A 56,299-nucleotide genomic window follows, 5' to 3' on the forward strand; every position below is an offset into this window, starting at 1 on the left:
ATCGCCGGCTTTGCGGCCAGACCGCCGTGATCGTGTCCCGGCTGACCGAAAACGCCTCGAGCACCGGCACGAGTTCGCCACGGGCGACATGCGGCGCCGCGGCGAAAGATGCGCAGACGCCGATGCCGCCTCCCGCAACCAGCGCCGCGATCAGCGCTTCACTGGCGTCGACGACGATGGCGGACGGCGGCGCCATGTCGATGTCTCGCTCGCCGATCCGGAACGGCCAGCGGAACAGCTGGCCGCTGCTCTGAAACCGGAGGGACACGGTGTCGTGGGAGTGGACGTCGTCCGGGTGGCCGGGGACGCCGCGTTCGGCCAGATAGGCGGGCGAGGCGAAGCAGCCGAGCACATGGGGCGTCAACCGGCGTGACAAAAGCCGGGAATCGGGGAGATCCCCGAGCCGGACCGCGATGTCGATTCCATCCTCGACGAGATCGACGAACCGGTCGCTCAGTCTGAGATCGACCTGCACTCGTGGAAAGCGCCGCCGAAAGGATGGCAGGGACGGCGCGAGAACGTGGATGCCGATCGGCAAGGACGCAGCGACCTTCAGGACGCCCGAGGGCTCCGCGCGCGCCTGGATCACCGATTGCTCGATCTCGTCGACGGCGCGCAACAAAACCAACGCCCGCTCGTGCAGATCGCGGCCCTCCGGCGTCAGCGTCAGGGCGCGGGTGGTCCGCGTCAGCAGGGTGACGCCCAGCGTGGTCTCGAGCCGCTGAACGCTCTTGCTGACGGCGGAAGCGGACACCGACAGCGAGCGGGCCGCGGCGGTGAAGCTGCCCAGCGAGGCGACGCGCGCAAAGGCGACCAGACCGGTGAGGCGATCGAGCGATATTTGTTCCATCATGGAAAGAGTAAAGCGAATTCGGCCTTCATTATCAAGCGCGGCGCGATCAGCCATATGGAAGCCATCAGCAAGATCCGATGGAGATAGAGATGACGATCACGACGATGAAGGCCGTCAGGCTGCACGCTTTCGGCGGACCCAATGCGCTGCGCTACGAAGACGCGCCGCTGCCCGCACTCGCCGCCGGCGAGATCCTCGTGCGGGTCCATGCGGTCGGCCTGAACCCGCCGGACTGGTATCTGCGCGACGGCTACGGCGCGCTGCCGCCGGAATGGCGCCCCAATCCGACATTTCCGCTCATTCCCGGTTCGGATGTCTCGGGCGAGGTGGCGGCAGTCGCCGAGGACGTCACCGCTTTCGCGGTCGGCGATCTCGTTCATGCGATGGTTCGCTTTCCGGCCAGCGCCTTTTCGGGCGGCGCCGCCTATGCCCAGTTCGTGAGCGCGCCGGCAACGGATTTCGCCCATAAGCCCGCCAACATCGATCATGTTCACGCCGCGGCCGCTCCCATGTCGTTGCTGACGGCCTGGCAGTTTCTCATCGATCTCGGCCATCGCGAAGCCAACCCGTTCCAGGATTTCCCGCACAGCCCCCGGAACTCGACGGCAAGACGGTGCTGATCAACGGCGCGGGAGGAGGCGTGGGACATCTCGCCGTGCAACTGGCGAAATGGAGGGGCGCGCGCATCGTCGCCGTCGCCTCGGGACGACATGAACGTCTCATGCAGGATCTGCGCGCCGACGAATTCATCGACTACGCCACATCGTCGCTCGATCGTCTGGCGGGCGACGTCGATATCGTCCTCGACACGGTGGGCGGCGCAGGCAGCGGCCGCTTCATCCCGATCCTCAAACGCGGCGGCATGCTGATGCCCGTCTATCCGCTCGGCTTCGATGGGGCCGATGACGCGGAGAAGGCCGGAATCACCGTATCCACGACGCAAGTGCGCTCGCATGGCGGTCAATTGGCCGAGGCCGGCCGCCTGCTGCAGGACGGAACGGTCCGCGTCGTGATCGACAGCCTGTTCCCGCTCGCCGACGCGTCACGGGCTCATGAGCGCGCCGAAAAAGGCGGCATCCAGGGCAAGATCGTTCTGACCGTCGAATGATCCCCTCTACATTCGCAGCGCGGTGCGGCCGCCCTTACGGAAGGACAGCAATATGTTGATGGTGACCGGAACCGTCCGCCTAATGGACGGAGATGCAACGGCCTTCGCCGCCGATCTCGACAGCTTGGCCTCAGCGGCCCGCGGGCGGCCGGGCAATCTATTCTTCTCCGCGGAAGTTCACGACGGAGACGTCGCGGGCTTCTGCGTCGTCGAACTCTGGCGCGACCAGCCGTCGCTGTCGGGCCATCTAGCGGCGCGCGACACAGCCGATTTCATAAAACGCTGGGGCGAAAAGATGATCGCCGACATCCGAAAATACGATGTCGTCAACGAAAGGATGTTGATCGATCGGCAAGACTGATCGGGATTGCGTTCCAGACAGGAGTGTTCTGGCGGATGGGGTGGGATTCGAACCCACGGTACGGTTTCCCGCACGCCGGTTTTCAAGACCGGTTCCTTAAACCGCTCGGACACCCATCCGCTTCGGCTGCCCTTTTAGCAGCTTCGCGGGCGGCGTCAACATGGGTGGGGGGCCGCATTAGTCCGCATTGGGCTTCGTTAACCTCGCATTTACCATAACGAGCAATTTCCCGCCCTGCATCCCAATTCCGTTCGCAATTCCGCCTGGATGTTGGCATGTTTTTACCAACCGTAGTTAACAGAAGCGCATTCGATCGCCGGAGACGGCGGGAAGCGTTCTGAAACGAAATGAATCTGGCGGCGCGGGGCGCAGATAGCATATGGCGGTAAAGACTGAGCGGCGCGGCGCGCCTTGGGCTGGAGCGGGAAAATGGACGGCGCTGGCGGTTCTCTGCCTGTGCGTTGCGTCCTGCGGAACCACCAAGACGGTCGGCAAGAAGCGGTCGCACGGCAAGGAATATTTCGCCGAAAGCGAATATGGCGTCAAAGCCAGCCCCCGAGTCTACAAGGGCAAGCATCCCCCAAGGGCGGCGGTCGCGAAATGGTCGGCAAGCCCTACAAGGTCAAGGGCAAGTGGTATCAGCCCAAGGAAGACAAGTCCTACAACAAGGTGGGACTGGCGTCATGGTACGGCTCGGCCTTTCATGGTCGGCTGACCGCCAATGGCGAGATCTACGACCAGTATTCGCTCTCCGCCGCGCATCCGACATTTCCGCTGCCGAGCTATGCTCGCGTCACCAATCTCCAGACTGGTTCGTCCCTGATCGTCCGGGTCAATGATCGCGGCCCTTATCATCCGGGCAGAATCATCGACATTTCCGACAAGGCCGCCGACATGCTGGACATGCGTCACCACGGCACCGCCAAGGTGCAGGTGCAGTATGTCGGCAGGGCTCGGCTGGATGGTCGCGACCAGGCTTTCCTGATGGCTTCCTACATCCCGAAGGGCGAACGTATCCGCCGCAATCCCGGCGGCCAGATCGCCACGGGCGTGATGGTGGCCTCCAACGACGCGACGTTTACGCCAAGCCAGGTCGTGCGGGCGGCGCCCGTCGTTCCGAAACCGGCCGTGACGCGGGTCGCTTCGGTGGCCTATGTCGAACCCGCCGCGACGCCGGCCTGGGCCGGCGATCTCTCCGAATTCGAGACGATGGTGCAACTGCCTGATTTCGGCCCCGTTCCGGTCGAGAGGCCGCAATATACCGGGCAGAGCCTGGGCACTTTGTCGGCCTATGCGGAAATGCGCGTCGAGACGGCGCAGGCCGCACCCTTCGACGCCGTGCTGGTCGGCAAGGGCGGGCTGAACGCCGAGGCGATCCGCAAATCGGTCGAGCGCCGCAACTGAACGACCCCTTTGCAATCGCCCCGGTCGTTTCCAATCCTGGCGTCGGCCCCTTGGCGCCACAGCCAATTCGCGTAGGGTGAGGCGCGCAACACAGATCCGGATCGTCATGCCAGTCTTGCTATTTCTGTTCGCTGCGATCGTTTTTCGATCACCGGTTTCGGCGTCGTCCAGGCGGCGCCGCTGGAGACGAAGGCGAAGGAAATCCTGCTGATCGAGGAGAGCACCGGCACCGTCCTGTTCGAGCGACAGGCGGATGCGGTCATTCCGCCCGCCTCGCTCGCCAAACTGCTCACCGCCGAATATGTTTTCCGGGAGTTGAAGGAAGGGCGCATCAAGCCGGAGGATCGCTACAAAGTCTCCGAATACGCCTGGAGAACCGGCGGAGCCCTGTCGCGGACCTCCACGATGTTTGCGGCGCTGAATTCGGAGATCAGCGTCATGGATCTGCTGCGCGGCGTGATCGTCCATGCCGCCAACGACGCCTGCATCATTCTGGGCGAGGGGCTTGCGGGCTCCGACGCCGCCTTCGCCGAAAAGCTGACGGCGCGGGCCAAGGAACTCGGCCTGACCGCCACGACGCTCGCCAATTCAAACGGTCTGCCCAATCCCGGCAACAAGACGTCGATCCGCGATCTCGCGAAACTCGCCCTGCACATCCGCTCCGCCTATCCCGATCGGAAAGGTCTCTATGGCGAGGAGGATTTCGAGTGGAACAAGATCCGGCAGCGGAACCGGGTGATCAAGATGGGAATCGGATTGGACGGCATGGCGCTCGGATTCGCCGAAGGCGCAGGCTACGGCGTGGTGGCGACGACGGCGCGCAACGGGACGCGGCTTTATCTGGCGATGAGCGGGCTGACCTCGGAGAAGGAGCGCCTCGAGGAGACGCGCCGCATTCTCGACTGGGGCTTCACCAATTTCGCGCGGCGGACGGTGTTTCGCGAAGATGAAACGGTGGCCGAAGCGCCCGTTTACGGCGGCGACAAGGCTCGAGTGCCGCTCAAGGCCGACAGGAACGTGGATATCTTCGTTCCGGTCGACGCCGAAGACAAGGTCCGGGCGCGCATCCTCTACACCTGGCCGCTGACGGCGCCGGTGTCCGAGGGGCAGAAGATCGGGGCGATGGAACTCAGATTGGGAGAGCGGAAGATCCTCGAAAGGCCTGTCTACGCTTCGGCGCCGGTCGGCGCCGGATCCTTGTCGTCGCGAGCCTGGGATGGTTTGAAGGAACTGATGTTCTTCTGGCTTTGACGGATGCCGCCGGCTTGGTTATGAGCATGCAAGGCAAGAATGGAGCCCGCGCGTGGCCGCAAGACAAGGTTTGTTCGTGACGTTCGAAGGCGGGGAGGGCGCCGGCAAGAGCACCCAGATCCGGCTTCTCGCCGATCGTCTCAGACGCATGGGACTGGATGTGCTGGTGACGCGCGAACCCGGCGGCTCCCCGGCGCCGAAGCCGTCCGGCATGTGCTGCTCTCGGGCGCAGCGGAATCCCATGGCGCGCGTCTGGAGGCGATACTGTTCGCCGCGGCCCGCAACGATCATGTCGAGGAAGTGATCCGGCCTGCGCTGACCAGCGGCGCGGTGGTGCTCTGCGACCGCTTCATCGATTCGTCTCGCGTTTATCAAGGCGTCACGGGCAATCTCGAAGCCGAGTTCATGGACAATCTCGAACGAGTGGCGATCAACGGCGTGATGCCGGATTGCACTCTGATTCTCGATCTGCCCGCCTCGGAGGGCCTGCGCAGGGCAAAGGTGCGGGCCGGCGGCGAAAACGCCGCCGCTGCCCCCGATCGTTTCGAGAAGGAAGAAGTGTCCACCCACGAGAAGCGCCGCGAGGCCTTTCTCGACATCGCGGACCGCGAACCTCTACGGTGTCGCGTCGTCGACGCCGCCTGGCCGCCGGAAGCCGTGCACAACCGGATCTTCGAGATCGTCGAGAGCCTGTTGCCGATCCACTCGCACCGGGTGCGGGAGACCGGCGAAGCGTGAGCGCGGCTCCCTCCACTCTGCTCGACGGGGCGATCGCCCCGCAGGAAAACACCCGGCTGTTCGGCCATGCCGAGGCGCAGATATTCCTGGCCGAATCCTATGCGAGCGGCAAAGGACATCACGCGCTGCTGCTCGAAGGGCCGGAAGGGGTGGGCAAGGCGACGCTCGCCTTTCGTTTCGCCAACCATATCCTCGCTCATCCCGATCCTCTCGCCGCGCCGACGCAGATGTCCGATCCCGATCCGGGGCATCCGATGTTCCGCCAGATCGCCCAGGGCGCGTCGCATAATCTCCTGCATCTCACGCGGCCGGTCGACGCCAAGACGGGCAAGGCCAAGACCGCGATCACCGTCGATGAGGTGCGCCGCGCGGGGAAGTTCTTTTCACAGACCTCGGGCACCGGCAATTGGCGCATCGTGATCGTCGATCCCGCCGACGACCTCAACCGCAGCGCCGCCAACGCCATCCTGAAGATGCTCGAGGAGCCGCCGAAGCGGTCGATGTTCCTGGTGCTCTCACATGCGCCGGGCAAGCTCCTGCCCACCATCCGATCGCGATGCCTCGCGGTGAGCCTGAGGCCTCTCGGCGACGACGATCTTGTTTCGGCCTTGGCTCATCTCGGGTTATCGGCGCCGGAGCACGTGAGGGACCGGCTGCTGGCGCTGGCGGGCGGCTCGGTCTCGCAGGCCATCAAGCTGTCGAATTACGGCGGTCTCGACGTGCTGGACGCGATGAGGGCTGCTTTGGGGCAAGAAGGCCCGGCGCGCCGCCGCGCCATCCACAAGATCGCCGATGTGGTGGCCCAGAAGGACGGCGACATCCTCTACGAATTCTTCATCGACCAATTGGGCATGGAAGTGTCAGGCCGGGCCCGCGCCGCGGCCCTTCAGGGCGACGTCGCGAGAGCATTCGATCTCTCGCAATTGAAGGCGACGATGGACGAACAGATCGGCGCGTCGGACGCCTACAATCTCGATCGCAAGCAGACGGTGATCACGCTGATGGGCGAAATCGCCGGACGACTGTAAAGCGCGCAGCGCTCAGGAAATCACCAACTTGAGGCCCACCAGCGCCAGCGTGGCGGCCAGGAACGGACGGATCAGTCTATCGGGCATGCGCGGCGCGATATGGCTGCCGATGATGATGCCGGGGATCGAGCCGAGCAGCAGCGAGATCAGCATCGTCCAGTCGATTTCGCCGATCATCCAGTAGCCGATGCCGCCGACCAGCGTGAGCGGCACGGCGTGGACGATATCCGAGCCGACGATGTCGCGGATCTGCAGGCGGGGATATAGCATCAGCAGCACGGTGACGCCCAGAGCGCCGGCGCCGACCGACGTCAACGTCACCAAAGTGCCGAGAACGACGCCGAGGACGAATGTCAGCGCCGTCACCATCGACGGCGAGACCGGCGGCTTATGCTGCCGCCAATCCGTGACCCGGGCCACGATCTGATTGCGAACAACAGCAGGAAGGCCGTGAGAAACAGCATCCAGCCGAGCGAATACGTGATCAAGGAGACAGCGCCGATGCTTTTGCGATCGATGCCGGACAGAAGATAGAGCGTCACGAGGGCGGCGGGCACGCTGCCCATGCCGAGAACGCGGACGATCGCCCAGTTGATGGTCTTGTTGGCGCCGTGCACGACCGTGCCGGCGCTCTTGGTGATCGCGGCATAGAGAAGATCGGTGCCGACAGCCGTGGCGGGATGGACGTTGAACAGCACGACGAGCAGCGGCGTCATCAATGATCCGCCGCCGACACCGGTAATCCCCACGAGAATGCCGACAAACAGGCCGGAAATCGAATACAGCGGATCAATACTATGCAGGAAGTCCAACTCAATCCCTTTCGCGCGCGGTGATCGCAATGCATCGCGCCTTTCGCCTTGCCGTTTCACAACAGGGGCCCCACACTTATCCGACTAGTCGCCGATCCCGGTCGAGTCAAGCAAATGGCGCGCGCTATCCCCGCATCGCTAAGCTTCGCGTTGTTTTGGACCGGGAAATCGATTCATGTTTGCAGCCGTGCGAAATAAGGCTTAGAAGCGCTGCAACAACCGTAAACGACAAGCAAGGCATGACCGCGAATGATTGACAATTCGCCCTTCTACATCACCACCGCGATCTCCTATCCGAATGGAAAGCCGCATATCGGCCACGCTTACGAGCTGATCGCCACGGACGCCTTGGCCCGCTTTCAGCGGCTCGACGGGCGCGAGGTGTTCTTCCTGACCGGCACCGACGAGCATGGCCAGAAGATGCAGCAGACCGCGCGCGCCCAGGAGCTGACGCCGCGCGAACTGGCTGACCGCAACTCCGCCGAATTCCGCCGCATGGGCGGGCTGCTCAACGCTTCCAACGACGATTTCATTCGCACCACGGAAGAGCGGCATTACAAATCCGTGCAGGCGATCTGGACCAAGATGGTCGAGGCCGGCGACATCTACAAGGACAGCTATTCCGGCTGGTATTCGGTCCGCGACGAGGCCTTCTACCAGGAAGGTGAAACCGAGCTGCGCGCCGACGGCGTGCGCTACGGGCCGCAAGGCACGCCGGTGGAATGGGTGGAGGAGGAAAGCTACTTCTTCCGCCTCTCGGCCTATCAGGACAAGCTGCTCGCGCTGTACGAGTCCCAGCCCGATTTCATCGGTCCCGACGAGCGCCGCAACGAGGTTCTGTCCTTCGTGAAATCAGGTCTCAAGGACCTGTCGGTGTCGCGCACTACCTTCGATTGGGGCATTCCGGTGCCGGGCGATCCCAAGCATGTCATGTATGTCTGGGTGGACGCGCTGACCAACTACATCACCGCCGCAGGCTATCCGGACACGGACAATGCGCGCTGGAAGTTCTGGCCGGCGATCCATATCATCGGCAAGGACATCATCCGCTTCCACGCCGTCTACTGGCCGGCCTTCCTGATGTCGGCGGGCGTGGCGCTGCCGAAGCGCGTCTATGCGCATGGCTTCCTGCTCAACAAGGGCGAGAAGATGTCGAAATCGGTCGGCAATGTCGTCGATCCCTTCGATCTCGTCGAGCATTTCGGCTGCGACCAGGTGCGCCACTTCTTCCTGCGCGAAGTCTCCTTCGGCCAGGACGGCTCCTATAGCGAGGAGGCGATCGCCAACCGCATCAATGCCGATCTCGCCGACAATATCGGCAATCTCGCCCAGCGCTCGCTGTCGATGGTGTCGAAGAATCTCGAAGGCGTCATTCCGGAGCCCGGCCCGCTGACGGCCGAGGACGAGGCGCTGATCGCGCTGGCCGACAAGGCGATCGAGATCTGCCGCGCGGAGATGGCGACGCAGCAGATCCACAAGTCGATGTCGGCGGTCTTCGCCTTGTCTTCGGAAGCCAACAGCTATTTCGCGGCGCAGGCGCCCTGGGCCTTGGCGAAATCCGGCGATGTCGCCCGCATGTCGACCGTGCTCTATGTGACGCTCGAAGTGGTGCGCCAGATCGCCGTGATGTTGCAGCCCTATGTGCCGGCCTCGGCCGAAAAGCTGCTGGATCTCTTCGGGGAGTCGGTCACGAGCCGCGACTTCGCCTCGCTGGGCGCAAACGGCCGCGTCAAGAGCGGCGTGACGATCGCGCCGCCGACCGGCGTGTTCCCGAAATACTTCCCGCCGAAAGCGTGAGGCGGGAATGCTGATCGACACGCATTGCCATCTGGACTTTCCAGATTTCGACGCCGAGCGCGACGAGCTCGTCTCGCGCGCCCGGGCGGCCGGCGTCGCCCAGATGATCACCATCTCGACGCTGGTGCATCGCTTCGAGCGCATCAAGGCGATCGCCGAGACCTATCCGCAGGTGTTCTGCTCGGTCGGCACGCATCCCAATCACGCGCATGAAGAACCCGACATCCAGACCGACGACCTAGTCGCGCTGTCGGAGCATCCGAAATGCGTGGCGATCGGCGAGGCGGGCCTCGACTATTTCTACGACTATGCGACGCCGGAACAGCAGGCCACGGGTCTGCGCCGGCACATCGCCGCCGCCCGCATCACCGGCCTGCCGCTCGTCATCCATTCCCGCGCCGCCGATGACGACATGGCGGCGATCCTGAAGGACGAGACAGAGCGGGGCGGAGCGTTTCCCTTCCTTCTCCATTGCTTCTCGTCAGGCGCGGATCTTGCGCGCGTCGGCGTCGAGCTTGGCGGCTATGTGTCCTTCTCGGGCATACTGACCTTCCCGAAGTCGCAGGACATCCGCGACATTGCGGCGTCCGTGCCGCGCGACCGGCTGCTTGTGGAAACGGACGCGCCCTATCTCGCGCCGAAGACATGGCGAGGAAAACGCAACGAGCCGTCTTATGTGGTCAATACGGCCGAGGTGCTGGCGCAGACGATCGGCGTCAGCGTCGAGGCCGCAGCTGAAATCACCACCGAAAACGCCTTCCGGTGCTTTTCAAAGATGACGCGCGTCGCCTGACGGAGAAACACGGCCCATGAAGCGGCGCTTTACGATTCTCGGATGTTCTTCCTCGCCCGGCGTGCCGCGCATCACTGGCGACTGGGGCGCCTGCGACCCCAACAATCCCAGGAATCGTCGCACCCGCGCCGCCATGCTGGTCGAGCAATGGTCGGATGACGGCAAACCGACCTCGGTGGTGATAGACACCGGTCCCGATTTCCGCGGCCAGATGGTGGCGGTCGGCGCGGAGGATCTGCACGCCGTGGTGCTGACGCATGCCCATGCCGACCATCTGCACGGCATCGACGACGTCAGGTCCTTCGTCTACAAGAACGAGCATCGCATGCCGGTCTGGGCCGATCCGGTGACGATGGAGCGGGTGATCGAGGGCTTTCGATACATATTCGAGACGCCTGCCGGCAGTTCCTACCCGCCGATCGCGCGCAGCCATGAGATCGACATCGCCAAGACTTTCGAGGTTCCCGGGCCCGGCGGAGCGATTCCATTTCTGCCGCTGATCCAGCAGCATGGCGACGCCCATTCCCTCGGCTTTCGCATCGGCGATGTCGCCTATTGCACCGATGTCAGCGATTTTCCCGAGGAGTCTCTGGAAAAACTGGTCGGCTTGGACGTGCTGGTGATCGACTGCCTGCAATATCGCCGCCATCCAAGCCATCTGTCGCTCGAACAGGCGCTTGCCTGGATCGAGCGGATCGCTCCGAAGAGGGCTATCCTCACACATATGCATATCCCGCTCGATTACGACACGGTGATGCGGGAGACGCCCGATCATGTCGAGCCGGCGTTTGACGGGATGCGGATCGAGGTGGAGTTTTAAGCCTTCAGGGCCCAGCCGCCGACTCATCCATCGTCATGCTCGCCCTTGTGGCGAGCAACTGCAGCGGCGTCGTCGAATGCAACGCGTCTGTCGGCAGGCCCTCGGGACAAGCCCGAGAGTGACGATCCGAGATGTAAGCGGACAACGCCGCAGACAACTGCGGCGTAAACCTCAGAACAGAGACTTCAAGCTCTCGCGAATATCGCCGAGCGTCACGCCGCCCGTCTCGCGATCGAAGCTCTTGCCGGTGATCATCTCGAAGGCGTCGATATAGACCTTCGACGCCTGCTCCACCAGTTCGGCAGGAATGGCGGGAATCTCGTCTTTATAGGGGTCGCAACGCTCGGCCACCCAGGCGCGGATGAAGTCCTTGTCGAAGCTCGCCGGGCGCTTGCCGCTGTCGAGCGCCGCCTGATAACTGTCGGCGATCCAGTAGCGCGAGGAATCCGGCGTGTGAATTTCATCGGCGAGGATGATCGTGCCCTCGGCGTCGACGCCGAATTCGTATTTGGTGTCGGCGAGGATGAGGCCCTGCGCCGCGGCCCGCTCCTGGCCGCGGTCGAAGAGCTTGAGCGCATAGGACGACACCGTGTTCCACTGCTCTTCGGTCAAGAGATTCTGAGACAGGATCTCCGCGCCCGAAAGCGGCTCGTCGTGTCCGCCGTCGAAGGCTTTGGTCGTCGGCGTGATGATGGCTTCGGGAAGCTTCTCATTGTCGCGCATGCCGTCGGGGAGTGTGACGCCATACATCACCCGTTCGCCGGCCTTGTATTTGGTGAGAATCGAGGTCGAGGTCGTGCCGGCGAGATAGCCGCGCACCACGATCTCCACCGGCAGGATGTCCAGCCGCTTGCCGATCACCACATTCGGGTGCGGGTAGGAGATCACGTGATTTGGGCAGATGTCGGCGGTCAGTTCGAACCAGTGTCGCGCCGTCTGGGTCAGCACCCGGCCCTTGTAGGGAATGGCGGTCAGGATACGGTCGAAGGCCGACAGACGGTCGGTGGCGATGATGACCCTGGCGCCATCAGCCAGGTCGTAATTGTCGCGCACCTTGCCTTTGTAATAATTCGGCAATTCGGGAATATACGCATCGTCAAGCACGGGAAGCCCGGTCATCGCGCGGTCAGCCTTTCCAAACAGAGTTCGTCTGCGCAGGAGGCCCCACGCCCATGGGCCGATTAATCAGCGCCACGGGCAAAGGTCAAGCCGAAACGAGGCTTTGTCCGCGTTGCAGGTTCAATGGGTTTGCAGCGCCTTCGGCCGGTATTGCGTACGGCTTTCGGGGTCGAAATTGGCCAGAACCGCCGGATGCCGGAAGGGGTCGCCGCTTTCATCGAGCACGAGGTTCTGCTCGGAGACATAGGCGACATAGGCAGATTCCGCATTCTCGGCATACAAATGATAAAACGGCTGGTCTTTGGACGGTCTGACTTCGGGCGGAATCGAATTCCACCATTCTTCGGTGTTCGCGAATTCCGGATCGACGTCGAAGACCACGCCGCGGAACGGAAACACCCGATGCCGGACCACCTGGCCGATCTGGTATTTCGCCACTCTTTCACGCATATCCGCACCTCGATTGATGATCCCATGATTTGGTGCCGACGAGGCGGCTTTTCAAGTCGCGTCGGCCACGCCATAACAGTCTGCAAACCGGCCGCGGCATATGAAGCGGCTTTCATCGCATAAGGAGTTTTCATGGCCAATCAATGGGGTAGGGACGCCGGTCCCACCGGGCCAAATCCGGGTCGTTCGGCAGGCGCGCTGGTCGCCGCAGTTCTGGCGCTCGTGATCGGCGCCGGCGGCGGCTATGGAGCCGCCCGCTATGTCCAGGGCGACACAAGCGCGGCGGTTGAAGCGCGCGACCAGACAATCTCCGATCTGCAGACCGATCTGGACTCCGTGAGAGCCGAGGCGGACAAGGCCGCCTCGCGCGAAAAATCGCTGGAGGCCGAACTCGGCGATCTCGATGCGGAAATCAAATCCCTGCAGAGCGAGAACGATCGATTGCGCGCGGGCTCGGAGGACGACGCAGCGCTGGCGAAGGAAAGCAAGGATCTTCGCGCCCGGCTCAAGGCCGCCGACAAGGCGACCAAGGATTTCGCGGCCGCGCAAAAGGCGCTCGATCAGGCGGAGGCCGACCTTGCGATCGCTCAGAAAACCGTCGCTGCTCGAGACGCCGCGATCAAGGATCTGCGCGCGGCGCTCGCCGATGGCGGAGATGCGCAGGCGGAACTCGATCGCATCACGCGCGAGCGCGACGTCCTGGCGGCGGAACTGAGGGAAGCTCGGGCCAATCTGGGCGACGCGGGGCAATTGCAGCGTGATTTCAGAGCGTTGAAAATCGAGGCAGCGGAGCTTCGCGATCGCGTCAAACGCGAGGCGGCGGATCGCGCGCGGGCCGAGGAGAGGGCAAAGGATTTCGAAACCGACATCGTCAGGTTGACGAGACAGCTCGCGGCGCTGGAGAAACAACTGGCGGAGGCCGAGCCCGGACGACCGCGTCATGAAGAGCCCGACACCCAGCCCGACCCGCAACCGGAGAATCCCGCAAATCCGCGAAATCCCGAGGACGTGCAGAGCGCGCTCGAGGATATGCCGGGCTACGACAATCTGTCGCCCGCCAAGCAGAAGACGCTTCTCCAACTATTGAGCGATGGACAATGCGTCACGGATGCGTTGAAATCGGTTTACGGGCGCGTGCCGGCTGCGGCGTTGCGCAACTTGCTGCGCGATCTGCGCGGAGCATGCTGACGAGGAGGGAACAGATGGGTATCGCGACGTGGTTTTCCGCCGGGTTGATGTCGGCTTGCCTGTTGTTCGGCGCGCGCGCCGGCGCGGCGGAGCTCGAAAAGAACATCATGACCGGTGGACCGAAAGGCACCTATATCAAGATCGGTCGCGATATCGCCGCCCTCGGCAAGGCGTGCGGACAAACGCTGAACGTGGTGGAAAGCGCCGGGTCGCTGGAGAATTTTTCCAGCGTCCGCAAGCGCAAGAATACCCAGTTCGGCATCGTGCAGAGCGACGTGCTCGATTATCTCAAGACATTCGAGGCCAATGATCCCGAGATCCAGCAGGCGGTCAAAGGCGTGCGCATCATGTTTCCGCTCTATAACGAGGAAGTGCATGTGCTCGCCCGCACCGAGATCAAGACGATCGAGGATCTCGCCGACAAGAAAGTCGCGGTCGGCGTGCGCGACAGCGGCACCTTCCTGACGGCGACGCTGATCCTCGACATTCTCGATATCGACGCAACGCAGGTGGAGATCAACCAGGACCAGGCGCTGAAGGATCTCGAAGCGGGCAAGATCGACGCCTTCTTCTATGTCGCCGGCGCGCCGGCGGCGCTGTTCGACAGCGACAAGATCGACGGCGCTAAATTTCACCTCCTGCCGATCACCCAGGCGCCGCTGCTCGCGACCTATATCCCGGCCAGGATCGACGCCAAGTCCTATCCGTTCCAGAAGGAAGCGGTGGACGTCGTCTCGGTCAAGGCGGTGCTGATGACCTTCGATTACGACAAGACCCGCAACGCCTATCATCGCGACAGCTGCAAGGCGGTGGCGGATTTCTCCAACCTGATCGTCAACAATCTCGCGCAACTCAAGGAAAGCGGTCATCCGAAATGGAAGAGCGTCGACCTGACCGCGATCCCGCCCGGCTGGAAGGTCGGCGTCTGCGTCAAGGAGGGGCTCGCGGCGGATTACAAGCCCACTTGCGCGAAATCGGAGCCGGCGAACGCCGAGAGCGGCGAAAACGACGATTACCTCAAGCTGTTGAAAGAACGACTGAAACAGTGACTGGTGATGTTTCATCGAGCGCCAGGCGTCTCGAAGCGCCGCTCATCCGGACGAACCGTCTGCTTCTGCGGCCCTACCGGATCGAAGACTTCGAACATCTCCTGACCATCTATGGCGGCGATCGAGCGCAGTTCATCGGCGGTCGCCTCAGGCCCCGGCAGGTATGGGACGGCTTCATGAATGTGATCGGCCACTGGCCTGTCCATGGGTTCGGCGGCTGGGCGGTGGAGCTTTCCGGGACGGGCGACCTGGTCGGAGAAGTCGCCGTGCATCATCCGGTCGATTATCCCGAAGTGGAGCTCGGTTGGTTGCTATTCGAAGGTTTCGAGGGCAAGGGCTATGCGACGGAGGCGGCAGCGGCCGCGCGCGATTTCGCCTTCCGGGAGGCGGGTGTGAGCAGCCTCGTCTCCTATATCGATCCGGACAACCATCCCTCGCGGCGGCTGGCGGAGCGCATGGGCGCGGTTCTCGACCCAACAGCGCCGACGCCAAATGGCGATCCCTGCCTGGTCTACCGGCATCCGAAGTCCTGAGTTTTCTAGATCTAACTTCTGAAACGCAAATGGCGGGGAAAAACCCCGCCATTCTCATATGTTGTGGCTGAAAACCGATCAGCAGGAATAGTACATGTCGAATTCGACCGGATGCGGCGTCATTTCGAAGCGCATCACTTCCTGCATCTTGAGCTCGATATAGCTGTCGATCTGGTCGTCGTCGAACACGCCGCCGACAGTGAGGAACTTGCGGTCCTTGTCGAGGCTTTCCAGCGCTTCGCGGAGCGAGCCGCAAACGGTCGGGATCTTCTTCAGTTCTTTCGGCGGCAGGTCGTAGAGATCCTTGTCCATGGCCTTGCCGGGATGGATCTTGTTCTTGATGCCGTCGAGGCCGGCCATCAGCATGGCGGCAAAGCCGAGATAGGGGTTCTGGGCCGGATCGGGGAAGCGGACTTCGACGCGCTTGGCCTTCGGCGAAGAGCCGAACGGAATACGGCAGGAGGCCGAACGGTTACGGGCTGAGTAGGCCAGCAGGACCGGCGCTTCATAACCAGGCACCAGACGCTTGTAGGAATTGGTGGTCGGGTTGGTGAAGGCGTTGATCGCCTTGGCGTGCTTGATCACGCCGCCGATGTAATAGAGGCAGCTTTCCGAAAGACCGGCATATTCGTCGCCGGCGAAAGTCGGCTTGCCGTCCTTCCAGATCGACTGGTGCACATGCATGCCCGAGCCGTTGTCGCCGAAAACAGGCTTCGGCATGAAGGTGGCCGTCTTGCCGTAAGCGTTGGCGACCTGATGCACGACATATTTATAGATCTGCATCTTGTCGGCGTTGCGCACCAGCGTGTCGAACTTGACGCCGAGTTCGTGCTGGGCGGCGGCGACTTCATGGTGCTGCTTTTCGACCACGACGCCCATTTCGGACAGCACGGTCAGCATTTCGGAGCGCATGTCCTGCAGGCTGTCGATCGGCGGGACCGGGAAATAGCCGCCCTTGACGCGCGGACGGTGGCCGAGATTGCCGGAGTCGTAATCGGTGTCGTCGTTGGACGGCAGTTCCGACGAATCGAGCTTGAAGCCGGTGTTGTAGGGATCGGCCTTGTACTTGACGTCGTCGAACACGAAGAATTCCGGTTCCGGGCCGACGAACACGGTGTCGCCGATGCCGGAGGCCTTGAGATAGGCTTCTGCCTTCTTGGCCGTGCCGCGCGGATCGCGGTTATAGGCTTCGCCCGAGATCGGGTCGAGAATGTCGCAAAGGATGACCATGGTGGACTGGGCGAAGAACGGGTCCATGTGCACGGTGGCCGGATCCGGCATCAGCACCATGTCGGACTCGTTGATGGCCTTCCAGCCGGCGATCGAGGAGCCGTCGAACATGACGCCGTCGGCGAACATGTCCTCGTCCACGGCCGAAATGTCCATGGTCACATGCTGCAGCTTGCCCTTGGGATCGGTGAAGCGGAGGTCGACGAATTTGACGTCGTTGTCCTTGATCTGCTTCATGATGTCTTTAGCAGTCGCCATCGAAGTTTTTCCTTTGCTATGACGATGTTTCCTCCCTGCCGTTGCCCGGCAGGCATTGTCTTGTTGGGCGTCAGATCGCGTCGACGCCGGTCTCGCCGGTGCGGATGCGCACGACTTCCTCGACATTCGAGACAAAGATCTTGCCGTCGCCGATGCGGCCCGTCTGGGCGGCGTTCCGGATCGCGTCGATCACGCGTTCGACATTCTCATCCGCCAGCACGACTTCCACCTTCACCTTCGGAAGGAAATCGACCACGTATTCCGCGCCTCGATAGAGTTCGGTATGGCCCTTTTGACGGCCGAAACCCTTGGCTTCGGTCACCGTGATGCCTTGCAGTCCAACTTCCTGAAGGGCTTCCTTCACTTCATCAAGCTTGAACGGCTTGATGATCGCTTCGATCTTTTTCATGAGAAAATGTCTCTCCGCTTCTCCCGTTAAAAGCGAGTTGTTCCCGCTCGCCTCGATGAATGCACATCGCGTGCCAGATCTATACAACAAGCGCGAATTCCGCTTGAAATTCTGCAAGGCAGTCGCGATCATGCGCAAAATCGGCCAAAAAAAGAGAAAAATACGCACAACTCCCATTTTCCTGCCGGAACGGGACGGTATGTCTCATACCAGGTCAACAAGGGATGGCCATCGCGCCGAGCCCAGGGTGAAAATCTATGCAAATGATTATTATTTCATCTTATTTTGGATGTGGTGAAACGGCGGCGGTGAGAATCGCGACGCCTCGTCCGCCCCAATCTGTTTAGGCTGCTCAAACTATGAGCAATATCGGTAATATGCTAATTGAACCACAGGCTGTAGCGGCGATCGACGCCGCCTGCATCGCCTCGGGCATCTCCAGCTATGCGCTGATGCTCCGGGCGGGGCGGGCGGTCGCGGCCGCCGCGCTCCGGCGCTATCCCGGCTCACGCCGTTTCGCGGTCCTGTGCGGCCCGGGCAACAATGGCGGCGACGGCTATCTCGCGGCCTCGGCTCTGGCGGAGGCGGGCGCGGAGATCGCCGTCTTTGCTCTGGCGCCGCCTTCGACCGAAGACGCCAAACGCGCCTGCGCCGACGCGGCCTGCGCGACGCAGCCTTTGTCCGCCTATGAGCCCGCTACGGGCGATGTGGTGATCGACGCGCTGTTCGGCGCGGGTCTCTCGCGGGATCTCTCGCCGGATGTCATTACGGTCGTCGAGACCGTGAAGGCGGCGCGGGTTCCGGTTCTCGCCGTCGATATCCCTTCGGGCCTGTGCGGACATTCCGGCCGGGCGCGCGGCGGCGCGTTTGCGGCTGAGGCGACCGTCACCTTCGTCGCGGCCAAGCCGGGGCAGATCCTGCTGCCGGGCCGGGCGTTGTGCGGCGAGATCGAGATTGCCGATATCGGCGTGCCCCAGCGTTTCCTGGAGCAGCATGCGGGACCCGTACGCCTCAATGCGCCGGATCTCTGGACCGACCTCCTCGCCGACAAGTCCTCCGCTGGACACAAATACAGCCATGGCTCGCTGGCCGTCTTCTCGGGCGGCGCGATGCAGACCGGAGCGGCCCGCTTGTCGGCGTTCGCCGGCCTGCGCGGCGGCGCAGGGCTCGTGACCGTGATCAGCCCAGCCGAGGCCGCTTCCGTCCACGCCGCGCAACTGACCGCCGTGATGCTGAAGACGGCGGACAATGTTGGGGATCTCGAAGCCATTCTCGATGACGCCAGGCTGAACGCCTTCGTGCTGGGGCCGGGCTTCGGCGTCGGCGAACAGGCGCGGGATTTCGCCCGCATGGTGAAGGATCGCCGCGTCGTGCTGGACGCCGACGCCATCACCAGCTTCCGCGAAGACCCCGACGCGCTCTTTTCAGCTTTCGCAGGGGAACCGCGCCTCGTGCTCACGCCGCATGATGGCGAATTCGCCCGGCTCTTTCCTGATCTCGCATCGGATGAGGCTCTCTCCAAAGTCGATCGGGCGCTTGCCGCCGCCGCGCGCGCCAATGCCGCCGTGATCCTGAAAGGCGCAGACACGGTGATCGCCAGCCCCGACGGACGCGCCGCGATCAACACCAACGCGCCGCCCTGGCTCGCGACCGCCGGCTCCGGCGACGTGCTGGCGGGTCTCTGCGGCGCGCTTCTGGCCCGTGGCCTGCCGGTCTACGAGGCGGCCTGCGCCGCGGTCTGGCATCATGGCGAAGCGGGGAGCCGCGCGGGCAGGGGCCTGACCGCCGAAACACTCATCAATTTCATTGATGTCTGATCCGACAAACTTGGCTTTGTCCTTGTCGCCGATCGGGGGTATGGCGGAGAAAAAGGAGCCCGTCATGAAGCCCGTTCACATACTCCTGCTGGTTCTCGTCGCCGCCGTCTGGGGCTTCAATTTCGTGGTCATCCGTCTGGGGATCGACAATTTTCCGCCGATCTTCTTCTCGGCGCTGCGCTTTCTGTTCGCCGCCATTCCGCTCGCGCTGATCCTGCCCAAGCCGGATGTGCCCTGGCGGATCATTATCGGCATCGGCCTGGTGCTGGGTGTCGTGAAGTTCTCGCTGCTGTTCCTCGGCATGAGTGTCGGCATGCCGGCGGGGCTCGCCTCTCTGGTGCTGCAGAGCCAGGCCTTCTTCACGCTTATTCTAGCGGTTCTTGTGCATGGCGATCGGCCGCGTCCGACCCAGATCGCCGGCATGGTCGTCGCGTTCTCCGGCGTCGCGCTGATCGCCTCGACGGTCAGTGGCGATCTCACCGCCACGGGCTTGGCGCTCTCGATCGGCGCCGCCATCGCCTGGGCCTGCTCGAATCTGTTGATGAAGAAGGCCGGCGCGGTGGACATGCTGAGGCTGATGGTCTGGGTGAGCCTCGTCGCACCGGTTCCGCTGCTCGCGATTTCCCTCGCCTTCGAAGGCTGGGAGCGAGACTATCAGGCGCTGACGCATGTGACCTGGTCGGGGGCAGGGGCGGTGATCTATATCGCCTATCTCGCCACGATCTTCGGCTTCGCCGTCTGGGGCGCGATGATCCGCCGCTATGGCGTCGCCACGGTCGCGCCCTTCTCGCTGCTGGTGCCGGTGTTCGGCATGAGTTCGGCGGCGGTCGTGCTCGGCGAGGCCTTCGGGCCGATCCGCATCATCGCCGCGCTGCTGATCGTCGCGGGGCTGGCGCTGAACGTCTTCAACCCCGCCTGGCTGCGGCCGCGCGCGACGGCGGCCTGACGATCAGAGCAGGCGGCTGGTGCGCAACTGGCCGGCCTGGGCCAGCACCGGATAGGCGATCGACACCAAGAGCGAATTGATCTCCTTGAGATCGCGCATCGTGTCGATATGAATCGAGGAGGAATCGATGCTGGCGCGGTTTTCGCCCAGGCGCTTGATGTGATTTTCCTCGCTGACCCGCACCATGTCGCGCACCACTTCCTTCTCTTTCACCAGCTGACGCGCATGTTCGAGATCACGATTGACCAGCAGGTTGAAGGCGAGGCGGGCGTTGCGCAGCACGCGCTGATGCATGGCGGTCAGCTCATGCAGGCCTTCTTCGGAGAAATTCGCGCCGCGCGCATCCTTCTTGCGCGCCTTGGCCAGCATGTTCTGCGAAATGATGTCGCCGACCTGTTCGAGATTGATCGTCGCTTCCAGCAGATCCTGCTGGCGTCGCGCGGCGTCCTCCGGCAATTCGTTTCCGGAGATCTTGGCGAGATAAAGTTTTATATTGCGGTTGAAGCGGTCGACGCTGTCGTCGAGACGTTCGATCTGCGTCATCTGCTGGGCGTCGGGGCGAAGGAAGGCGTCGAAGACACGCGTCAGCATCACTTCGATGCGGTCGCACATACCCACCACTTCGCGCGTGGCGTTGTCGAGGGCGCGCGGGGGATTGGAGATGTCTGAGGGATCGAGCGCCGTCAACAGGGCCGCGTCACTATTATCTTCTTCCTTGACGTCCGAGGGGAGGGCGTTTTCCAGCATCGCCGCTAATGAGCCGGCGAATGGCAGGCCGATCAACAGCACCGCCGCATTGGCGATGACATGCACCCAGACCACGGCGTCCGCCGTCGTCTCGAAATAGATTTCCGGCCGGAACTGAAAACTCAATTGCAGAATGAGACCTGCGACCATGCCCAGACCGCGAATGGCGACATTGCCCAAGGGCGCTATGCGGGCGGCCTTCACCTCGCCGCGGGTCAGCACCGCGCCGATGACGGCGCCGCCGAAATTGACGCCGAGCACGAAGGGAATGATCAGTTCATTCGGCACCAGCCCATGGCTCGACAGCGAGGCGAACAGCAGGATCGAGGCGACGCTGCTGTGAAACAGCCAGGCCATCAGCGCCGCGAGCGCGAAGGCGGTGATCCAGTCCTGCTGCAGATAGCCCATGATGATCGGCAGGACATGGCTTTCCTTGAGCGGGGCGGAGGCTTCGCCGATCAGCCGGAGCGACAAGAGCAGAAGACCAAGGCCGAACAGGATGCGGCCCATCTCCCGCCACCGTCGCGACGTCGTGCGATAGGCGATGGTGCCGGCGATCATCAAGAGCGGCACGAGCAGCGACAAATCCCGCCGAAGGATACGGGTGACGAAGGCGGAGCCGAGATCCGCGCCGAGCAGCGCCGAAATGCCGACGGTCGAACTAACGAAGCCGGACGCGGAAAAACCCGAGACGATCAGCGCCACCGCCGTCGAGCTCTGCAGCGCGATCGCCAGAAAGAAGCCGGCCGCCGCTGCATTGACGCGGTTGCCGAGCGCATAGCGCAGCTTTTCCCTCAGCATGTCGCCATAAGCGCGCTCGACGCCGGTGCGCACCATGCGCGTGGCCCAGAGCAACAAAGCGACGGCGCCTGCCAGATTGATGAAGATCACCGAACCGCTCAAGGGCGAGGCCTCCGGAAAACAGAAAGGATCGATACGTGAATTTGAAAAATATCACGTCGACCTGTATCGGGCCTTTCTATCGTCCGTTCAATCCCAATCGCGGCGTCACTGTCTCGCAAGCGGCGTTTATGACAGTTTTATGACGGTGCGTATGCTTGAACCAAGGGGGACGCGGGCGAGGCGTCCGCTACTCCGCCGCCTGCCGCTTCTGCGGACGCCGCCCCAGCAGTTCCTTGAGAAACTGGCCGGTATAGGAGCGCTCGACCTTGACGATGTCCTCGGGGACGCCCTGGGCGATCACCTCGCCGCCGCCATCGCCGCCTTCGGGACCGAAATCGAGGATCCAGTCGGCGGTCTTGATGACTTCGAGATTGTGCTCGATCACCACCACGGAATTGCCTTGGTTGACCAGTTCGTGCAGCATTTCCAGGAGCTTGACCACATCGTGGAAATGCAGGCCGGTGGTCGGCTCGTCGAGAATGTAGAGGGTGCGGCCGGTGGAGCGCTTGGAGAGTTCCTTGGCGAGCTTGACGCGCTGCGCCTCGCCACCCGACAGCGTATTGGCCTGCTGGCCGACCTTGATATAGCCCAGCCCGACATCGCGCAGCGAGATCAACTTGTCGCGCACGGCAGGAACCGCGGCGAAGAAATCGCAGCCTTCCTCGACCGTCATGTCCAGCACGTCGGAGATCGACTTGCCCTTGAAGGTGACGTCGAGCGTCTCGCGATTGTAGCGCTTGCCGTGGCAGACGTCGCAGGTGACATAAACATCCGGCAGGAAGTGCATTTCGATCTTGATGACGCCGTCGCCCTGGCAGGCTTCGCAGCGGCCGCCCTTGACGTTGAAGGAGAAGCGCCCCGGCTGATAGCCGCACGCCTTGGCTTCCGGCAGACCGGCGAACCAGTCGCGGATCGGCGTAAAGGCGCCGGTATAGGTGGCGGGGTTCGAACGCGGCGTGCGGCCGATCGGCGATTGGTCGATATCGATGACCTTGTCGATATGCTCGAAACCGTCGATGCGCTCATGCTCGGCCGGATTTTCGCGCGCGCCCATCACCCGGCGCGCCGCCGCCTTATAGAGCGTCTCGATCAGGAAGGTCGACTTGCCGCCGCCCGACACGCCCGTCACGGCAGTGAACACGCCCAGCGGAATGGCCGCCGTGACATTCTTGAGATTGTTGCCCTTGGCGCCGACGACCTTGATCTCCTTGCCCTTCTTGGGCTTGCGTCGCTCGCGCGGAACATCGACCGAGAGTTCGCCGGAGAGATATTTGCCGGTCAGCGAATTGGGGTTGGCCATGACCTCCGCCGGGGTGCCTTCGGCCACGACGCGGCCGCCATGCACGCCGGCGGCCGGGCCGATATCGACGACATGGTCGGCGGTCAGGATCGCGTCCTCGTCATGCTCGACCACGATGACGGTATTGCCGATGTCGCGCAGATGCTTGAGCGTGTCCAAAAGGCGGGCGTTGTCGCGCTGGTGCAGGCCGATCGAGGGTTCGTCGAGCACATAGAGAACGCCCGTGAGACCGGAACCGATCTGCGAGGCCAGCCGGATACGCTGGCTTTCGCCGCCCGACAGCGTGCCGGAATTGCGCGCCAGCGTCAGATAATCCAAGCCGACATCGTTGAGGAATTTCAGGCGGTCGCGGATTTCCTTGAGGATGCGGGTGGCGATTTCGTTCTGCTTGGCGTTGAGCTTGTCCGGCAGGCCCAAGAACCAGTCGTTCGCCGCCCGGATCGACATATTCGACACCAGGCCGATATGCTTGCCGTCGAGCTTCACCGCCAGCGCTTCCGGCTTCAGGCGGAAGCCTTTGCAGGCCGGGCAGGGGGCCTGGCTCATATAACGCTCGATCTCTTCGCGCGACCAAGCGGAGTCCGTTTCTTTCCAGCGGCGTTCGAGATTGGGGATGATGCCTTCGAAGGTTTTCGTCGTCTGATAGCTGCGCGCGCCGTCGGCATAGTTGAACGTCACCTCGCGATCGCCGGTGCCATTGAGAATGGCGGTCTGCGCCTCGGTGGACAATTCGCTCCAACGCGCCGAGAGCTTGAAGCCATAGGCCTTGCCGAGGCCCTCGAGCGTCTGGTTGTAGTAAGGAGAGGTCGACTTGGCCCAGGGCGCCACCGCGCCGTCGCGCAGCGTCCGCTCCGTCTCGGGCACGATCAGGTCCGGATCGATCTTCTGCTGGGTGCCGAGACCGTCGCAGGAGGGGCAGGCGCCGAAGGGATTATTGAAGGAAAACAGCCGCGGTTCGACTTCGGGAATGGTGAAGCCGGAGACCGGGCAGGCGAATTTCTCCGAGAACATCACCCGTTCATGCGTTTCGTTGAGCGACTTGTTGGCCGAGCCGCCCTCGGCGGTGTCTTCCTTCGGCAAAGGCTTGTCGGCGAATTCGGCGATCGCCAGCCCGTCGGCGAGCCTGAGGCAGGTTTCGAGACTGTCGGCGAGACGCGAGGCGATATCGGGGCGCACGACGATGCGGTCGACCACCACGTCGATGTCGTGCTTGTACTTCTTGTCGAGCGTCGGCGCCTCGGCGATTTCATAGAACTGCCCGTCGATCTTGACGCGCTGGAAGCCCTTCTTCATGAGCTCCGCCAGTTCCTTCTTGTATTCGCCCTTGCGGCCGCGAACCAGCGGCGCGAGGATATAAAGCCGGGAGCCCTCGGGATAATCGAGAATGCGATCGACCATCTGGCTGACCGTCTGGCTTTCGATCGGCAGGCCGGTGGCCGGCGAATAGGGCACGCCGACGCGGGCGAAGAGCAGGCGCATATAGTCGTAGATTTCGGTGACGGTGCCGACGGTCGAGCGCGGATTGCGCGAGGTGGTCTTCTGCTCGATCGAAATGGCCGGCGACAGGCCCTCGATGAGATCGACATCGGGCTTCTGCATCATTTCCAGGAACTGCCGGGCATAGGCCGACAGGCTCTCGACATAACGACGCTGCCCCTCGGCATAGATCGTGTCGAAGGCGAGGGAGGATTTGCCCGATCCCGACAGGCCGGTCATCACGATCAGCGAATTGCGCGGCAGGTCGAGATCGACCCCTTGAGGTTGTGTTCACGCGCGCCGCGGATGGAAATGGTCTTGAGTTCGCTCATGATGCCTGTGTCTCGCCTGTTCTTTCGCCCTTATACGCCCATGCCGCGCGCGGAGGTCGCCGCCATCAGGCAAAACCCCGATTTTCCACAAAGTCGATTCTGTTGACTGCCGCACGAAAAACGACTAGAACAAAATGCGAACAATTGGAAGCCCCGGATTTTCTGTGGATTGGACGCATGGAGGGGCGCGCCGGTTCCCTTGAAGGGTTATTCTTCGCCCCTCAGTTGATGGACGGCGGTTTGCCGATTTTGTGGATAGGATTTAGCGATGGCGGGCAGTGTAAACAAGGTCATTCTGGTTGGCAATGTCGGCGCGGACCCCGAAATCCGCCGCACTCAGGACGGGCGTCCGATCGCCAATCTTCGCATCGCCACATCGGAAAGCTGGCGCGACCGCAATTCCGGCGAGCGCAAGGAAAAGACCGAATGGCACAATGTGGTCGTCTTCAACGAGGGCCTCTGCAAAGTGGTCGAGCAATATGTAAAGAAGGGCGCCAAGCTCTATATCGAGGGCGCGCTGCAGACCCGCAAATGGCAGGACCAGACCGGCAATGATCGCTACACGACCGAAGTCGTGCTGCAGGGCTTCAATTCGACTTTGACCATGCTGGATGGCCGCGGCGAAGGCGGCGGACGCGGCGCGTCCCAGGGCGGCGGCTACGACGATATGGATTCCGGCTTCGGCGGCGGTTCCGGCTATGGCGGCAACGATCGGGCCGGCCGCTCCCCGCAGCCCAGCCGCGCGCCGCAGAGCGCGCCGTCCTTCTCGCGCGACATGGACGACGATATCCCGTTCTAGGAGAGAGTGATCAGCTTTTTGTAAAATAAACAGCTGATCTGTCTGAATACGCTACGTGAATCAAAGTTGCACCTTCTCGTATCGGTTGGCCTGTCTTTCGTCAGGTGGGTAGTTACCGTTTTGCAAACTTAGAAGGTCGGCTTCTGTCGTTCCCGGTTGACTAACATGAAATTCACGGATACACGGGTTGGCTGATATGTATGCCGGCCGCATACCGTTCAATGATGTTTGATGTTTACTCAGCATAGCTGGATATTGAGCATCATTAAACGGTATGCGGCCAGCGTACCTATCGATGAAGAACGAAAATCCACTCATTGTTCGTTGGTCCCGCTTCTCTAACGGCGAGCGGATGCCCTTCCTTGTCAGGGCGTCTACCGGCGTACCTATCGACGCTCCGAGTTTCTGGATCACTGCCCACCGACGGGCGGTTGGAACGCAACCCAACACACTTTTCAATGAACTCCGCTCCCTTATGGTATTTTACCTTTGGGCGACTCTGCGTGGAACCGATATTGAAGAGCGCCTGCAGCGGGGAACGTTCTTCGACCTCTCCGAAATCATCGACCTTGTGAATATATGCGGCTGGAAGCTTGATGATCTTATGTCCGCGCTCGAGCGACGGTCGTCAAACTTTACTACGTTGTCCGGCCTCATACCGAAGAGCGGCGTACAATCTGGCGAGAAGCGCAACCGCCTGAGTGTTATCCGTTCATTCCTCGAATTCACCAGTTCCGACCACCTTTCGCGGCTGCAAGCATGGCCGGATGAGTGGGCGGTCTACCGAGCTATGCGGGACGAGTGCCTGAAACATTTCGCACCCCTTATCAGGGGCCTGCGTGCACCAAACCGCGACGACGTTGGCGAGCGGGAAGGACTTGATCGGGATGTGCTGGTGCGGCTCCGTGCGGTTATCGATCCCGATCACCCGGATAACCCCTTTGAGCCACAAGTTCGCTTTCGAAATTTTTTGATAATTCGGTTGTTTATCGAACTAGGCATCCGGCGCGGCGAGCTTCTGGGTGTAATGCTCAACGACTGCGATGTGACCGGTCCGAGAGGTTACATTACCATCCACCGTCGTCCAGACAATGTCCACGATACGCGATTGGGCTCAGGTGTGGCGACGAAGACTGCGGCACGTAAGCTAGAGTTAAGCCCACGCACGGCGCAGCTTGTTTACGAGTGGATCGCTTATCACCGTAGGAAGCTACCACAGGCGGCCAAGGGGAAAGCGCAATTTCTAATCCTTAGTATTCCGACAGGTAGACCGATGTCGCCGTCGAACATCAACAAGATATTCGAGGCTCTTCGGAAGCGCGTTCCCGGTCTGCCGGACGACGTCTCCCCTCATATCCTCCGGCACTCATGGAACGACACGTTCTCCGAGTACATGGACAGCCATGGCGTGTCCCAAGAGGACGAGGTGAAATGGCGTACCAAGATCATGGGCTGGCGAAATGAGAAATCGGCGCGCTCCTACCTTCGTCGAACCGTTGCACGCAGGTCCAACGAGGTCCTCCGCGTCATGCATGACGATCTCGACATCCGCTTCGCAGAAGAAAGGAAAGACCAGTGATCCCGCGTCAGAAAATTAGCTCGTCCGATCACCAGCCGCCACTTCCGCCAGTCGCGATGACAATCGAGGGAGTGGAATTCGACCCACGAGAAGACGATTGGGAGGTCGCAGGTCTCGGGGACGAGTGAAGTTAAGGTTCGGCGTTTTCGGCAGTTTTTCAGAACGTGTCGTCCACCGTTTAAAGTGGGCGTTTGTGCTGGCCTTGCAGAACAAGTCGTACTCACATGCGATCAGCCAATACTACCGCTTTCGGTCTTTTTACAAAATAGTCTTAGAAAATCCCGACACAGTCCACCACCGAATTGAATTAGCTCATGTTTTGATTTTTCAAGGCCACTTAACGTTTAAAACAGAATGGTATCTAGGCGTCGTTCGGATTTTGTTGACCGACATGAGCACCCAGGGTTTTGGTATCGCGTCCGACGAGGTGATCGAGTATCTCGCTGCCGCGACCATTCGTGGCAATATTAAAGGGACTTCGATCCGGACGCGCGATCCCGAGAAAGGGGCGTTCATCGACACCGAGCTTCTCGTGATCCAGTCGGCTTTAAACGATGCCTACGCGAACGGAGAGATCGAACTCGACGACTTCGCGATAACTTGGCTTTTTCTTGCCTTCGGCCCTCGGCCGGTCCAGGTCGCCGCCTTGAAGGAGAAGGACCTTCTTGTCTCTGAAAATGACGAAGGGCGTCTTTATGCACTCCGCATACCTCGCGCGAAGCAGCACGGCCAGAAGGCTCGAGACTCCTTCAAGACTCGGTACTGCGGCAAACAGGTGGGAAATGTGCTGGATAGCGTCATCGCGGCGAACATGGAGCGTCGCTCCAAGCATCCGTTTGCCGGTGAGGATTGGCCGATGTTCATGGCGACGGGGCCGGGAAAGCTTCCCGGAATGGCTTGGCATTTGACATCCCAAGAAGTTGGCAGGGTCGTCAGTCGTACGATCGGACGCATAACGGGACTGAAGACAAACGCGCGTCGGTTCCGCTTCACCTTGGCCCAACGCGCCGTGGATGACGGCAAGGACAAGCATACTGTTGCGGAGCTTCTCGACCACTCGGACACCCAGAACGTTGAAGTATACTTCGAAGCCAGCCCAGCGATGGTCCTCCGTCTCGATCGTCATCTGGCGATGGAGATGGCACCGCTCGCTCATGCGTTTGCCGGTGTCGTCGTCGTCACCGAAAGGGAGGCAAGGCGGGGTGATGATCGCTCAAGCCGCATCTTCGACAGGTCGCTAAACAACGTCTCGGAGGCGCTCGGAACATGTGGTCAGATGAGCTTCTGCGGCTTAGCCGCTCCGTTCGCCTGCTATACCTGTCGCCACTTCCAGCCGTGGATTGACGGTCCGCACGAAGAGTTCATGGCAGCCCTGATCGCCGACCGTGACCGGCTGGAAGCGGAAGGTTATTCACCGAAGATTTACGCGATCAAGGATCGAACCATTTTGGCGGTCGCCGAGGTCATCCAGCTCTGTGTCGCCGAAAAGGAAATCAGGGCGGAGGTGGCCGGATGACCGGGAATGTTGTCAAGTTAGTCGCCGAAGGAATCGAGTATCCCGCCGACCGCGTACAGAACTTCATCACGTTAGCGCGGGCGATCGACGTGTTGATTCCTCATGGCGCTTGGGCGATGGACCTGTGGCAGGTTGGCGCGTCATTTGTCACAAAGGGACAAAATAGGGACAGCCGCATTCTATCGTTTTACAACCGCGATACGACCCTCACCAACAGGCAGGATGTCGTGGGTGGCGCGCCCTTGGCGACTGGTATCAAGGAGTTTGCAAAGGCTTACATCCGATACTTGCACTCGTCATCACCTGTCGCGTTCGAAAACACCATGAAGCGACTGGGTGCATTGCAGTTCATAGAGGCTGCCTTCAGGTCGATACGAACGGAACCAGTCATCGAAAATCTGAACGTCACCGTCCTCAACACCGCCGTCGCGTTGGCGAAGGACGGCGTCGGAGCCGGACGTCACTACCAGTTCGCGCTTTACATCCAGCAGGTCCATCGATTCTGCATGGACCGAAAATTCCTAAACGCCCCGTTCCAGTGGAAACACGGAGTAACGAAGCCGAAGGAAAAAACCGAGTCTCTGGGACGTGAAGCGAAGGAATGGCGTGAGAAAAAGCTGCCGAGCCCAGCTGCCTACGGGGCGCTGGCACATATTTACCGGCATTCGAAGACATTCGTTGATCGTCTCTATTCTGCAATCAGTGCGATTTTCGTCGCTATCCCGATCAGGGTCCATGAGGTGCTGCAGCTTCGCGTCGATTGTGAGGTCTTTGAGAAGATCAAGAACCCTGAGGTCGGCGAGATGGTGGACGTTTACGGCATCCGAACCTCTCCGGGGAAAGGCAATCCCCCTCAGGTAAAGTGGGTTCCGACGCAGATGGTATCGGTAGTTCAGGAGGCGATAGCCCGCATCAGGAAATGTGCTCGGAAGCACGGGCCGTGGCAAAATGGTATGAAAGCAACCCGACGAGACTGTGCCTCCCGGGTGACCTTGAAAGGCTCCGTGCTCTCGATTGGCTAGGCCTTCCCGAATTACAGGAGCTGACGGGCATAACTTCTAGGAATGGAGTCAACAAGTTCCTGCGAAATTGGGACCTAAATACCCCCGTGGGATCGGAAAAACGCCAGTGCCGCGTTCGTTTCGAGTTGTTGGAAGAGCGCTTGATCGCAGAACTCCCGAAGGACTTTCCTTACTTCAACAAGGTCGAAGATCAACGCTATTCAGAGACGCTGATCCTTCTAATGCTGAATCAGGCGCATCTTCAGAGAACTACCAATCGCACCTTGGTTGAGAAGGTGACGGTCCAGTCTTACGACCACTGGCTTTCAGGCCACGATGGGGGAGGAAGCCGAGCGTGTTCGACCGCTGGGACTTCAAGGAGAACGACGGCAGTCCGATTCAGATCAGCAGCCATGCCTTCCGTCATTGGCTGAACACGGTCGCCCATCTGAAAGGAATGAGCGATCTGGAAGGTCATCGCGAGATGCTTCTCGACCCTTTCCGTGGCTTCCCAGAAGACGTGGCTTGCCGACAGGATGCCAGACTGATCTAGGACGTCGAGTGCCTCCCACAAGACGACCGTCCCCGTCGAATAATGGCTGTCGGCCAAAAGCAGCTGCTCGCTGCCGGGGCGCGGGTCAGAGAGAGCCTCCCAACGATCCGTCGCAAGCATGTGGTCAATGTCCCATCGCAACGTTGCGCGGGACCCGTCATCAAGCCTTGAACGGACTGTGAAGCTTCGGCACTGAGACCAGCTTGCCATCTTTAGTCCCAGACCAAAACGTCCGAGATCGGACAGTTGGCGAGGGTCCTGAGGGTTTCGGCCGAGACGCATGGCCTCCAGTAACCTGTCTTCCGACATGCCGTCGCCGTTGTCCGAGACTGATATGAACGACTGCTTCCCACTCCAGTTGAAGCCGATATCGATCCGACTGGCGTTCGCCGAAATGCTGTTATCCACTATGTCGGCCAGCGCAGTTTGCAGCGTGTAACCGACATTTCTGAGGGACAGAAGCATCGCACTGGGGGAAGGTGTTAGATCATGTGTTTCATTGCTTCCCAAGACCGACTTCCGTCCGGTAGATTTGAAAACGGTTGACACAGGAATCATGCGCCGCGACTCTACAACTTTAGTGCGCCACATGATTCTCGTTTGTATCGTAGTAGTGGCATATTGGGATTGGAAGCGGAATGATCGGAATCGACTTGTTTTCAGGAGCCGGCGGCATGTCGCTAGGCGCTGAAATGGCAGGCCTTAAAACAAAGCTCGCCGTCGATTTCGACGCTTCCGCCTTCGCCACCTATGCACACAACCATCCGGACACGTTCGTGCTCCAAGCCGACGTTCAGAACCTGCTGGACATTTCGGTGCCGTTCGCCAGCAAGGATATCGTGGTATACGGAGGGCCGCCCTGTCAGGGGTTCTCGACTTCGAACCAGCGAACCCGGAGCGCGGAGAACGATAAAAACTGGCTCTACCGGTCCTTTATCAACTTCGTCAAAAAGATTCGTCCAGGCTGGGTAATTTTCGAGAACGTTCGCGGTATCCTGGAAACCGAAGGTGGAATGTTCGCCGAGCAGGTCGAAGCTGACATCCGGGCGTTAGGGTACGACACGAAGAAAGGACTTCTGAACGCTGCGGACTTCGGCGTTCCGCAAGTCCGCTCCCGATTTTTCCTGATCGCACGACTTGGCGCTCACGCTCCCGAATTGCCCACACCACGAGGCGCGCCTTTCGTCACGGTCGATGAGGCTTTTGCCGATCTGCCGGAGCTGACAAACGGCGCTAGTGTTTCAAGGCTGCCTTACAAGAGCGCGGCTACTTCCGCCTATGCGCGTCTGATGAGAGGAAGCGCGTCGGAAAGCGAGAACAACCTTGTATCACGCAATTCCGACTACGTTATCTCTCGTTATCCTTACATACCGCAAGGTGGCAACTGGGCTGACATTCCCGAAGAGCTCATGACGAATTACCAAGACCGATCCAGATGCCATACAGGCATCTATCGTCGCCTACGACCGGATGCGCCTTCTTCGTGATCGGTAACTTCAGGAAGAACATGCTGATTCATCCCCACGAGCATCGTGGGTTGTCGGTACGCGAAGCCGCACGGCTTCAGTCATTTCCGGATAGCTTCGTCTTCAAGGGGTCGATAGGTCTCCAGCAACAGCAAGTAGGGAACGCTGTTCCACCACTATTGGCAAAAACAATATTCGAAACAGTCATCGAGGCTCATCGTGGATACACCCACGTCATCGCTGCCTGAGGGCCGATACGAGGAACGATACCTGGCCTTCATCGATGTGCTCGGCTTCTCCGATATGATAAGAAAAACCAGGGAGCAGCCGAAGCTAATAGCCGTGGTGCACGAAGCACTTGTTGGGATTACGACGACAGCTCTATCGTCCAGGTCCTCAATTCTCGGAATCCAGGCAACCAGCTTCTCTGATAACGTTGTTATCTCACTGCCGCTATCGGGGCCTGGGTTGTTTCACCTATTTGGGCTCATGAATAACTTCAGCCAGGAACTTCTTGGACTTGGAATGCTATTCCGCGGGGCGATCGCGAAAGGGGCTGCGCTTCACACCGAAGACGTGATCTTTGGCCCCGCCCTGGTTGAGGCGTACAATCTCGAAACAAAGGTGAGCCTGCACCCGCGAATCATGCTGAGTGATCCCGTTCTCGAAGACGCGAAGAGATATGCTGGGAAGTCCACCGATCAATTCAATCTTTTCAAGCGCCTCGTGCGAGAGGACCCTTTCGATGTGCCATATCTAAACTTCTTTACCGAGTGGGAGGAGGACGATGTTGCTTGGCAACCCGGGTCACTGGCAAAGCTCAACGTGCTCCGCGTCATCATCGAACGAGGCCTAACGGAGAACGCCAAGAACCCGAATGTCGCCGAGAAATATAGATGGATGGCAAGGCAGCTTGATCAGTTTGTAATGTCTAAGCGGTTAGGTGCGAAAGTGCCCAAAATCGAAGCGTACTAGGCCTGTTGAGCTTGACGACGCAGAAAGCTGACGCGCAATTAAAATTGCAATGTTAACGCGCTCTCAAGCATCCAACTGTCCGCGTCAAACACTCTATGTCTCGTTGGCTCAGCTATTGCGAAAGCTGAATCTGAGCACTCAAACTGACCGCAGAAATTCCAAAATACACTTGTTTTTCAAAAGAAGGGGGAGCACTTGCAAAATAATCTTAACATTCGAGGCGAGCCTATCCAATCCGTCTACTCAGGCTTCCGCCGAGGTCAGTATGTCGTAAATAGAAGATATCAACGTAAGCTAGTTTGGAAGAAATCAGAAAAACAAAAGTTCATTGACTCGATAATAAACCAATATCCAGTGCCCCTCTTTCTAGGTGTAACGTTTCAGGACCTAAAGAAGGGGCAGTGCTTTGAAATTCTCGATGGCATGCAGCGATTAGAGGCCATTACGTCGTTCATTGAAGGCCGCTACAGTGTAAATGGAAAGTTTTTGATCTCTCTGTAATATCTGAAACCAATGATTTATTAAAGAACGGCGTGCTTCGACAGAACGTGCCTATGCTAGATAGAGAAACTTGCTCAGCTATATTAAGCTATCCTCTACCCATCTCTACAACGGTATACTCCAGCTCTTCCAACGTGGATGAAACGTTTCGCCGCATCAACACCGGGGAATTCGCCTATCCCGCCACGAAGTACGACAAGCAGGAGCCTTGGGAGAATTTGCCCAGTTGGTGAGAAGATGCGCAACCTATATCCGGGGAGACACCTCTCACTTAGATATCGTAGACCTGAAAAATATGCATGAGATATCTCTAACTCATGACGATCTTGACTACGGCATCAAGATACGAAAGACGTTCTGGAGCGCATTTCATATCCTTACGGAAGAGAATATACTGGCGTCGCGGGACGAAGAACTGATCGCGCATACGCTTTTGTTTATTCTCTTTAAAGAGGATGCGCAGACCTCTTCGAAGTACCTAGACTCGGTGTATTCGCCAGGAGAAAAGCTGAATTCAGACGCCAGCGATGCAGTGCTGAAAATCGGCGTCGAAAATCTCTATCGGTGCTTCTGCCATACCTTTGACACTCTAAAGGCGATCCTGGAGGAAGGTAACACAAACCTCGCCCAGCATCTGTATTCAGGTGATGCGCAAAAGATTGGTCAGGCCTATCAAGTTATATTTTTAACAATGTACCGGAAGCTCATTGTTGAAAATAAGCAGGTCACCAGCAATCGGAAAATAAATAACAAGCTCAAGGGTATCGCATCTGAGTGCATGCCAATTCTGTTCAAAGACGTGAAGTGGATGAATAGACATCGCATCCAGCTGATAGATGCTGTGTCAGGTGTTCTGTCTGACTTTTTTCCGAAAACAACTCCACCGATCCGGCGACTCAGTCATGGCTCGAGAGCTTTGAAAACATATTAAACCAGTCACGTACGGAGAATGTGTGCTACGACTTTAAGTGCGGCTTACAAGATCTGAGGTCAGACGTTAAGAAGCAACCTGATGATATTGAAAAAATACTTAAAACACCTTGTGCAATGCATAATTCTCATATTGGTTCTAGTTATGTGCTTCTAGGCGTTGCTGACAATCATGCATCGGCGTCACAGCATGAGAAGGTCTTCGGGGCTAGAGCCAGAGTATATGATGAGTTTCATATTGTGGGAGTTGGTGAAGAGGCAAAGAAGCTTCATCGTGATCTCGATGCTTATCAGCAATATATATTTCAGAAGATTGAGGCGGCGAAAATTGACGAGGCTGTGAAAAGAAACATTACCCGAAATGTGAAATTGATCCGCTACTACGAGAAGGACGTCGTTGTGTTTAAGATCGATCGGATGCCAAAACCGGCCATGTTTGACGGAAACGTATATGTCCGAAAATTTGCAAACGTTGACCCTAAGCCCGTTGATCAGGCAAGCCTGTTTGAATTTTTTGAGGAGTTCAAACATCAGGGGCAGCAGTATCCTTATGCTACGCTGCCATTGGCGTAACAGATTGCTAGGTTAACTTTCCCTTTTGTAAACTAATGGTCCGATACTGACGCGATTTGCGTCCGTTGTTTGCAAAAAGCGTCATCCCGGGTAAAGCATGAGCTATTAAGTTTCGGAAGTCGTTGCCTTTCTCTCTCTCAGTTTACGGTTGGCATTCTCTATTACCATTTTGAGGCGGACGACGGCGCGCTTCTCCCGTAGTCCGGCGGTGGCATGGTTCTTGCGTTTTTGATTGCGCAATAAATCATGGAGTTTACGGATGAAACTATCTTTCGCTCTGGCGCTCGGCGCGGCGACGCTTCCCATGGTCGCGTCGGCGGCCGACCTGATCGACGCCACGCCGCGCATCGCCGTGATGTCGGCTTTCGAGCCGGAATGGCAGGTCCTTCTCAAGGATCTCGAGGGCGCCCAGGAGCATAAACTCATGGGACGCCGTTTCGTGACCGGAAAGCTCGGCGGCAAGGACGTCGTGCTTTTCCTGAGCGGCGTCAGCATGGTCAACGCCGCGATGACCACGCAACAGGCAATCGATCATTTTTCGATCAAGGCGATCGTATTTTCCGGCATCGCCGGCGGCGTCGATCCCGGCCTGTCGATCGGCGACGTCGTGGTCAGCGATCAGTGGGGCCAATATCTCGAAGCAATCTTCGCCCGCGAAACCGACGGCAAATTCGCCGTACCACCCTTTCTCGACACGCAGTTCCCGAATTACGGCATGATCTATCCCAACGAGACGGAAGTCCTGCGCGAGGGCATAGACAAGCCGGAGGATCGTTTCTGGTTTCCGGTCGACGGCAAGCTTCTCGAAACGGCCAAAGCCGTGGCGTCGAGCGTGACGCTGGAAAAATGCGCGGGCGAGGGCAAGTGCCTGGCCCATGAGCCGAAGATCGTCGTCGGCGGCAATGGCGTGTCCGGTCAGGCCTTCGTCGACAACAAGGCGTTCCGCGAATTCACCTACGCCACCTTCAAGGCCAGGGTGCTGGATATGGAAAGCGCCGCCACCGCCCATGTCGCCTATGTCAACAAGGTGCCGTTCATCGCGTTCCGCAGCCTGTCCGATCTCGCCGGCGGCGGGGAAGGGGCCAATGAGATGGGCGTTTTCTTCGCCCTCGCCTCCGCCAATTCCGCCAAGGTGGTCGAAGCCTTCGTCGCAAAGCTTCCCTGACCGTCAGGGGCCGGCATAGACCGTCAGCGTCGCCCTCAGGCCGTCGATGACGAATTGCACGGCGAGCGCCGAAAGCAGCACGCCCAGGAGCCGGGTAAGGATCGCCCGGCCCGTCTGGCCGAGATAGCGGTCCAACCTGTCGGCGATGAGCAGCGCCGCGAAGATCACCAGAAATACAGCCGCGATCACCAGGATCAACTGCGCGCGTTCCAGCGGCGGCCGGAAATTGCCGGCGAGCAGGATCGTCGCGGAAATGGCCCCGGGGCCCGAGATCAGCGGAATCGCCAGGGGAAAGACGCTGAGATTGTGGATATGATCGCGGGTGATCGCGGTTTCCGTGGTCTTTTCCTTCCGCTCCTGGCGTTTCTCAAAGATCATTTCGAAAGCGATGAAGAACAGCAGCAATCCGCCGGCGATGCGGAAGGCGGGAAGCGAGATGCCGAGCACCGAGAGAATGCCGGCGCCGAAGACGGCGAAGACCGTGAGGATACCGAAGGCGATCAGCGTGCCGCGCAGCAGCGGTGTGGCGCCGCTGCGCCTGAGTCATGCCGGCCGTCAGCCCGAGGAAAATCGGCGCGAGCCCCGGCGGATCCGTGGTCACCAGAAGCGTCGTGAACGCGTTGATCATCGCTTCCAGACTGGCCATGATTTTCCCCTCTTTTCCGCCATCTGTAGCGACCCTCGCCCAACCGTGCAAGCAAAGGCTAAAAAGCCGAAAATATCAGCGCTTCCGGGGAAAGAACTGTTCATAAAGCCGCCATGAAATTGGCCTTCAACCGGCTGTTCCGCTATAACGGCGGCATTGATTCCGTTTGAGAGATTGAGACCAGATTGACCGAGATTGTCCCCCCGGCGGCCAAGGCCCCAGCGGCATCGAGCCCATCTCCATCGTCGAGGAAATGCAGCGATCCTATCTCGATTACGCCATGAGCGTGATCGTGTCGCGCGCGCTGCCTGATGTGCGCGACGGGCTGAAGCCGGTGCATCGCCGCATTCTGTTCGGCATGAACGAATTGGGCATCGACTGGAACAAGAAATACGTCAAATGCGCCCGCGTGACCGGCGACGTGATGGGTAAATTTCACCCGCACGGCAACGCCGCGATCTACGACGCGCTGGCGCGCATGGCGCAGGATTGGTCGCTGCGACTGCCGCTGATCGACGGACAGGGCAATTTCGGCTCCGTCGACGGCGATCCGCCGGCGGCCGAACGCTACACCGAATGCCGCCTGGAAAAGGCCGCGCATTCGCTGCTCGACGACATCGACAAGGAAACGGTCGATTTCCGCGACAATTACGACGGCACGCTCAGCGAGCCGGTGGTCATCCCGGCGAAATTCCCGAATCTGCTGGTCAACGGCGCGGGCGGCATCGCTGTCGGCATGGCCACCAATATTCCGCCGCACAATCTCGTCGAAGTCATCAACGCCTGCATCGCGCTGATCGACAATCCCGGCATGGAACTGCTGCAGATCATGGAAATCGTGCCCGGTCCGGATTTTCCGACCGGCGCCATGATCCTCGGCCGCGCCGGCGTCCGTCAGGCCTATGAGACGGGCAGGGGCTCCGTCATCATGCGCGGACGCGCTCGCATCGAGCCGATGCGCAACGACCGCGAACAGATCATCATCACCGAGATTCCCTATCAGGTGAACAAGGCGACGATGATCGAGAAAATGGCCGAACTGGTGCGCGACAAGCGTATCGAAGGCATTTCCGATCTGCGCGACGAGTCCGACCGCGAGGGCTATCGCGTCGTCATCGAATTGAAGAAGGACGCCAATGCCGAGGTGATCCTCAACCAGCTCTATCGCTACACGCCGCTGCAGACCTCCTTCGGCTGCAACATGGTGGCGCTGAACGGCGGCAAGCCGGAGCAGTTGACGCTGATCGACATGCTCAAGGCTTTCATCGCCTTCCGCGAGGAAGTGGTGAGCCGGCGCACGAAGTTCCTGCTGCGCAAGGTGCGCGACCGCGCCCATGTCTTGGTCGGTCTGGCGATTGCGGTCGCCAATATCGACGAGGTCATCAATCTCATTCGCCGCGCGCCCGATCCGCAGACCGCGCGCGAACAATTGATGACCCGTCGCTGGCCGGCGCAGGACGTCGACTCGCTCATCCGCCTGATCGACGACCCGCGCCACCGGATCAACGACGACGGCACCTACAACCTTTCCGAAGAGCAGGCCCGGGCGATCCTCGATCTGCGCCTTCAGCGCCTGACTGCGCTCGGCCGTGACGAAATCGGCGACGAACTCAACAAGATCGGCGCCGAGATCAAGGACTACCTCGACATCCTCAGCTCGCGCCTGCGCATCATGACCATCGTCAAGGACGAACTCGCCGCCGTGCGCGACGAATTCGGTACGCCGCGCCGCACCGAGATCGTCGAAGGCGGCCCCGATATGGACGACGAGGATCTCATCGCCCGCGAGGACATGGTGGTCACCGTGTCGCATGCCGGCTACGTCAAGCGCGTGCCGCTCGCCACCTACCGCGCTCAGCGTCGCGGCGGCAAAGGCCGCTCAGGCATGTCCACCCGCGACGAAGATTTCGTCAACCGTCTTTTCGTGGCCAATACGCATACGCCGGTGCTGTTCTTCTCGTCACGCGGCATCGTCTACAAGGAAAAGGTCTGGCGCCTGCCGATCGGCTCGCCGACGTCGCGCGGCAAGGCCTTGATCAACATGCTGCCGCTCGAACGCGGCGAGCGCATCACCACGATCATGCCGCTGCCGGAGGACGAGGACAGCTGGGCCAATCTCGACGTGATGTTCTCGACGACCCGCGGCACCGTGCGGCGCAACAAGCTTTCGGACTTCATCCAGGTCAACCGCAACGGCAAGATCGCGATGAAGCTGGAGGAGGACGGCGACGAAATCCTCTCGGTCGAAACCTGCACCGAGCGCGACGACGTGCTGCTGACCACGGCGCTGGGCCAGGCGATCCGCTTCCCGGTCGACGACGTCCGGGTCTTCGCCGGCCGCAACTCGATCGGCGTGCGCGGCATTTCGCTGGCGGATGGAGACCGGTTGATCTCCATGACCATTCTCGGCCATGTCGACGCCGACGCGTCCGAACGCGCGGCCTATCTCAAGCGCTCCGCCGCCGAACGCCGCGCCATGGGCGTGGATGAAGAGGATGTGGCGCTGGTGGGCGAGGAGGTCGGCGAAGTCGGCGATCTCAATGAGGACCGCTATCAGGAACTCAGGGCGCGCGAACAGTTCGTGCTGACCGTGTCGGAAAAAGGCTACGGCAAGCGCTCGTCATCCTACGACTTCCGCATTTCGGGCCGCGGCGGCAAGGGCATCCGCGCCACCGACACCTCCAAGACCAACGAGATCGGCCAGCTCGTCGCCGCATTCCCGATCGAGGACGCCGACCAGATCATGCTGGTCTCCGACGGCGGCCAGCTGATCCGCGTGCCGGTCGCCGGCATCCGCATCGCCAGCCGCGCCACCAAGGGCGTGACCATCTTTTCGACGGCCGCGGACGAAAAGGTCGTATCGGTCGAGCGCATCAGCGAGCCGGAGGACGACGAGACGGCGAGCGAAGGCGCCGAGACGTCGACGCCGGCGGCCGAACCGGACGCCGAACCGAGCGCCGAATAAGCGCCGGGCACGACGCGACGAAATCGATGGCGGCCGGTCGACCGGCCGCCATTTTCGTCTCGACGCGGCGCTATAGGGCCAGGCTCTGCCTCACGAGCTTCGGGCTCAGCCGTTGTCATCCAGCATGTTCGCCATCGCCCTGGCCGTCTGCGCATCGGCCGGGAAAAACTCTCGATGACGATATCGGCGAGGGTGACATCCACGGCGGTGCCGAACACCGTCGTCGTGCTCAGGAATTCCAAACGGCCGATGCCGCTGTCGACGACGAGGGGTATGGCGATGGCCTGGTCTCCGCAATGGGGGCGCGATCGCCGAGCGCATGCTTCGGCGTGGGATAGGATCGCAACTCGTCGAGCAGCGCGGCCAGCGCCGGATCGGCCGAGAGCTCGATGTCATGGGCGAGCCGCGCGAGGATATGGCTGCGCCATTGCTTGAAATTGACGATGCGCGGGGCGAGGCCGGCCGGATGCAGGCTGAGGCGCAGCACATTGATCTCGCCGGCAAGAAGGTCTTCGGAGACGCCTCGGGTCAGAACGTCCACCGCTCTGTTCGCCGAGATCAGCGTCCAGCGCCGATCGACCGCGAGGGCAGGGTGAGGCTCATGAGCCGTCAACAATCGATCGATGACGCCTCTGGCCGCCTCGAATTCGGGCGCCGCCAGCGCCCTTTCGCCGTAAGCAGGCGCAAAACCAGCGGCCAGCAGCATCGCGTTCTGCGCGCGTAGCGGCAGGTTGAGGCATTCCGAAAGCCGCAGGATCATGTCGCGGCTGGGCATGGATCGGCCCGCCTCGAGAAAACTCAGGTGACGCTGCGAAATCTCGACCTGCAGCGCGAGCTCCATCTGGCTGTAGCGCCGCCTCCGACGCCATTCACGCAACATCTGTCCAGTTTCGGTTTTCGGTCTCGTCATCGGTCTAGATTAGCTCCCGCCGGCGCGTGAGCCTATTACTTCCGAGGTAATCGACGCCAGAACAAATTCCGCAAGAATGGCGGTCAGCGATCGGCCATTTCGGTCTTCGTCGACAAGAGGACATTCTCATGGATATTTCCAGACCACGTTTGACACTCGCCAATCTGCTCCTGATCGATGCGTTCACCTGCGCCGTCATGGGCGTGGCGCTCTGCTTGTTTCACGCGCTGGTCGGCGGTTGGACCGGCATTCCCGGGCCGCTGCTGTTTTGGGCCGGGGCGGCGCTGCTGCCGGTGGCGGCCTTCATGACAACCACCGCGCTGATATGGCCGGCGCCGTCGCCGGCGGCGACGATCGCCATTGCGGGCAACGCTCTCTGGATCGTCGCAAGTCTGGCGCTGCCCATGTCGGGCGCCATTTCGCCCAATCCCATCGGCTGGGCGTTTCTCATCACCCAGGCTAGCTTTGTGGCGATCCTGACGATGGCCGAACACGCCGCGACAAGAGCTGCGGTCGCCGCCAACTGAAAGGATGTTACCGATGACCGCATATGCAGTCGCACATCTTCGCGCAATCACCGTCGACCAAGGCGTGGTCGACTATCTCAAGGGTATCGACGCCACGCTGGCGCCGTATGACGGTCGCTTCATCATCCATGGCGGCCCGAAAGAAGAATTGGAAGGCCATTTTACCGACGACTTGATCGTCATCGCCTTTCCCGATCTCGACGCCGCGCACGGCTGGTATCGATCGCCAGACTATCAGGCGCTTGCGCCGCTGCGCATTCAGGCGGCCGAAGGCGACGTCTTCCTGATCGACGGCGTCGATGCCGATCACAGGGCGACCGATATTCTCGAGGGCCTCGGAGTCGTTTGAACAATGTCGGCGACCGTGGCGGCAGCGGGTCCGCAGCCGCCACGGCTCGATCGATACATTTATGTTCCATAATCTATCTTATCAGGATTAAGTCTGTAGCCGCAAAGCTGGAATGTCCTGTATCCGCAAGGTTCGACCGTAAGACTCTCCCCGCGTCTGAACAACGTCTGGGAGGCCACAATGGTCGATCGCGATGTCTTGCGTTTGAACGTCGCAACACCCTCTGCTCTTGCTGGTGAACGAGATCATTCTTCGATTTCCGTAATTTCTCCGTCAAGCGGAACACGATGACGGCTCTGTGGATTATTCCGCACAGAACAATGGGGAGCGACATGCGGATGGACACCAAATTCGGTTGGAAGCTTCAGAGGCTGGCCAAGAAGCTGTGGTTTCGCGCCGCGCTCTATGCCTTGGCGGGATTGCTCACCGCGCTGTTCTCCGTGTTCTTCTCACCGGCCTTGCCGCCGTTCGTCAGCGCCAAGATCGGCGCGGATGCAGTCGACAATATTCTCACCATCCTCGCTTCCAGCATGCTCACCGTGACGACATTTTCCCTGTCGATCATGGTCACGGCTTTCGGCGCCGCCACCAACAACGGCACGCCGCGCGCCGCGGCTCTCGTGGCCGAAGATCCGACGACGCAGAATGTCTTGGCGACGTTTCTCGGATCGTTCCTGTTCAGTCTGGTCGGCATCATCGCCCTCAGCGCCGGCGCTTACGGCGAAGAAGGCCGGGCCGTGCTGTTCGTGGTCACGCTGGGGGTCATCGCCATCATCGTCGCCGCCATCCTGCGCTGGGTGGATCATCTTTCGGTGCTCGGCCGGGTCGGCGACACGATCGATCGCGTCGAACGCTCCGCCGGCCATGCATTGGAAGAGCGCCGCAGATATCCGTCGCTCGACGCCCTGCCCGCCTCGGCGCATGACCTGTTTGCGCCAGTCGACGCGATCATGATCCATGCGCCCGATATCGGCTATCTCCAGCATGTCGATATCGCCGCGCTCGACGGCATCGGCGAAAAATTCGGAACCCGTGTGCACGTTCTCGCTATTCCCGGCGTCTATTGCGATCCCAGCCGCGCCGTGGCGTGGATTGCGAAAGCGGGCAAACATGGCGCCGACGAAGCGGAGATGACGGCCGTCATCGCGTCCGCCTTCACGATCGGCGCGATGCGTTCGTTCGAGCAGGATCCGCGATTCGGATTGTCGGTTTTGAGCGAGATCGCCTCTCGGGCTTTGTCTCCCGCAGTCAACGATCCCGGCACGGCCATCGACGTCATCGGCAGGCTCACTCGATTGTTTTGGCTTTTCAGGACTCTATCCGAGGAAGAGCGCCCCGGAAAACCTCGCTTTCAACATGTGACTGCTCCGACTCTCTCTCTCGTCGACCTGTTCGAAGACGCTTTCGATCCCATCGCGCGCGATGGCGCCGGGCATTTCGAAATCCAGATCAGGCTGCAGAAGACCTTCAAGAGCCTGTCCGGCATCGATGCCGAGATGGCCGCCGAGGCGAAAGTCCAGTCGCGCCGCGCTCTGGCCTGGGCCGAGAGATCCATCGCCGTGGACGATCATCTGGCAAGGCTGCGGGACGCGGCCGGGCAAATCGAGGCGCTGGGCGCCGGTGCGGAGCGCTGAGCGACGCCGGCTGCCGCGGATGCGACCGCTGCATGCCGACATCGCCCGGCTTCATCCGAAACGAACCCGGACGGTGTTCGTCGAGACCGTCACGCCAGAGGCGCGCCGATGATGTCGATCCTGGCGCGGCGGCACGCCTCTGTCAGCGCCTGGATCATGTCCGGCGTCGGCGCTTGTTGCGGCGGCAGGTCCTCGCGGTCGGCCGGTCGGCCCATCTCGATCAGCATGGATTCGAAATCGCCGCCTTTGGTGATGGTCAGGCAACGCGCGCCGAGAATGCTGTCGACCCGGAAGCGGTGTGGAACGCCCTTGGGCGCCGTCAGCGTGTCGCCGGCTCTGGCGATGACGATCTTGCCGCCGACTTCGAAGCGCATCACGCCTTCGAGCACATGGAAATATTCGTCTTCGCTCTGATGAATGTGCAGCGGCGGCGCTTCGCCATGGGGCATCCGGTGTTCGACGATGGACACGCCGTCCTGCGAACCGGACGTCCTGGCGCGAAGCGCGACCAGCGTGTTGCCGAACCAGAACATGTCGTTGTCGATCTCTTGCCGAGCGGCGATCTGCGGGGTCATGAAAAGTCCTCTCTCTCCTGGTAATCCAGCTTCCCTGTGAAGCCGGAGGCTTCCCGCCGGTGGACAATGGCGCCGGCGTCGAAGCGTGAGAAGAGATGTAGCCCGGGGGCCGATGCGGCGCTGTCACGCGGGAAACAGGGCGCGCTAGGCGCCGTTTCAGGCGTGATGACGCCCGATGCGCGCCTGTTGCCGCTTTGTCGCACTCGGCGGACGATACGGATAAATCGATCTCATGGGGTTGGCGGTTGCACCGACGTGGCCTATCGTGGCCTCCTCAATGATCAGCGGGAGGTTCGAAATGATGCATTTTACCCGTTCCGCGATGACGCCGGTCGTATCGGCCTGACGCGTCCCCGGCGCTTTTTCGGCGCCTCGAGGGCTTTGACGCCAACCAAATCCTTCTTGTGACCCCAATTCGCGCTTAGGCGCGAAACAGCGTTTTTCTCTCGTATTTTCAGGAGCCGGCTCCGGTCGGATCATCTCATGGCATTCGGACATACGGCCCGCACCGGCGGCGCCTTTCGCAGTGTTTTCAGTTTTTGTTTCGTTCATTGGCGCCGTCAGCCAGGTCGCGTCGGCTTCATGCTCACGACGGTGTTGCTGTCGACGCTCGCCGATGTCTTCACGCCGTTGTTTTCGGGGCGTCTCGTCGATGCGGTGGTCTCGGGCCGCGCCGATGATCCCGACGCGTGGAACAGCGCCCTCGCCGCTTTCGGCTGGCTGATGGCGCTGTCGATCGGCGCGCTGCTGCTGCGACATGCGACGTTCATGGCGATCATCGGTTTTACGTTGCGCTCGATGAGCGACATCGGCCGCCAGTCGTTCCACCGCATCCAGCGTTTTTCCAGCGATTGGCACGCCGACAGCTTCGCCGGCTCCACCGTGCGCAAGGTCACGCGCGGCATGTGGGCGCTCGATCTCCTCAACGACACGGTGTTCGTGGCGCTGTTTCCCTCGGCCGTCATGTTGGTCGGCACGACGCTGATGATGACCTGGCACTGGCCGCTGATGGGCGGTCTGGTCGGGCTGGGATCGGTGATCTTCGTCGCGTTCACGTCGCTGATGGCGCTGCGCTATGTCGCGCCGATGGCGAGTCTCGCCAATCGCTGGGACACCAAGCTCGGCGGCTCGTTGGCGGACGCCGTGACCTGCAACGCGGTGGTGAAAGCCTATGGCGCGGAAGCGCGCGAAGACCGCCGCCTCGACGGCGTGATCGACAAATGGCGCGACCGCACCGGCCGCACCTGGACGCGCGGCACGCTGAACGGCACGCTGCAGGCCGCCCTGCTCGCGGCTCTCCGCGCCGGCGTGCTCGGCCTCGCTCTGTGGCTCTGGGCCAGCGGCCAGGCCAATGCCGGCGACATCACCTTCGTTTTGACCTCCTTCTTCATCCTGCAGGGATATCTGCGGGAAATCGGCATGCATATCCGCAATCTGCAGCGCTCGGTGAACGACATGGAGGAACTGGTCGCCATTCACGCCCAACCGCTCGGCGTCGTCGATATCGCCGGCGCCAAACCTCTGGCCGTCAGCGCCGGCCGGATCGAGTTCGACCGCGTGAATTTTCACTATGGCAGGCATTCCGCGCCGCTCTATCGTGATTTCTCGGTGACGATCCGCCCTGGCGAACGCGTCGGGCTCGTCGGCCATTCCGGTTCCGGCAAGACCACCTTCGTCAAGCTGATCCAGCGGCTGCATGACGTGACCGGCGGTGAGATCCGCATCGACGGTCAGGACATTTCCAAAGTCGCGCAGGCGTCGCTCCGCCAGCAGATCGCCATCGTCCAGCAGGAGCCGATCCTGTTTCATCGGTCGCTGGCGGAGAATATCGCTTACGCGCGCCCGGAAGCGACGCAGGCCGAGATCGAGGCGGCGGCGCGACTCGCCAGCGCGCATGAGTTCATCTCGGCGCTGTCGCATGGCTATGGCACGCTGGTCGGTGAACGCGGCGTGAAGCTGTCGGGCGGCGAGCGCCAGCGCGTGGCCATCGCCCGCGCCTTCCTCGCCGATGCGCCGATCCTGATCCTCGACGAGGCGACCTCCAGCCTTGATTCAGAGTCGGAGATGCTGATCCAGCAGGCGATGGAGCGGCTGATGCAAGGGCGCACCACGCTGGTGATTGCCCACCGACTGTCGACGGTGCGGGCGCTCGATCGGCTCTTGGTGTTCGATCACGGCCGGATCGTCGAGGAAGGGGATCACGCCAGCCTGGTGCAGCGAAAGAACGGCATCTATCGCGGCCTGTTCGAACGGCAGGCGCTGGAACTGACGAAGGGGATTGTTGTTGCGTATATAAGCCGATCAAACTTAACTTGACTGCGGTATTCGCCTAATACATTGTATGTTTCCTTGTCAAAATCGACACTAGAAGAATGCAATCATGCGCGAGCAATTCAAAGAATTCTATGCTCCGACCGACGAAGAATACAAAGTGCTATGGAATAATGGCATATTTGTTTTGGATGCATCAGTACTCTTGGAACTTTATCGATTGCCAGACGAAAGCCGTAATCAAATTTTGAGCACGCTTGAACAAATTGCGGATCGAATATTTGTACCATATCAAGCGGCGTTAGAGTTTCAGCGCAACCGTATTACCGTTATTGCCAAAGGAATAAAATCAACGGCGGAAGCTTCAAAAAAAAAAAATAAGTGACGCATTAAATTTAGTGAAAGCAACATTTGAGCAATTTAAAATTGAAGAGCGTGGTCTGGATGTCGATGTGTTGCAGATATACTCCTCAATGGAGGCAACGCGAAACGAATTACTCGGCGCAATTGAAAAAAGAGACGCAACACAAAATTGGCTATAATGATCCCATTAGAGACAGAATTGATGCTCTAGTTAATGATAGACTTGGCCCTCCCCTGAGGAGGAGGCAGAGCTGATGGAGCTGATGCGTGATGGGGAAGCCCGGTATGAGAAAGAGGTGCCGCCCGGATTCAAGGATGCAAACAAGGAGAATGCAGCGGACCAAGGAACCTTCAGACATAAGGGGCTGACTTATCAGCGCAAGTTTGGCGATCTGATTTTCTGGAGGCAGACTCTCGCTCATGTGAAGGAAAACGACATAAAAAATGTTGTCTTGATTACAGCCGATCAGAAAGAAGACTGGTGGAAGAAAACGGATGATAACAAAAGGCTTGGCCCTCACCCTGAACTTGTAGATGAGTTTTTTCGAGAAACTGATGCGGCAGGATTTTGGATGTATACCCCGTCCCAATTTTTATTGAATGCAAAAACACAGATTGGAGCTCAAGTGACCGATCAAGCGGTCAGTGAGTTGAGCAAAGTTGAGGATGAGCATAAACAACGTGCGTTGAGTGATTTTAGTGGCTCTTTAGTAAGCTTCAATGCAAAGGAAAACGGATATTCGCAGGGGGCGTTGGAGGCTTTTTTAAGAAGTTACTATGGATTTACTGACCTCGCATTCGGAGACGATTTCCTTGATTTTATAGGGCGGTCGGGAAATGGAAATTATATAGTTGATGTTATTTTTGCCTTTGACGCTGGCGAGGTTGTCGGAGGTTCTAATGTTGCATATAGAACCCGAAGGATTCAGAAATACATGGATGAAAATCCAAGTATTTCTGGGTGCGTTATATTTGTAATGCTATCAAATAATGAGTTTTCGAGGCTGGAGCGCAATGAAACGTTTCAGGAAGTTATATATAATTTACTCGGGGAACTCCGAAAAGATCCTAGGTTTGTTTATATCGTTGCAACCGAGGTGGCTGGAAAGATTGTGCCTATTATCTCGGTTCCAAATAAAAGAATTGGATTACTAGGAAATATGGATGACTTGGTTAAATGAAATTATTGTGATCATAAATTTTGATTGTTATCTGAAAATGTAGCTTTATCTACCGGTAATGTTTATAGTAAAATTTCTGAATATAAATACATCATGATAGGGTTGAAATATTTCTATTAGCATTTTCGAGCTTCAGATTTTAAGCATTTTTTCTAATCAGATGATCAGGTTCGCCACCAGCTCATTGTCGGTGATGTCCTCGAAGCCCAAGCCGGCGGCGTCGAAACGCTCCATCAGCCCGACAAAATTGTCGCGATGGCTGGTTTCGATGCCGATCAGGATCGAGCCGAAATTGCGTGCGGATTTCTTGAGATATTCGAACCGGGCGATGTCGTCGTCGGGACCGAACAGATTGAGCAGATCCTTGAGCGCGCCCGGGCGCTGCGGCAGGCGCAGGATGAAGTATTTCTTCACGCCGGAATAGCGCATCGCCCGTTCCTTGACGTCGGGCAGGCGCTCGAAATCGAAATTGCCGCCGGAGACGACGCAGACCACCGTCTTGCCGGCGAGCGCATCGGCGCCGATCTGTTCGAGCGCGGCGATCGACAGCGCGCCGGCCGGCTCCAGCACCACGCCTTCGACATTCAGCATCTCGATCATCGTGGCGCAGATGGCGTTTTCCGGCATCAGCAGCACCTGGCGCGGATCGAAGTCTTCGAGCGCGGCGAAATTGAGGTCGCCGATGCGGGCCACGGCGGCGCCGTCGACGAAATTGTCGACCTTGGGCAGCGTCAGGATGGCGTGCGCCTCGAGGCTGCGCTTGAGGCTCGGCGCGCCCGAGGGTTCGGCGAACAGGAAGGCTTCGCGCGGCAAGCGGTCACTGAGAAAACCGGTCATCCCGGCCGACAGCCCTCCTCCGCCCACCGGCATGATCACCAGATCGGGAAGCTTGCCCTCCGGCATCTGCTCGACGATTTCGGCGCCCACGGTCGCCTGCCCCTCGATGATGTCCTCATGGTCGAAGGGCGGCACCATATAGCCATTGGTCTGTTCGGCATGGGCGCGGGCGGCGGCGTAGCATTGGTCGAAGAAGTCGCCGATCAAGCGGATCTTGATGAATTCGCCGCCGAACATGCGGGTCTTTTCGATCTTCTGCTGCGGCGTGGTCACCGGCATGAAGACGACGCCCTGGACACCGAAATGCCGGCAGACAAAGGCGAAGCCCTGGGCGTGATTGCCGGCGGAGGCGCAGACGAAGGTGGTGTCGCCCTCGCCGCGCGCGATGACCTTGCGGAAGAAATTGAACGCGCCGCGGATCTTGTAGGACCGCACCGGCGAGAGATCCTCGCGCTTGAGCCAGATCTCGGCGCCGAAACGGCGCGACAGATGATCGTTGAGCTGCAAGGGCGTGGCGGGAAAGAGTTCGCGCATCGCCTCGGTGGCGTTCAATACATGCTCTGGGGTCACTGGCCTGGTCCGGTTGTCTCGCGTTCGGTGTCTATGTCACGCGAATGACGCCCTGAAAAGTCGAAAAACGGCGCATCCGTCCGGATACGCCGTTTTCTTGATTAATGTAGTCAACTTAAACCGGTTCGAGATCGCCCCTCGCCCAGTTCTCCTGCGTCTCGGCCATGAAATCCGCAAAGCGGCCTTCCTCGATCGATTTGCGGATGCCGCTCATCAGGTCCTGATAATAGCTGAGATTGTTCCAGGTCAGCAGCATGCCGCCGAGCGCCTCATTGGAGCGGACGAGATGGTGCAGATAGGCGCGGGAATAATCGCGCGCCGCGGGGCAGGACGATTCCTCGTCCAGCGGCCGCATGTCCTCGGCATGGCGGGCGTTGCGGATATTGACCTTGCCGCGACGGGTGAAAGCGAGGCCGTGGCGGCCCGAGCGGGTCGGCATCACGCAATCGAACATGTCGATGCCGCGCGCCACGGATTTCAGCATGTCGTCGGGCGTTCCGACGCCCATGAGGTAACGCGGCTTCTCAGTGGGCAGATGCGGATTGACCGTCTCGATCATCTCCAGCATCACATGCTGCGGCTCGCCCACGGCGAGCCCGCCGATGGCGTAACCCTTGAGATCGAGCGCCTTCAGCGCTTCGGCGCTCTTGACGCGCAGCGCCGGCTGGTCGCCGCCCTGCACGATGCCGAACATCGCCTTGCCCGGCTGGTTGCCGAAGGCGACCTTGCAACGTTCCGCCCAGCGCACCGACATTTCCATGGCGCGCTCGATTTCCTTGGGCTCGGCCGGCAGCGCCAGGCATTCGTCGAGCTGCATCTGGATATCGGAGTCCAGCAGCCCCTGGATCTCGATGGAGCGTTCCGGCGACATGTGGTGCAGCGAGCCGTCGAGATGGCTCTTGAAGGTCACGCCCTTCTCGTCGAGCTTGCGCAGGCCCGACAGCGACATCACCTGGAAACCGCCGGAATCGGTGAGGATCGGCTGCGGCCAGCGGATCAGCTCATGCAGGCCGCCGAGACGCGCCACGCGCTCCGGACCCGGTCTCAGCATCAGGTGATAGGTGTTGCCGAGGATCACATCGGCGCCGGTGTCGCGCACCTGGTCGAGATACATGGCCTTGACCGTGCCGACGGTGCCGACCGGCATGAAGGCCGGCGTACGGATCGTGCCGCGCGGCATGGTGATTTCGCCGCGCCGCGCCTTGCCGTCGGTCTTGAGAAGCGTGAATTTAAACTCTTCGTGCATCAGTTTTTCCGTGTCAGCAGGCTGGCGTCGCCATAGGAGTAGAAGCGGTAGCCGGTGTCGATGGCGTGCTCATAGGCTTTTCTCATCGTCTCCAAGCCTGAAAAGGCGGAGACGAGCATGAACAGCGTCGAGCGCGGCAGGTGGAAATTGGTCATCAACCGGTCGACGATCTTGAAGCGGTAGCCGGGCGTGATGAAGATGTCGGTCGCGCCAGACCAGGCGGCGATCGAGCCGTCGTCCTTGGCTGCGCTTTCGAGGAGACGCAGCGAGGTGGTGCCGACCGCCACGATCCGGCCGCCTTTGGCGCGCGCGGAGTTCAGCCGGTCGGCGGTCGCCTGGTCGATATGGCCGATCTCGTGATGCATCTTGTGCTCGGTCGTGTCGTCCGCTTTGACCGGCAGAAATGTCCCTGCCCCGACATGCAGCGTCACGAAGGCGCGACCGACGCCCTTCTTGTCGAGCGCGTCGAAAAGTTCCGGCGTGAAGTGAAGCCCCGCGGTCGGAGCCGCCACCGCGCCCTCTTCCCTTGCGTAGATCGTCTGGTAGTCCTTGCGGTCCTGCGCGTCCTCGGGACGCTTGGAGGCGATATAGGGCGGCAACGGAATATGACCGACCGCAGCGATCGCTTCGTCCAAAGCCGGACCGGACAGATCGAAGGTCAGGGTCACCTCCCCCGCCTCGCCTTTTTCAGAGACGACGGCGCCGAGGCTGCCGACCAGGGAAGCATTGTCGCCGTCATGGCCGAATTCGATGCGGTCGCCCTGCTTGATGCGCTTGCCCGGCCGGGCGAACGCTTTCCAGGAAGACGGGCTCACGCGCATATGCAGGGTGGCGGAGACCGAGCCGATATTGTCGCCGCGGACCCGCCGTCCCTCGAGCTGCGCCGGAATGACCTTGGTGTCGTTGAACACCATCACGTCGTCGGGGCCGAGTTGGTCGACGAGATCCTTCACGATCAGGTCCTGAAATCCCTCTCTGGCGGGATCGACGATCAGCAGGCGCGCTGCGTCGCGCGGCTCCGCCGGTCTGAGGGCGATCCGCTCTTCGGGAAGTTCGAAATCAAACAGGTCTACGCGCATAGTCCATCCAAACGAAAACCGCCCCCGCGCATAATCGCGGAGGCGGCCTGTGTCCATCGAAAACGAGAATCAGGCGGCGATGTCGGCCGCGACCTTCATCGAGACGATCTCGTCGGGATCGACCACGGGCTCGCCGCGCTTGATCTGGTCGACGAAGTCCATGCCTTCGATGACCTGGCCCCAGACGGAATACTGCTTGTTGAGCCAGGGGGCGTCGGTGAAGCAGATGAAGAACTGCGAATTGGCCGAGTTCGGGTTCTGCGAACGGGCCATGGAGCAGGTGCCGCGCACGTGGCTGACGGCCGAGAATTCAGCCTTCAGGTCGGGCTTTTCGGAGCCGCCCATGCCGGCGCGGGCCGGATTGAAGGACGCGCCGCCCTTCTTGCCGAACTTCACATCGCCGGTCTGCGCCATGAAATCGGTGATGACGCGGTGGAAGACCACACCGTCATAAGCGCCTTCGCGAGCCAGTTCCTTGATGCGGGCGACGTGACCGGGAGCGACTTCCGGCAGAAGCTGGATGACCACCTTGCCCTTGGTGGTTTCCATCACGATGGTGTTTTCCGGATCCTTGATCTCGGCCATGGGTTTTCTCCTTGTTGAATTCTTACTTACCGACAGTGACCTTGATCATCCGGTCGGGGTCGGTGACCGAGCCGTTGTTGGCGTCGTCGCCGCGCTTGATCTTGTCGACATTCTCCATGCCGCTGACGACCTTGCCGACCACGGTGTACTGGCCGTTGAGAAAGTCGCCCGGCGCGAACATGATGAAGAATTGCGAATTGGCGGAATTGGGGTCCTGCGAACGGGCCATGCCGACGGTGCCGCGTTCGAAGGGAACGTTCGAAAACTCGGCCTGGATGTCCGGAAGGTCCGAACCGCCCATGCCGGCGCGCTGCGGTTCGAAGTTCTTCGTCATATTGCCGAACTGCACATCGCCTGTCTGGGCCATGAAGCCCTCGATGACGCGGTGGAAGGCGACATTGTCGTATTCGCCCTTGGCGGCGAGCGCCTTGATCTGCTCGACATGCTTCGGCGCCACCTCGGGCATCAACTGGATGACCACGGGGCCGTCCTTGAGCTGGATCGTCAATTCGTTCGGGTTGGCGCTTGCCGCGCCGGCGAGGCCGAGAGCGAGCACGAGGCCGGCGGCGAGAGTTTTGAAGAGGTTCATGGGGTCTCCCTATAGATGCTTGTGTTCAGAACGCTCAGGACGCGCGCCGAGCCCGCAGCGCGCAAGGACGGGCCTCGGCACGAACGCGCTGACGTCGCCGCCCATCGCCGCGATCTGCCGGACCAATGTGGCCGTAATCGGTCTGGTCGTCGCGCCCGCCGGAAGAAAGACGGTCTGAATATCCGGCGCCATCTGCCGGTTCATGCCCGCCATCTGCATTTCGTAATCGAGATCGGTGCCGTCGCGCAAACCCCGGATCAGCATTTTGGTTCCATGAGCGCGCGCCGCGTCGACGACCAGATTGTCGAAAGCGACCACTTCGATATCGGCGAGCCGGCCCGGCAAGGTCTCGGTGAGAGACTGCCGGATGAGTTCAGCGCGTTCGTCGAAGGAAAACATCGGCGCCTTGCCAGGATGAACGCCGATCGCGATCACGACCTTCGGGGCGATCGCAAGCGCCTGGATCAGAACGTCCAGATGTCCGTTGGTCAGGGGATCGAAAGAGCCGGGATAGAAGGCCGTGGTCATGTCGCCATCCAGGAGAATATGGGCCGCCTTTTGTCATGGAACTCCGGGGGCGCAACCGGTTTCCGGCCAATTCACGAAACTGAACGCTGGATGAACGGCCTATTCAGGGCGATTTCAGGGGGCGCATGGTTATATCGCCTCAAGTTCGGAGCGACGCAAACACAACAACAAGCGTCCTCCCTGGAAACAGAAGCCGCGCCGACACCGCCCGATCGCGGAAACCGGCGGACGAAGACACGAAAGGACGACGACGATGATGTATCTGACCCTGACGATGATGGCCGGCGTGGTCGCCGTGATGTTTCTGGCGACAGCCATCTCTTCCGTCGTCAATGCCGTGCGCGAAGAGCATGCCACCCGCGCCGCCCTTTCTCGTCGCGCGACGATCTGATCCCGATATTTCGACCTCCTGTTCCGGAAGCCGGTCTCCCCTGTGCCGCGCTTCGACCATCTGGAAAGCCGGACGGCCCCTGCCCGTCCGGCTTTCGGCGTTCATGGTCTCGCCTCATGATGACAGCGCGATGCAGCCGCCGGGACGTTCGGGCAGAATCAACAGCGCGCCTCGCCGGTAGAGCTGTCGCGCCGCCCGCGCGTCGACGCCTTCCAGCCGCGCCTGTCCGCCACTCCAGTCCAGCATCTCAACGCCTTCGGGCAGTTCGTTCGGTTGAAGTCCGCCCGTCAGCACCCGCACCGTCTGCGGCGAGGCGACCGCAACCAGCGTCAGCGGCTGAATCGCCAGAGCGGCCAGGCCGATCGCCGCGACGCCTACGCCATAACCGACGGCGGACGCAAAACGGGCCTCAGTAATCGAAGACATGCTCCACTCCTCTCGCAGCCGTTGCCGGGTAGGCGGAATAGAGCCGGCCGAGTTCGCTGGTCTTGAGGCTCGCAAGAACCCTGTCGCCCTCGAAACCGTCGCGGCCGACACGGGCGATTTCCGTTCCCGGCCCGGCATAGGTTTCACCGGGCGCCAGCAGCACGCTGGCCATGACGTCGTCATTGCCGGCGATCTCGATGAAGCGCCCGCTTGGCTGTCACGGCGGCGATGATCCTGGTGAAGGCGTCGTATCGGTCCGTCTCGATGATCACGCCGGCCGTCGTGTCGGCGATGATGCGGACGCCCTCGATCGAGGCCAATTCGTTGGTCGGCATGTCGCCGACCAGTGACCTGATGGTGAGCTTGGCTTCGCCGGTCGCAGCGACGCCCGCGGCGATGGCCTGGGCATAGGCGATCTTGGCGCTCCATTCGCCGCCCAGCGCCAGCCGGCGCTCCCAGCCGCGCAGCACGTCCGTCATGGGAGCCGCGTCGAGCATGTCGCGCCACCGGCCGAAATCGAACTTGTACCAAGGCGTCTGGCGCAGAAAGGCGGCATAGGCGCCGGCCATGTCGCGGGCGACGAGATCCTGCTGCGTCTTCTCCGCGCCTCTGACGGCGGCGAACAGCCGTCCCACCGTCTCCTCATAGGCGGCCTTCATCAGCATTTCCAAAGTGAAGCTGACGCCGATCGTGTGGACCATCAACCTCGTCGCGCCGTCCGCGCCGCCATGGGCGTCGGCGTAACGCATCATCTGGCAGGTCGAGGACCAGAATCCGGCGATGGAATCGAGATAGCCGAAAGCGTATTCGTCCGTCGTCTTGAGCGTTTCCGCAAGGCCGTCATAGGCGTAGACGATGTGCCATTCGGGATAGGTGAGATAGGTGTTGGCCTCGGCCCGCCAGAAGGCGGGATCGCTCATTTTCGGATCGGTCCGCGCCGCGCCGATCTTGCCCCGGCAGAAGGTTTCGACATAACCGACCGGCGCGAGCAAAAGGATGACGGCGATGGCCAGCGCGGCGAAAAGGCAAGCCAGTCCTTTCAGCGCTTTGCGGATCATCGCGCGTCTCGCGAAAACATGACGCTGGCCGCGATCGCGCCGCCGCCAAGCGTCAGGTGAGGCAGATTTGCGAGGATCTTGAAGGTCAGCGGCAGATCCTGAACGCCGTAATGGACGATGCCGAGATCGAGATAACCGGAACCGGTGGCGAGGCCCAGCGCGCCATCGGCAAAGTAGAGAATGCCGAAGCTGCGCAGGAAGAATTTCGAAGCGCGCGCGCCCGCCAGCGAGGACGCGCCGGCCCAGAGCGCCGACGCGAGATGCAGCGCGTCGTCATAGATGTCGAGCGCGAAGATCCCGAAGACTTTTCCCTCCGGCGTCGGGATGAAGGGCAGGTAATTGAGCAGCGCCACCGCCAGCAGGATGAGAAAATAGAGTGTCGAAGTCAGTCTCAGGCGGTTCATGGCGTCCTCACAGCTTGCTGAAATAGCGGTCCCACATCAGATTGCGAAAGATCAGCCGGGGATCGAGGCTGCGCTTGAAGGCGACGAAGTCGGCGGCGCGCGGATAGCTTCGCGTCAGCTGATCGAGCGACGCATGCGGCCGGTACGGCAGGTAATAGGAGCCGCCGATCTCCAGCACGCGCTCGATCAGCTGATGCGTCATGCGCCGCATGTCTTCCTCGCCGCGTCGGCTCATTTCCTGCGAGAACCATGACGGAGGCGATGCGCGGCTCCGGCGCGTAGGCGAGCACGCTCTCCGTATCGGCCGCGACGTAACGCACCGTGACATTCAGAAGCTGCTGGTAGGAGGCCGGAATGACCGCCCGGCAGGCCTCGACGAAATCGGCGAAGCGATCCGGCGGCACGAAATATTCGTGCAGAATGTCGGTCCGGCTGGGATCGCCGTCGTCGAGCGTGATGACCGGCTCGTTCATGAGATTGTTGCGCGTCGTCACGCCCGTGAAGGACGGTCCGAGCGTTTCCTCGGTCCACCATCTGAACTGCTTCGACCTTTCCGATTCCGTCTGCATGCGGAAGATCTTCGCCGAGATCGCGCTGACGATGCCGGATCCTTCGGCGGCCGGCAGATCGCTCTGGTCTTCGGTCGGCCGGAAGGTGATCAGCAGACCGTCGTTGAAAAAATTGTCGATCGATACGTCGAGGCGTCCATAGGCCATCTCGACCGAACGGTCGGCGGCCAACGTTTCCGCGAAACGCTGGCCGAGTTGGCGGCCCGCAACGGGTTCGAAGCGCGGCTCGAGCCGCATATTGGGGACCATGTCGAGCTCGAGTTCGAGAATGACGCCGAACAAGCCGTAGCCGCCCATCGCGTGGCGGAAAACATCGGCGTTCTCCGAGCGCGAGCAGGTGCGGATGACGCCGTCGGGAAACATCATCTTGAGCGACCGCACCGGCGCCGCAGCCGGGATGGGCAACCGGCCAGCCATGTGCATTGACCGAGAAGGTGCTGGCCACGCCGAAATCATTGTTGGATTGCATGATCTTCGGGGAAAAGCCGATTTTGTCGAGTTCCCGGATCACCGTTTGCCAGCGGGTCCCTGCCCCTACGCGATAGGTGCGGGCGCTGACATTCGGCTCGATCCAGCTCTGGACCAGAGACAGGGCGATCCCTTTGTCCGGGATGCTCTGCCCGCCCATGGAATGCCGCGCGGTGCTGGCGATCATCGGATAGGTCTTGTCGCCCGCGCTCGCACCAGGTCACGCAACTGGTGGACGAAGGCGCCGTCGATGCGGGCGTTGAATTGCAACAGCTTGGTGATCTCGGTCGGCTCCAGCTGGCTGGCGTCGTTGAGAACATTGCCTTTGGCGGAGAGGAAACTGTCGAA

General features: G+C 60.6%; 51 protein-coding genes, 1 tRNA gene and 8 pseudogenes (2 of these 60 cut by a window edge). 33 read left to right on the forward strand and 27 right to left on the reverse strand.

Going from position 1 to position 56,299, the window contains the following annotated elements:
* Nucleotides 1-853 carry the 5' portion of a LysR family transcriptional regulator gene (locus H2O14_RS01785; protein ID WP_182826283.1) on the reverse strand. Its footprint begins 83 nt before the window's first position, so the window shows 853 of its 936 coding nt (coding positions 1-853); its start codon is at nucleotides 851-853; its stop codon lies off the left edge, out of view.
* A gap of 89 nt (nucleotides 854-942) precedes the next feature.
* Between H2O14_RS01785 and H2O14_RS01790 the strand changes: the two are divergent.
* Together H2O14_RS01790 and H2O14_RS01795 are read left to right on the forward strand one after the other, a co-directional pair.
* Nucleotides 943-1,961, forward strand: a pseudogene (locus H2O14_RS01790) (NADP-dependent oxidoreductase).
* Nucleotides 1,962-2,013: 52 nt separating this feature from the next.
* On the forward strand, nucleotides 2,014-2,322 hold the full coding sequence (locus H2O14_RS01795) for a putative quinol monooxygenase (RefSeq protein ID WP_182826284.1): 309 nt from the start codon (nucleotides 2,014-2,016) through the stop codon (nucleotides 2,320-2,322).
* 29 nt (nucleotides 2,323-2,351) lie between these two features.
* On the opposite strand, the gene H2O14_RS01800 is transcribed toward H2O14_RS01795, so the two are convergent.
* Nucleotides 2,352-2,441 (reverse strand) — tRNA-Ser (locus H2O14_RS01800).
* Nucleotides 2,442-2,701: 260 nt separating this feature from the next.
* Here H2O14_RS01800 and H2O14_RS01805 point away from each other — a divergent pair.
* The 4 genes and pseudogenes from H2O14_RS01805 (at nucleotide 2,702) to H2O14_RS01825 (ending at nucleotide 6,743) form a co-directional block, all read left to right on the forward strand.
* Nucleotides 2,702-3,726 (forward strand): annotated as a pseudogene (locus tag H2O14_RS01805) (septal ring lytic transglycosylase RlpA family protein).
* A 147-nt stretch (nucleotides 3,727-3,873) separates the two neighbouring features.
* Nucleotides 3,874-4,977, forward strand: a complete 1,104-nt coding sequence (locus tag H2O14_RS01815) for a D-alanyl-D-alanine carboxypeptidase family protein (RefSeq protein WP_409526937.1) — start codon at nucleotides 3,874-3,876, stop codon at nucleotides 4,975-4,977.
* Nucleotides 4,978-5,029: 52 nt separating this feature from the next.
* Nucleotides 5,030-5,715, forward strand: a pseudogene (gene tmk / locus H2O14_RS01820) (dTMP kinase).
* Entirely contained in the window at nucleotides 5,712-6,743 is a 1,032-nt protein-coding gene (locus tag H2O14_RS01825) for a DNA polymerase III subunit delta' (protein WP_182826287.1), read from the forward strand. Before tmk ends, H2O14_RS01825 begins: the two are co-directional and overlap by 4 nt.
* 12 nt (nucleotides 6,744-6,755) lie before the next feature.
* On the opposite strand, the pseudogene H2O14_RS01830 reads toward H2O14_RS01825, so the two are convergent.
* Nucleotides 6,756-7,555 (reverse strand): annotated as a pseudogene (locus H2O14_RS01830) (sulfite exporter TauE/SafE family protein).
* 249 nt (nucleotides 7,556-7,804) lie between these two features.
* Between H2O14_RS01830 and metG the strand changes: the two are divergent.
* The 3 genes from metG to H2O14_RS01845 are packed head-to-tail and all read left to right on the forward strand — an operon-like array spanning nucleotide 7,805 to nucleotide 10,965.
* Entirely contained in the window at nucleotides 7,805-9,352 is a 1,548-nt protein-coding gene (metG, locus tag H2O14_RS01835) for a methionine--tRNA ligase (protein WP_182826288.1), read from the forward strand.
* A gap of 7 nt (nucleotides 9,353-9,359) precedes the next feature.
* Nucleotides 9,360-10,145 (forward strand): TatD family hydrolase, encoded by a 786-nt coding sequence (locus tag H2O14_RS01840; RefSeq protein WP_182826289.1) that lies wholly within the window; start codon nucleotides 9,360-9,362, stop codon nucleotides 10,143-10,145.
* Nucleotides 10,146-10,161: 16 nt separating this feature from the next.
* On the forward strand, nucleotides 10,162-10,965 hold the full coding sequence (locus tag H2O14_RS01845) for an MBL fold metallo-hydrolase (protein ID WP_182826290.1): 804 nt from the start codon (nucleotides 10,162-10,164) through the stop codon (nucleotides 10,963-10,965).
* A gap of 171 nt (nucleotides 10,966-11,136) precedes the next feature.
* On the opposite strand, the gene H2O14_RS01850 is transcribed toward H2O14_RS01845, so the two are convergent.
* Together H2O14_RS01850 and hspQ are read right to left on the reverse strand one after the other, a co-directional pair.
* Nucleotides 11,137-12,084: a phosphoribosylaminoimidazolesuccinocarboxamide synthase gene (locus tag H2O14_RS01850; protein WP_182826291.1), complete on the reverse strand. Its 948-nt coding sequence runs from the start codon at nucleotides 12,082-12,084 to the stop codon at nucleotides 11,137-11,139.
* Nucleotides 12,085-12,204: 120 nt separating this feature from the next.
* The gene (gene hspQ / locus H2O14_RS01855) at nucleotides 12,205-12,534 is read right to left on the reverse strand and encodes a heat shock protein HspQ (protein WP_182826292.1); all 330 of its coding nucleotides are present in this window, start codon (nucleotides 12,532-12,534) and stop codon (nucleotides 12,205-12,207) included.
* A 132-nt stretch (nucleotides 12,535-12,666) separates the two neighbouring features.
* Between hspQ and H2O14_RS01860 the strand changes: the two genes are divergently transcribed.
* From H2O14_RS01860 to H2O14_RS01870, 3 genes are read left to right on the forward strand one after another with little or no spacing between them, the layout of a single operon-like run.
* Nucleotides 12,667-13,722 (forward strand): hypothetical protein, encoded by a 1,056-nt coding sequence (locus H2O14_RS01860; RefSeq protein WP_182826293.1) that lies wholly within the window; start codon nucleotides 12,667-12,669, stop codon nucleotides 13,720-13,722.
* 14 nt (nucleotides 13,723-13,736) lie between these two features.
* Complete coding sequence (locus H2O14_RS01865) at nucleotides 13,737-14,771, forward strand: TAXI family TRAP transporter solute-binding subunit (RefSeq protein WP_182826294.1); 1,035 nt, start codon at nucleotides 13,737-13,739, stop codon at nucleotides 14,769-14,771.
* Complete coding sequence (locus H2O14_RS01870; RefSeq protein WP_182826295.1) at nucleotides 14,768-15,304, forward strand: GNAT family N-acetyltransferase; 537 nt, start codon at nucleotides 14,768-14,770, stop codon at nucleotides 15,302-15,304. The genes H2O14_RS01865 and H2O14_RS01870 overlap by 4 nt, the downstream gene beginning before the upstream one ends.
* Before the next feature lie 78 nt (nucleotides 15,305-15,382).
* Here H2O14_RS01870 and glnA read toward each other — a convergent pair whose 3' ends face one another.
* Together glnA and H2O14_RS01880 are read right to left on the reverse strand one after the other, a co-directional pair.
* Complete coding sequence (gene glnA, locus H2O14_RS01875; protein ID WP_182826296.1) at nucleotides 15,383-16,792, reverse strand: type I glutamate--ammonia ligase; 1,410 nt, start codon at nucleotides 16,790-16,792, stop codon at nucleotides 15,383-15,385.
* 70 nt (nucleotides 16,793-16,862) lie between these two features.
* Complete coding sequence (locus tag H2O14_RS01880) at nucleotides 16,863-17,201, reverse strand: P-II family nitrogen regulator (RefSeq protein WP_137153622.1); 339 nt, start codon at nucleotides 17,199-17,201, stop codon at nucleotides 16,863-16,865.
* Between the two features lie 359 nt (nucleotides 17,202-17,560).
* Here H2O14_RS01880 and H2O14_RS01885 point away from each other — a divergent pair, with 359 nt between their 5' ends.
* Together H2O14_RS01885 and H2O14_RS01890 are read left to right on the forward strand one after the other, a co-directional pair.
* On the forward strand, nucleotides 17,561-19,018 hold the full coding sequence (locus H2O14_RS01885) for an NAD(P)H-hydrate dehydratase (protein ID WP_182826297.1): 1,458 nt from the start codon (nucleotides 17,561-17,563) through the stop codon (nucleotides 19,016-19,018).
* 64 nt (nucleotides 19,019-19,082) lie between these two features.
* Complete coding sequence (locus H2O14_RS01890; RefSeq protein WP_182826298.1) at nucleotides 19,083-19,964, forward strand: EamA family transporter; 882 nt, start codon at nucleotides 19,083-19,085, stop codon at nucleotides 19,962-19,964.
* A gap of 3 nt (nucleotides 19,965-19,967) precedes the next feature.
* On the opposite strand, the gene H2O14_RS01895 is transcribed toward H2O14_RS01890, so the two are convergent.
* Complete coding sequence (locus H2O14_RS01895; RefSeq protein WP_182826299.1) at nucleotides 19,968-21,614, reverse strand: Na/Pi cotransporter family protein; 1,647 nt, start codon at nucleotides 21,612-21,614, stop codon at nucleotides 19,968-19,970.
* A gap of 187 nt (nucleotides 21,615-21,801) precedes the next feature.
* Nucleotides 21,802-24,722 (reverse strand): annotated as a pseudogene (gene uvrA / locus H2O14_RS01900) (excinuclease ABC subunit UvrA).
* Nucleotides 24,723-24,990: 268 nt separating this feature from the next.
* On the opposite strand from uvrA, the gene H2O14_RS01905 reads away from it, so the two are divergent.
* The 4 genes from H2O14_RS01905 to H2O14_RS01920 all read left to right on the forward strand — a co-directional run bounded on the left by H2O14_RS01905 (nucleotide 24,991) and on the right by H2O14_RS01920 (nucleotide 29,638).
* Entirely contained in the window at nucleotides 24,991-25,521 is a 531-nt protein-coding gene (locus H2O14_RS01905; protein WP_182826300.1) for a single-stranded DNA-binding protein, read from the forward strand.
* 295 nt (nucleotides 25,522-25,816) lie between these two features.
* On the forward strand, nucleotides 25,817-27,100 hold the full coding sequence (locus H2O14_RS01910) for a site-specific integrase (RefSeq protein ID WP_182826301.1): 1,284 nt from the start codon (nucleotides 25,817-25,819) through the stop codon (nucleotides 27,098-27,100).
* Nucleotides 27,101-27,224: 124 nt separating this feature from the next.
* On the forward strand, nucleotides 27,225-28,616 hold the full coding sequence (locus H2O14_RS01915; protein WP_312858534.1) for a site-specific integrase: 1,392 nt from the start codon (nucleotides 27,225-27,227) through the stop codon (nucleotides 28,614-28,616).
* Nucleotides 28,613-29,638, forward strand: a complete 1,026-nt coding sequence (locus H2O14_RS01920) for a hypothetical protein (protein WP_182826303.1) — start codon at nucleotides 28,613-28,615, stop codon at nucleotides 29,636-29,638. The genes H2O14_RS01915 and H2O14_RS01920 overlap by 4 nt, the downstream gene beginning before the upstream one ends.
* 289 nt (nucleotides 29,639-29,927) lie before the next feature.
* Here the strand turns inward: H2O14_RS01920 and H2O14_RS01925 are convergent, their stop codons facing one another.
* Nucleotides 29,928-30,680, reverse strand: coding sequence for an ATP-binding protein (locus H2O14_RS01925; RefSeq protein WP_182826304.1), 753 nt, complete (start codon nucleotides 30,678-30,680; stop codon nucleotides 29,928-29,930).
* 128 nt (nucleotides 30,681-30,808) lie between these two features.
* On the opposite strand from H2O14_RS01925, the gene H2O14_RS01930 reads away from it, so the two are divergent.
* The 7 genes from H2O14_RS01930 (at nucleotide 30,809) to H2O14_RS01945 (ending at nucleotide 35,780) form a co-directional block, all read left to right on the forward strand.
* On the forward strand, nucleotides 30,809-31,657 hold the full coding sequence (locus H2O14_RS01930) for a DNA cytosine methyltransferase (protein WP_210275390.1): 849 nt from the start codon (nucleotides 30,809-30,811) through the stop codon (nucleotides 31,655-31,657).
* A gap of 20 nt (nucleotides 31,658-31,677) precedes the next feature.
* Entirely contained in the window at nucleotides 31,678-31,884 is a 207-nt protein-coding gene (locus tag H2O14_RS26685; RefSeq protein WP_246697499.1) for a DNA cytosine methyltransferase, read from the forward strand.
* Nucleotides 31,856-32,611, forward strand: coding sequence for a hypothetical protein (locus H2O14_RS01935; RefSeq protein ID WP_182826305.1), 756 nt, complete (start codon nucleotides 31,856-31,858; stop codon nucleotides 32,609-32,611). The genes H2O14_RS26685 and H2O14_RS01935 overlap by 29 nt, the downstream gene beginning before the upstream one ends.
* A 195-nt stretch (nucleotides 32,612-32,806) precedes the next feature.
* Nucleotides 32,807-33,112: a DUF262 domain-containing protein gene (locus H2O14_RS29210; protein ID WP_210275392.1), complete on the forward strand. Its 306-nt coding sequence runs from the start codon at nucleotides 32,807-32,809 to the stop codon at nucleotides 33,110-33,112.
* A gap of 208 nt (nucleotides 33,113-33,320) precedes the next feature.
* Nucleotides 33,321-34,043 (forward strand): hypothetical protein, encoded by a 723-nt coding sequence (locus H2O14_RS26695; RefSeq protein WP_210275393.1) that lies wholly within the window; start codon nucleotides 33,321-33,323, stop codon nucleotides 34,041-34,043.
* Between the two features lie 20 nt (nucleotides 34,044-34,063).
* A complete protein-coding gene (locus H2O14_RS26700) occupies nucleotides 34,064-34,615 on the forward strand; it encodes a helix-turn-helix domain-containing protein (RefSeq protein ID WP_210275394.1) in 552 nt (183 codons plus the stop codon).
* 259 nt (nucleotides 34,616-34,874) lie between these two features.
* Nucleotides 34,875-35,780: a 5'-methylthioadenosine/S-adenosylhomocysteine nucleosidase gene (locus H2O14_RS01945; RefSeq protein ID WP_182826306.1), complete on the forward strand. Its 906-nt coding sequence runs from the start codon at nucleotides 34,875-34,877 to the stop codon at nucleotides 35,778-35,780.
* 3 nt (nucleotides 35,781-35,783) lie between these two features.
* On the opposite strand, the pseudogene H2O14_RS01950 reads toward H2O14_RS01945, so the two are convergent.
* Nucleotides 35,784-36,426, reverse strand: a pseudogene (locus H2O14_RS01950) (MarC family protein).
* Nucleotides 36,427-36,610: 184 nt separating this feature from the next.
* On the opposite strand from H2O14_RS01950, the gene gyrA reads away from it, so the two are divergent.
* Entirely contained in the window at nucleotides 36,611-39,391 is a 2,781-nt protein-coding gene (gene gyrA, locus H2O14_RS01955; protein WP_312858651.1) for a DNA gyrase subunit A, read from the forward strand.
* Between the two features lie 105 nt (nucleotides 39,392-39,496).
* Here the strand turns inward: gyrA and H2O14_RS01960 are convergent.
* Nucleotides 39,497-40,301: pseudogene (locus H2O14_RS01960) on the reverse strand (helix-turn-helix domain-containing protein).
* Between the two features lie 128 nt (nucleotides 40,302-40,429).
* Here H2O14_RS01960 and H2O14_RS01965 point away from each other — a divergent pair.
* The 3 genes from H2O14_RS01965 to H2O14_RS01975 all read left to right on the forward strand — a co-directional run bounded on the left by H2O14_RS01965 (nucleotide 40,430) and on the right by H2O14_RS01975 (nucleotide 42,811).
* Complete coding sequence (locus H2O14_RS01965) at nucleotides 40,430-40,828, forward strand: hypothetical protein (RefSeq protein WP_182826308.1); 399 nt, start codon at nucleotides 40,430-40,432, stop codon at nucleotides 40,826-40,828.
* A gap of 13 nt (nucleotides 40,829-40,841) precedes the next feature.
* Nucleotides 40,842-41,177 (forward strand): DUF1330 domain-containing protein, encoded by a 336-nt coding sequence (locus H2O14_RS01970; protein WP_182826309.1) that lies wholly within the window; start codon nucleotides 40,842-40,844, stop codon nucleotides 41,175-41,177.
* A gap of 332 nt (nucleotides 41,178-41,509) precedes the next feature.
* Nucleotides 41,510-42,811: a DUF2254 domain-containing protein gene (locus H2O14_RS01975; RefSeq protein WP_246697268.1), complete on the forward strand. Its 1,302-nt coding sequence runs from the start codon at nucleotides 41,510-41,512 to the stop codon at nucleotides 42,809-42,811.
* A gap of 89 nt (nucleotides 42,812-42,900) precedes the next feature.
* Here H2O14_RS01975 and H2O14_RS01980 read toward each other — a convergent pair whose 3' ends face one another.
* The gene (locus H2O14_RS01980) at nucleotides 42,901-43,386 is read right to left on the reverse strand and encodes a cupin domain-containing protein (RefSeq protein ID WP_182826311.1); all 486 of its coding nucleotides are present in this window, start codon (nucleotides 43,384-43,386) and stop codon (nucleotides 42,901-42,903) included.
* Between the two features lie 156 nt (nucleotides 43,387-43,542).
* A complete protein-coding gene (locus tag H2O14_RS01985; protein ID WP_182829465.1) occupies nucleotides 43,543-43,938 on the reverse strand; it encodes a hypothetical protein in 396 nt (131 codons plus the stop codon).
* On the opposite strand from H2O14_RS01985, the gene H2O14_RS01990 reads away from it, so the two are divergent.
* The 3 genes from H2O14_RS01990 to H2O14_RS02000 all read left to right on the forward strand — a co-directional run bounded on the left by H2O14_RS01990 (nucleotide 43,870) and on the right by H2O14_RS02000 (nucleotide 47,201).
* Nucleotides 43,870-45,702: an ABC transporter ATP-binding protein gene (locus H2O14_RS01990; protein WP_182826312.1), complete on the forward strand. Its 1,833-nt coding sequence runs from the start codon at nucleotides 43,870-43,872 to the stop codon at nucleotides 45,700-45,702. The genes H2O14_RS01985 and H2O14_RS01990 overlap by 69 nt on opposite strands.
* Nucleotides 45,703-45,766: 64 nt before the next feature.
* Nucleotides 45,767-46,042, forward strand: a complete 276-nt coding sequence (locus H2O14_RS01995) for a PIN-like domain-containing protein (protein WP_182826313.1) — start codon at nucleotides 45,767-45,769, stop codon at nucleotides 46,040-46,042.
* 229 nt (nucleotides 46,043-46,271) lie between these two features.
* Nucleotides 46,272-47,201 (forward strand): PIN-like domain-containing protein, encoded by a 930-nt coding sequence (locus H2O14_RS02000; protein ID WP_281410003.1) that lies wholly within the window; start codon nucleotides 46,272-46,274, stop codon nucleotides 47,199-47,201.
* Nucleotides 47,202-47,357: 156 nt separating this feature from the next.
* On the opposite strand, the gene ilvA is transcribed toward H2O14_RS02000, so the two are convergent.
* The 6 genes from ilvA to coaD form a co-directional block, all read right to left on the reverse strand.
* Complete coding sequence (gene ilvA, locus H2O14_RS02005; RefSeq protein WP_182826315.1) at nucleotides 47,358-48,608, reverse strand: threonine ammonia-lyase; 1,251 nt, start codon at nucleotides 48,606-48,608, stop codon at nucleotides 47,358-47,360.
* Between the two features lie 115 nt (nucleotides 48,609-48,723).
* Entirely contained in the window at nucleotides 48,724-49,854 is a 1,131-nt protein-coding gene (tgt, locus tag H2O14_RS02010) for a tRNA guanosine(34) transglycosylase Tgt (protein WP_182826316.1), read from the reverse strand.
* A complete protein-coding gene (gene queA / locus H2O14_RS02015; protein ID WP_182826317.1) occupies nucleotides 49,854-50,933 on the reverse strand; it encodes a tRNA preQ1(34) S-adenosylmethionine ribosyltransferase-isomerase QueA in 1,080 nt (359 codons plus the stop codon). The genes tgt and queA overlap by 1 nt, the downstream gene beginning before the upstream one ends.
* A gap of 69 nt (nucleotides 50,934-51,002) precedes the next feature.
* Nucleotides 51,003-51,518 carry a peptidylprolyl isomerase gene (locus H2O14_RS02020; RefSeq protein WP_182826318.1) on the reverse strand — a complete coding sequence of 172 codons (516 nt, stop codon included), beginning with the start codon at nucleotides 51,516-51,518 and terminating at the stop codon, nucleotides 51,003-51,005.
* Between the two features lie 22 nt (nucleotides 51,519-51,540).
* Complete coding sequence (locus H2O14_RS02025) at nucleotides 51,541-52,107, reverse strand: peptidylprolyl isomerase (RefSeq protein WP_182826319.1); 567 nt, start codon at nucleotides 52,105-52,107, stop codon at nucleotides 51,541-51,543.
* 9 nt (nucleotides 52,108-52,116) lie between these two features.
* Complete coding sequence (coaD, locus tag H2O14_RS02030) at nucleotides 52,117-52,635, reverse strand: pantetheine-phosphate adenylyltransferase (protein ID WP_182826320.1); 519 nt, start codon at nucleotides 52,633-52,635, stop codon at nucleotides 52,117-52,119.
* A 253-nt stretch (nucleotides 52,636-52,888) separates the two neighbouring features.
* Between coaD and H2O14_RS02035 the strand changes: the two genes are divergently transcribed.
* On the forward strand, nucleotides 52,889-53,026 hold the full coding sequence (locus H2O14_RS02035) for a hypothetical protein (protein ID WP_182826321.1): 138 nt from the start codon (nucleotides 52,889-52,891) through the stop codon (nucleotides 53,024-53,026).
* Nucleotides 53,027-53,140: 114 nt separating this feature from the next.
* On the opposite strand, the gene H2O14_RS02040 is transcribed toward H2O14_RS02035, so the two are convergent.
* From H2O14_RS02040 to H2O14_RS27020, 7 genes and pseudogenes are all read right to left on the reverse strand, one after another.
* Nucleotides 53,141-53,452: a hypothetical protein gene (locus tag H2O14_RS02040; protein ID WP_182826322.1), complete on the reverse strand. Its 312-nt coding sequence runs from the start codon at nucleotides 53,450-53,452 to the stop codon at nucleotides 53,141-53,143.
* Complete coding sequence (locus H2O14_RS27010; RefSeq protein WP_246697269.1) at nucleotides 53,436-53,624, reverse strand: hypothetical protein; 189 nt, start codon at nucleotides 53,622-53,624, stop codon at nucleotides 53,436-53,438. The genes H2O14_RS02040 and H2O14_RS27010 overlap by 17 nt, the downstream gene beginning before the upstream one ends.
* A 7-nt stretch (nucleotides 53,625-53,631) precedes the next feature.
* Nucleotides 53,632-54,510 (reverse strand): hypothetical protein, encoded by an 879-nt coding sequence (locus tag H2O14_RS02045; RefSeq protein WP_246697270.1) that lies wholly within the window; start codon nucleotides 54,508-54,510, stop codon nucleotides 53,632-53,634.
* A complete protein-coding gene (locus H2O14_RS02050; protein ID WP_182826323.1) occupies nucleotides 54,507-54,914 on the reverse strand; it encodes a hypothetical protein in 408 nt (135 codons plus the stop codon). Before H2O14_RS02050 ends, H2O14_RS02045 begins: the two co-directional genes overlap by 4 nt.
* The gene (locus tag H2O14_RS02055) at nucleotides 54,911-55,900 is read right to left on the reverse strand and encodes a hypothetical protein (RefSeq protein ID WP_246697696.1); all 990 of its coding nucleotides are present in this window, start codon (nucleotides 55,898-55,900) and stop codon (nucleotides 54,911-54,913) included. The genes H2O14_RS02050 and H2O14_RS02055 overlap by 4 nt, the downstream gene beginning before the upstream one ends.
* Nucleotides 55,901-55,937: 37 nt before the next feature.
* Nucleotides 55,938-56,138 (reverse strand): annotated as a pseudogene (locus H2O14_RS27015) (FAD-binding oxidoreductase); the annotation flags it as partial.
* A protein-coding gene (locus tag H2O14_RS27020; protein WP_246697271.1) for a hypothetical protein crosses the window boundary here: on the reverse strand, nucleotides 56,135-56,299 show its 3' portion. It continues 87 nt past the right edge of the window; 165 of the gene's 252 nt are visible here — the last part of the coding sequence; its start codon lies off the right edge, out of view; its stop codon occupies nucleotides 56,135-56,137. The gene H2O14_RS27020 and the pseudogene H2O14_RS27015, both read right to left, overlap by 4 nt.

Source organism: Rhizobium sp. G21 (assembly GCF_014158035.1).
Classification (GTDB): Bacteria; Pseudomonadota; Alphaproteobacteria; order Rhizobiales; family Rhizobiaceae; genus Rhizobium_E.

What these genes read in the sequence shown, in the direction of transcription:
- H2O14_RS01890 (WP_182826298.1), top strand. Translation starts at nt 19,083, where the DNA reads ATGAAGCCCGTTCACATACTCCTGCTGGTTCTCGTCGCCGCCGTCTGG.
- H2O14_RS01795 (WP_182826284.1), top strand. Translation starts at nt 2,014, where the DNA reads ATGTTGATGGTGACCGGAACCGTCCGCCTAATGGACGGAGATGCAACG.
- H2O14_RS01985 (WP_182829465.1), bottom strand. Translation starts at nt 43,938, where the DNA reads ATGAACGAAACAAAAACTGAAAACACTGCGAAAGGCGCCGCCGGTGCG.
- H2O14_RS01885 (WP_182826297.1), top strand. Translation starts at nt 17,561, where the DNA reads ATGAGCAATATCGGTAATATGCTAATTGAACCACAGGCTGTAGCGGCG.
- H2O14_RS01910 (WP_182826301.1), top strand. Translation starts at nt 25,817, where the DNA reads ATGAAGAACGAAAATCCACTCATTGTTCGTTGGTCCCGCTTCTCTAAC.
- H2O14_RS02040 (WP_182826322.1), bottom strand. Translation starts at nt 53,452, where the DNA reads ATGTCTTCGATTACTGAGGCCCGTTTTGCGTCCGCCGTCGGTTATGGC.
- H2O14_RS26685 (WP_246697499.1), top strand. Translation starts at nt 31,678, where the DNA reads ATGCTGATTCATCCCCACGAGCATCGTGGGTTGTCGGTACGCGAAGCC.
- H2O14_RS01990 (WP_182826312.1), top strand. Translation starts at nt 43,870, where the DNA reads ATGGCATTCGGACATACGGCCCGCACCGGCGGCGCCTTTCGCAGTGTT.
- H2O14_RS02055 (WP_246697696.1), bottom strand. Translation starts at nt 55,900, where the DNA reads ATGGCTGGCCGGTTGCCCATCCCGGCTGCGGCGCCGGTGCGGTCGCTC.
- H2O14_RS01850 (WP_182826291.1), bottom strand. Translation starts at nt 12,084, where the DNA reads ATGACCGGGCTTCCCGTGCTTGACGATGCGTATATTCCCGAATTGCCG.
- H2O14_RS27010 (WP_246697269.1), bottom strand. Translation starts at nt 53,624, where the DNA reads ATGGCCAGCGTGCTGCTGGCGCCCGGTGAAACCTATGCCGGGCCGGGA.
- H2O14_RS01980 (WP_182826311.1), bottom strand. Translation starts at nt 43,386, where the DNA reads ATGACCCCGCAGATCGCCGCTCGGCAAGAGATCGACAACGACATGTTC.
- H2O14_RS01965 (WP_182826308.1), top strand. Translation starts at nt 40,430, where the DNA reads ATGGATATTTCCAGACCACGTTTGACACTCGCCAATCTGCTCCTGATC.
- H2O14_RS02045 (WP_246697270.1), bottom strand. Translation starts at nt 54,510, where the DNA reads ATGATCCGCAAAGCGCTGAAAGGACTGGCTTGCCTTTTCGCCGCGCTG.
- hspQ (WP_182826292.1), bottom strand. Translation starts at nt 12,534, where the DNA reads ATGCGTGAAAGAGTGGCGAAATACCAGATCGGCCAGGTGGTCCGGCAT.
- H2O14_RS01905 (WP_182826300.1), top strand. Translation starts at nt 24,991, where the DNA reads ATGGCGGGCAGTGTAAACAAGGTCATTCTGGTTGGCAATGTCGGCGCG.
- H2O14_RS01975 (WP_246697268.1), top strand. Translation starts at nt 41,510, where the DNA reads ATGCGGATGGACACCAAATTCGGTTGGAAGCTTCAGAGGCTGGCCAAG.
- H2O14_RS02050 (WP_182826323.1), bottom strand. Translation starts at nt 54,914, where the DNA reads ATGAACCGCCTGAGACTGACTTCGACACTCTATTTTCTCATCCTGCTG.
- H2O14_RS01920 (WP_182826303.1), top strand. Translation starts at nt 28,613, where the DNA reads ATGACCGGGAATGTTGTCAAGTTAGTCGCCGAAGGAATCGAGTATCCC.
- H2O14_RS01930 (WP_210275390.1), top strand. Translation starts at nt 30,809, where the DNA reads ATGATCGGAATCGACTTGTTTTCAGGAGCCGGCGGCATGTCGCTAGGC.
- coaD (WP_182826320.1), bottom strand. Translation starts at nt 52,635, where the DNA reads ATGACCACGGCCTTCTATCCCGGCTCTTTCGATCCCCTGACCAACGGA.
- H2O14_RS02035 (WP_182826321.1), top strand. Translation starts at nt 52,889, where the DNA reads ATGATGTATCTGACCCTGACGATGATGGCCGGCGTGGTCGCCGTGATG.
- queA (WP_182826317.1), bottom strand. Translation starts at nt 50,933, where the DNA reads ATGCGCGTAGACCTGTTTGATTTCGAACTTCCCGAAGAGCGGATCGCC.
- H2O14_RS01840 (WP_182826289.1), top strand. Translation starts at nt 9,360, where the DNA reads ATGCTGATCGACACGCATTGCCATCTGGACTTTCCAGATTTCGACGCC.
- glnA (WP_182826296.1), bottom strand. Translation starts at nt 16,792, where the DNA reads ATGGCGACTGCTAAAGACATCATGAAGCAGATCAAGGACAACGACGTC.
- H2O14_RS01845 (WP_182826290.1), top strand. Translation starts at nt 10,162, where the DNA reads ATGAAGCGGCGCTTTACGATTCTCGGATGTTCTTCCTCGCCCGGCGTG.
- H2O14_RS01865 (WP_182826294.1), top strand. Translation starts at nt 13,737, where the DNA reads ATGGGTATCGCGACGTGGTTTTCCGCCGGGTTGATGTCGGCTTGCCTG.
- H2O14_RS02020 (WP_182826318.1), bottom strand. Translation starts at nt 51,518, where the DNA reads ATGGCCGAGATCAAGGATCCGGAAAACACCATCGTGATGGAAACCACC.
- H2O14_RS01880 (WP_137153622.1), bottom strand. Translation starts at nt 17,201, where the DNA reads ATGAAAAAGATCGAAGCGATCATCAAGCCGTTCAAGCTTGATGAAGTG.
- H2O14_RS01995 (WP_182826313.1), top strand. Translation starts at nt 45,767, where the DNA reads ATGCGCGAGCAATTCAAAGAATTCTATGCTCCGACCGACGAAGAATAC.
- tgt (WP_182826316.1), bottom strand. Translation starts at nt 49,854, where the DNA reads ATGCACGAAGAGTTTAAATTCACGCTTCTCAAGACCGACGGCAAGGCG.
- H2O14_RS02025 (WP_182826319.1), bottom strand. Translation starts at nt 52,107, where the DNA reads ATGAACCTCTTCAAAACTCTCGCCGCCGGCCTCGTGCTCGCTCTCGGC.
- H2O14_RS01860 (WP_182826293.1), top strand. Translation starts at nt 12,667, where the DNA reads ATGGCCAATCAATGGGGTAGGGACGCCGGTCCCACCGGGCCAAATCCG.
- H2O14_RS01970 (WP_182826309.1), top strand. Translation starts at nt 40,842, where the DNA reads ATGACCGCATATGCAGTCGCACATCTTCGCGCAATCACCGTCGACCAA.
- H2O14_RS01945 (WP_182826306.1), top strand. Translation starts at nt 34,875, where the DNA reads ATGAAACTATCTTTCGCTCTGGCGCTCGGCGCGGCGACGCTTCCCATG.
- metG (WP_182826288.1), top strand. Translation starts at nt 7,805, where the DNA reads ATGATTGACAATTCGCCCTTCTACATCACCACCGCGATCTCCTATCCG.